We start from the raw sequence: 57671 nt of genomic DNA on the forward strand, positions 1-57671 counted from the left end.
CGCTTGCGGCTCGGTGTTGAACCTGTTCGAACAGGAAAAACTGAACCACCACACCGAGCTGACCGCTGGCGTGCTGGCCGAGGAATGTGGCACACTGCTCAAAGAATTCTTCGCCGAACGGCGCCAAGCCCAGCAAAAACAATCATGACCGAAAATACCCAAGTGCAGAAGCCTCAATCCATCGGCGTGGCGCTGGTCGCCCCCGGTGGTTACGCCAACGATGAGCCGGCCTTGACGCGTGGCATCCTGGCTTTGCAGCAGCAGGGTTGTGTGGTGTATGACTATTACGATCCGGAAGCAAAATTCCAGCGCTTCGGCGGCACCGATGCAGCGCGGGTAGAGCAGATCTACGCGGCGATAGACAACCCGCACGTACAAATCGTGCTGGTCCTGCGCGGCAGCTACGGCATGTCGCGCTTGTTGCCCTTGCTGGACTTCCGCCGTCTGGCCGCCAGCAAGAAAATCTTCGTCGGCCATAGCGACGTTACCGCGCTTCATCTGGCGTTGTTTGCACAGACCGGCGCCACCAGCCTGGCCGGACCGATGCTCTGCAGCGATTTCGGCGCCGCCGAGCTGAGCGAATTCACTATGTCGCACTTCTGGCAATGCGTACGGCAGCCGGAGCAGACGATAGAAGTCGCCGCCGCCGGCAATCCGACGCTGCGCGTCAGTGGCACCCTGTGGGGCGGTAACCTGGCGATGCTCACACATCTGGTCGGGACATCCTATCTGCCGCAGATCGAAGACGGTATTTTGTTCCTGGAAGATATCGGCGAGCATCCTTACCGCATCGAACGCATGATGCTGCAATTGCACTACGCCGGCATCCTGGGACGGCAGCAGGCAATCGTGCTGGGCGATTTCTCCAATTACCGCTTGGCCGAGCATGACAATGGCTATGACTTCGACGCCATGCTGGCTTATCTGCGCGCCAACATCCCGGTGCCGATCCTGACCGGTCTGCCGTTCGGCCACATCCGCGACAAGGTGACCTTGCCGGTCGGTGCGCAAGCGCTGCTGCATTCGGATACGAATGGATTTCAACTCGCTACACAAAACCAGCTGGTCCTGGCGTCCTGAGAACGGGCTACGGCTATGACTAGCCGCTTGAATCTGCGGTGGCCGCCATCAAGGCGCCACCGCATGTTGCAGCCAATCCCTGAATGCCTGCATGGCCGGCGTCGCTTGCTTCGACTTGAGTTTCGTCAGCCAGTAGTTACCGCTGTCGATTTCAATATCGAATGGCCGTATCAGGCGTCCATGCTGCAGCTCGCGGGCAAACATGCGTACCGGCAGCAGCGCGATGCCGGCGCCTTGCGCAGCGGCTTCCGCCATGGTCAGCGAAGAATCGAATACGCTCCCTCTCAAGACCGGGCATGCCAGCCCGGCGGCGGCAAACCAGATGGCCCATTCATCGCTACGATAGGATTGCAATAGCATATGGCGGCCGAGGTCGGCCGGATCGCGCAGGTAGGCACCTAGCGTAGGCGCGCACATTGGTGACAGCGGCGCGGAAAGCAGCGCCTCGGCATCGGTGCCGTGCCAGGCGCCGTCGCCAAAGCGGATCGCATAATCCAAGCCTTCGCCGGCGATATCGACCCGGTTGTTGTTGGTGAACAAGCGGAAATCGACAAATGGATGGGCTTGCTGGAACTCTCGCAAGCGCGGCAGCAGCCAGCCGACCGCGAACGTCCCCACCGCGCCCACCGTCAGTACTTCGCGCGAGCGGTTGCGGCTGTCGTGGAATTGCTCCATCACCGCGCCGATGCGGCCGAAGGATTCGGCCAGCACCGGCAGCAATGCGATGCCCTCGGCGGTGAGCGCCAGCCCGCGCGGCAAGCGGCGGAACAGCTGGACGCCCATCCGGTCCTCGAGGTTTTTCACCTGCTGGCTGATGGCGGCCTGAGTCACATTCATTTCAGAAGCGGCGCGGGTAAAGCTGAGAAAACGCGCCGACACTTCAAAAGCGCGCAATGCATTCAAGGGGAGATGCATATTGTTTTCCTTTATGGCATAGATTTTCTTATGACTTTTACAGGATATTGTAGCTTGAGCACATTGCGAGGGATAGTTATTGTGCAGCCTTGTCTATCGAATTTGGAGTAAAAACATGAATCGACGTCAATTTGCCGGCAACCTAGGTATGGCATTCGGCGCGCTGGCCTTCGGCACCTACACACAAAAATCCTGGGGCATCGCCAGCAATCCTGCCGCCGCCGCAATGATTGCGCAACTGCGCCAGATAGAGTCCAAAACCGGCGGCCGGCTCGGCGTCGCCATCATCGACAGCCGCACCGGGCAAACCTATGCCTATCGCGGCGACGAACGTTTCCCGATGTGCAGCACCTTCAAACTGTTGGCTTCGGCGCTGGTGCTGAAGCGTGTCGATCAGGGCAAGGAGCAACTGGCGCGGCGCATCCGCTACAAGGCCGGCGATCTGGTGCCGTACTCGCCAACGACGGAGCATCACACCGGCGGCGACGGCATGTCCGTGGGCGAGTTGTGCGAAGCCGCCATCACCCTGAGCGACAACACCGCCGCCAACCTGCTGCTGCACAGCTTCGGCGGCCCGGCGCAACTGACCGCCTACCTGGGGGCATCAGGCGACAAGATGACCCGGCTGGACCGCATCGAGCCGCATCTGAATGAAGCGGCTCCTGGCGATCCGCGTGATACCACCACACCGAATGCGATGGTGCAAAGCTTGCGCGGGATCCTGCTGGGGAACAACCTATCCGCAAGTTCGCGTCAGCAGCTGACAGACTGGTTGCTGGCCAACAAGACCGGCGACAAACGGCTGCGCGCACTGTTACCGGCCGGCTGGCGCGTCGCGGATAAAACCGGCACCGGCGACCAGGGCACGGCGAACGACATTGGCATGCTGTTACCGCCCGGCGGCGCGCCCCTGCTGGTCGCCAGCTACCTGACCGGCGCGGTCAACGCGACGCCCGCTGAGCGCGATGCCGTACATGCAGAAGTCGGGCGTTTAGCGGCATCTTTGGTTGCAGCGGGGCCGGCAACCTAGGACAGGGCCGTCGATCTCGGGCTGAATCAAGGAAAATGTGGCGGTAAGTCGTTGTTTTATATGGACTCATGCGGTGCACAAAAGCGAATACTGTATAATGCCGCCACACTACCTAACCCCATGATTCAATTAAGAAAAGAACCATATTAGATGCTGTCTACCGCAAATATCACGATGCAGTTCGGCCCCAAGCCGCTGTTTGAAAACATTTCCGTCAAGTTCGGCGATGGCAACCGCTATGGCCTGATCGGCGCCAACGGCTGCGGCAAGTCCACGTTCATGAAGATCCTGGGCGGCGATCTGGAATCGTCGGCCGGCAACGTGATGCTGGACCAGAACGAGCGCCTGGGTAAATTGCGTCAGGATCAGTTTGCGTTTGAAGACATGCGCGTGCTGGACGTGGTCATGATGGGGCACACCGAGATGTGGGCGGCGATGGCTGAGCGCGATGCGATCTATGCCGATCCGGATGCTACCGACGACGACTACATGAAGGCGGCCGACCTGGAAGCCAAATTCGCCGAATACGACGGTTACACCGCGGAAGCGCGCGCCGGTGAATTGCTGCTGGGCGTAGGGGTGGCGATCGAACAGCACCAGGGTCAGATGAGCAGTGTTGCTCCCGGCTGGAAGCTGCGCGTGCTGCTGGCGCAGGCGCTGTTCTCCAATCCGGACATCCTGTTGCTCGACGAACCGACCAATAACCTCGACATCAACACCATCCGCTGGCTGGAAGATGTGCTGAACCAGCGCAACTCGACCATGATCATCATTTCCCATGATCGCCATTTCCTGAACCAGGTATGCACCCACATGGCCGATATGGATTACGGCACCTTGAAGGTCTATCCGGGCAACTACGACGACTACATGCTGGCGTCGTCGCAAGCGCGTGCGCAGCAGTTGTCGGTGAATGCCAAGGCCAAGGACAAGGTCGCGGAACTGCAAGATTTCGTGCGCCGTTTCTCGGCCAACAAATCGAAAGCGCGCCAGGCGACTTCGCGCGCCAAGCAGATTGAAAAGATCAAGGTCGAGGATCTCAAGCCATCCAGCCGCGCCAATCCGTTCGTGCGTTTCGACGGCGAGAAAAAACTGCACCGCCTGGCGGTGGAAGTGCAGGGCATCGGCAAGACTTATGACCGTCCGCTGTTCAAGAATTTCAGCATCATGGTGGAAGCCGGCGAGAAAATCGCCATCATCGGCGCCAACGGCGCGGGTAAGACCACGCTGTTGCGCAGCATCGGCGGTCACGAGATCACCGGCCTGGATGCCGATAGCGGCCTGGTCAAATGGGCGGAAAACGCCAATGTCGGCTACATGCCGCAGGATCCGACCGAAGACTTCGCGACCGACAAGACGCTGACCGACTGGATGGGCCAGTGGACCCAGGAAGGCGACGACGACCAGGCCGTGCGTTCCAGCCTGGGCCGCTTGCTGTTCAGCGGCGACGACGTCAAGAAATCGGTCAAGGTACTGTCAGGTGGCGAAAAGGGGCGCATGATGTACGGCAAGCTGATGCTGGGCCGTCACAATGTGCTGCTTCTGGACGAACCGACCAATCACATGGATATGGAGTCGATCGAATCGCTCAATATCGCGCTGGAAAAATACGCCGGTACGCTGATTTTCGTGTCGCATGACCGTGAGTTCGTTTCCTCGCTGGCGACGCGGGTGCTGGAAGTCAAGGAAAACGAAGTGGTCGACTTCCAGGGTTCTTACGAGGATTACCTGAGCAGCCAAGGTATCGAATAAATTCCTGGCATCAGGCGCAGCGAGAAGCGTCTCCTGAAACAAGAAAAGCGTGGCAGATATTCTCTGCCACGCTTTTTTATTGTTCCGGCTTCATGTCTGCGGCGGTTCGCCCAGATACAGTAATTGATCGAGCCGGCCGCGCAGGCTGCGCGCGATTTCTTCGCCCTTGGCCTTGAGCACCGCCTCCAGGTAAGCCTGCCGCAGTTCACGGAAGTCCTGGACGCTGCTGGCCCGCTCGACTTTCAATTGCAAGCCGTAGCCGCGCAGGCCGATCATGCTTTTTATGGTGTCGTTGTAGAAATGGTAGATCGCTTCAAACTGGGTTTGCCCGGCAGGGAGTATTTGTTCAACCGGGATTGCTGCGGCACGGGCGATACTCTTGGCTGCCGCAGATGCGACCGCGGGAGTTGCAGACGGGCCCGCCACAACCGGGGTCGCAGTGTCGCCGGCGTCGCCATCACCGCTGCTGGCCTGGATCAGGCCGGCTTGCAGCAATTCATCCAGATGTTCCTGGCTCAGACCGAGGCCCGCTACCTTGCGCAGCAATTCGTCGCTGCCGGTTTTGCCGTCCACTAGTAATAGCAGGGTGCGCAGGCGCGGTGCGACGGTCTGGCCGCGGGTTGCTATTTCTGTGCGGCCGTGCTCGGTCTTGTCGAAAATAATCATGTTGTCCCTGGGTTCTTCTAATGCGTCCGAAAAATGTTGAAAGCTTTACAAGCCATTTTTCTGTGACAATCTTCTATGACAATTGTGAAATAATAGTACGGTAGTTCCCCCAAGGTTGCAATAAGGTAATGTTGAGGCACACATTCACAGATAGTTGTAGAATTCCTTCCCAAAATCCGGCTGAATATATTGCCGCAAAATATCTTGCTGCGGCTTCTGTCGTATCATGGCGTTTTACTGCAGTTCATGTCGATCTCATCTATCTCATCCGCAGCCATCATCACTATGCAACCCCAAGCCATCAAAACCGTTGAATTCGAGCGGCCGCAAATGGAGCTAGGCAGCAGCTGTACCGCGCATGCCTGGGCTCGCGTCCCTGAAACCCCTACGCCGCAACAAAAAACCGAACTCAAGGAGCGTATCAAACGCCTGCTGAAAGAACAGCAGGCAGTGCTGGTCGCCCATTATTACGTCGATGCCGATTTGCAGGACCTGGCGGAAGAAACCGGCGGCTGCGTGTCGGATTCCCTCGAAATGGCCCGTTTCGGCCGCGATCATCCGGCCAAGACGCTGGTGGTCGCCGGCGTCAAGTTCATGGGTGAAACCTCGAAAATCCTGAGCCCGCACAAACGCGTGCTGATGCCCGACCTGGATGCCACCTGTTCGCTCGACCTCGGTTGTCCGGCCGACGAGTTTGCCGCGTTTTGCGATGCGCACCCGGATCGCACCGTGGTGGTCTACGCCAATACCAGCGCCGCCGTCAAGGCGCGCGCCGACTGGATGGTGACTTCCTCCATCGGACTCGACATCGTCGCGCATCTGCACGCGCAAGGTAAAAAAATCTTGTGGGCGCCGGACAAGCATCTGGGCGGCTACATCCAGAAACAGACCGGCGCCGACATGCTGTTGTGGCAAGGCTCTTGCCTGGTGCATGACGAATTCAAGGGCGTCGAACTGGAACTGCTGCGCCAGCAGCATCCGGGCGCCAAGATCCTGGTGCATCCGGAATCGCCGGAAGCAGTGGTGGCGCAAGCCGATGTGGTTGGCTCCACCAGCCAGCTGATTGCCGCTGCCCAGAGCCTGGATGCCGACGTATTCATCGTCGCTACCGATAACGGCATTTTGCACAAGATGCGCATGGCGGCGCCGGGCAAACGCTTTATCGACGCTCCGACCGCCGGCAACAGCGCCACTTGCAAGAGTTGCGCGCATTGCCCGTGGATGGCGATGAACGGTTTGCGCAACCTGGCCGAGGTGCTGGAATCCGGCAGCAACGAAATCCACGTCGATGCCGAGATCAGCAGCAAGGCAGTGGTCTGCATCGACCGCATGCTTGATTTCGCGGCGCAACGCAAAGCCAGTGTGCGCCCCACCAGCGATCTGGCGCAAGAACAAAAACTGTTTTCAGGAATCGGACCCGCATGAGTACTTCCCTCAAAAATCGTTTCACCCCGTTTGACGCCGCGCTGCAGGCGGCATTCGATGACAATATCCGTATCGCGCTGGCTGAAGACGTCGGCAGCGGCGACCTGACCGGCAAGCTGGTCCCCGGGCAGCAGATGGTGCGTGCCCGCGTGATCGTGCGCGAAGCGGCAGTGCTGTGCGGCGCACCGTGGTTTGAAGCGGTCATGAAGCAGCTCGACGCACGGATCAGTATCGACTGGCGTTATGCCGAAGGCGACATGATGAGCGCAGACAGCGAAGTCTGCCTGATCGATGCGCCTGCGCGCGCGCTGCTCACGGCGGAACGCGGCGCCCTGAATTTCCTGCAGCTATTGTCCGGCGTGGCCAGCGCAACCCGTTTGTATGTCAACGCCGTGGCCAACACCAAGGCGCACATCCTGGATACCCGCAAAACCTTGCCCGGCCTGCGCTTGGCGCAAAAATATGCGGTGCGCGTCGGCGGCGGCCATAATCAGCGGCTGGCCTTGTATGACGGCATCCTGATCAAGGAAAACCATATTGCGGCAGCCGGCGGCATTCCCGCTGCGATGAAGGCGGCGCTGAGCCTGGATGCGGATGTGACGATCCAGATCGAGGTGGAAAACCTGGTGCAGCTGGACCAGGCGCTCAGTGCCGGCGCGGTGTCGATTTTGCTCGACAATTTCAGTCTCGACGCCATGCGCGATGCGGTCAACCTGACCGATGGCAGAGCCTTGCTGGAAGCATCCGGCGGCATCAACATGGACAGCGTGCGGGCGATAGCTGAAACCGGCGTCGACCGCATTTCGATCGGCAGCCTGACCAAGGATATCCAGGCGACCGACTTTTCGTTGCGAATCATCGAGTAAGCCGACCAGCCGGATGGGCGACATGCCACCCGTCCGGCTGGTAACGGCTGATTTACTGCACTTTACCCAGGGCAAAATCCATAATCAGCCGCGTCGATAAATACAGGCGCGGAACAATGGTGTTCAACAAGACATACTCGGCGTCGTTCGAGTGTGCGCCATAGCCGGTCAACCCCATTCCTTCGATGACTGCGGCTTTCGATTTCAAGGCAGCAAACGCCGCATCGGTGCCGCCGCCGCTGGCGACGTCAACCACCTTCATCGGCAGGTCGAGTTCCTGGTATATTTTCTGGCCGTAAGCCGATACTGTGCGCGAGACGGCGTTGGTTTCCAGCGGCGGCCGCCGCATTTCAAATTTCAGCTGGACCTTGGCGTCCGGGATCAACTGCTTCTTGATGCCTTCCTGCAGCTGGGTTTGCAACTGCTCGAAGTCGCTCATTTTCAAGGCGCGGGCATCGGCCTGGGCACTGGCGTTGGCAGGGATGACGTTACGATTGGTGCCGGCTTGGGCGACGGTCCAGTTCAGCTTCAAGCCGCGCTCGGGTTGCGATAGGTTATTCAGCTGTAACAACTGGTGCGACAATTCATAGAGCGCATTGATGCCTCTTTCCGGCGCGGCTCCGGCATGCGAAGATTTTCCCTGCACCGTCAGATAGGCGGCGGCGATACCACTGGTCGCCAGGCGCAGCTGGCCTTGCGGGCCGCCGCCTTCATAGGAAAACACCGCATCCTGTTCGGCGCCGAATTTGGTATGCAGGCTGCGGCCGCCAGGCGAGCTGATTTCTTCGTCGCCATTGATCTGCACCGTCAGAGTGTCGTAATCCTTGAAACCGATTTTTTGCAAGATGGCGACGGTATGCAAGATGATGGCGATGCCTTGCTTGTCGTCGGCGATGCCAAGACCATAGGCTTTGTCGCCGTCGACCCGGTACTGCTGGTCCTTCAGCATGCCGCGCAGGTACACCGTATCCATGTGCGCGATCAGCATGATCTTGCGTTTACCGGTGCCCTTGAATTCGGCGTGGACGATCTGCCCGATTTTTTCCGGGGTATCGCCCATGCGGTAGATTTCAGGCGCGTCCAGCAATTCCGCCTTGCCGCCCAGTTGCGCCAGGCGGTCGCGAATCAGGGTGGCGATCTTGGCCAGGCCTTCCAGGTCGCCGCTGCCGGACTCGATGTTTACCAGGTCGCGCATGGTGTCCATCATCGCCGGCTTTTCTTTTTGCGCCAGCTCGTAGACCGGTGCCACCGGTGCTGCCAGAGAGAAGCCGGCGCCGGTTGCCAATGCCGAAAAAATCAGCGTCTTAAGCAGTTTTGTTTTGAATGTTTGGCATGTTTGCGTCATGTTTTGTCTCCGTTTTTGATTATGTAATCGATTCAGTTTCAGCCAGATTCTCCGCGTTTCACAACTAAACGTTTTGCAGATTTGCATCGCGTGTTTCACGCATGCAAAGCACCGCGATCAGGCTCAAGCCGGCCGCCACCGAGACATATGCGCCGACATACGCCAGGCCGCCGCGCTCCGCCAGCAACTGCGCGATATAGGGGGCTACCGATGCGCCCAAGATGCCGCCGATGTTATAGGCGACGCCGGCGCCGGTGTAGCGCACGCTGGTCGGAAACAATTCCGGCAGCAGGGCGCCCATGGGAGCAAAGGTGACGCCCATCAGGAACAGGAAGATGATCAGGAACAGCGCAATCCCCGCTGTGCTGCCGCTGCCAAACAGTGGTTGCATGGTGAAGCCCGCAGCGATGGCGGCCAGCGTGCCGACGATCAGCACCGGACGGCGGCCGAAGCGGTCGCTGGCCAATGCCGACAGCGGCGTCGCCAGCGCCATGAACACCACGGCAAGGCAGAGCAGGGCGAGGAATTCCTGGCGCGGAATATGTAAAGTCCCGACGCCGTAGGAAAGCGAAAATACGGTGGCGATATAAAACAAGGTGTAGCAGACAATCATCGCCACCGCGCCCAGCATTACCGGCCGCCAGTGATCCTTGAACAGTGTCACGGCCGGCATCTTGACGCGCTCGCGCTTTTCCAGCGCCGCCGCAAACACCGGCGTTTCTGCAATTTTCAAGCGCACATACAAGCCCAGCACCACCAGCGCGGCGCTGAAGATAAATGGAACACGCCAACCCCAGCTCTTGAACTGCTCATCCGATAGCGTCAAGGCCAGCGTCAGGAACAGGCCGTTCGCCATCAGGAAGCCGACCGATGGGCCGAGTTGCGGAAACATGCCGTAGCGGCCGCGCTTGCCGGCCGGCGCATACTCGGTCGCCAGCAACGCTGCGCCGCCCCATTCGCCGCCCAGTCCGATGCCTTGCGCAAAGCGCAGCACGCACAGCAGCACCGGCGCCAGTGCGCCGATACTGGCGTAGCCCGGCAAAAAGCCGATCAGCATGGTGGAGATACCCATCACCAGCAGCGAAATCACCAGCGTCGATTTACGTCCGACGCGATCGCCGAAATGGCCAAACAAAAAAGCGCCGACCGGACGCGCGATAAAGGCGATGCCAAAGGTGACGAAAGCCGACAAGGCTTGCGCGGTAGGAGAATCGTGCGGGAAAAATACCGGACCGATCACCAGTGCGGCGGCGGTCGCGTAGACATAGAAGTCGTAGAACTCAATGGCCGTGCCGATGAAACTGGCAAAGATGACCCGCCTGGCGCTGTTCGCTGCGGGTGCGGCAGATGTGATTTGCTGCGACGCCGTATTCATCGTGTCTCCTTCATCGTTTTTCCTTATTCTTGTCAGGTTTTTGTTATGTGCGTCAAGCCTGTTCACTGGCAAGTGAACAGGCCTTAGCATAGCTGAGATGAGGAGGAAACGACACCGCCAAAATCACTGACGCAGGGATTGTCTATCGGATCTAAGCTGCGGGCGCAGGGAGGCGCTGCAGCACGCGTATCTTGGAGCCGAATATGATCCACGCCTGTACCACGAAGCCCGCAAGTGCTAGCACCAGGCAGGCAGGCTCGCCCCACCGGGCGCCGACCAGGCCGCCCAGCGCGGCGCCAATCGGACGCGCGCCGGTATTGACTGTGAGAAAAATTGCGGAGACCCTTCCCAGCATGGCGCCGGGGGTAACAGTCTGGCGCAGTGTGGTCGAGGTGATCACCCAGATGATCGGACCGACGCCAAACAGAAAGAAGGAGCCCGCCGCCAGGAAGCCGCTCGGAACAGCGAGCGTTGCCACCATGACGAGCGCAGCGAGTACCGAGACCGCCGGCCCCAGTTGGATCGCGCGGCCGAATGGCAGCCACGCCACCACCCGCGGCGCCAGCAGGGCGCCGACCATCATGCCGACGCCATAGGCGCCCAGCGTCATGCCGACCGCGCCGGCGCTCAGCCCTAGTTGACGCACCGCGTAGGGTACATAAGCCGCCTGCAACACGAACCAGGAAATATTCCAGGCGGTTGCGGTCAACAGGATCGGACGCAGCAAATCATCGCGCCAGACCAGGTGTGCGCCATCACGCAGTTCCAGCAGCGGGTGGCGGGGCGCTGCCGGCGTGCGCTGCGGCTCACGCAATTGCAGCAGCAGAACCACTGCGGAGCCGGACAATATGGTTGCCAATACGAAGGCAGCCGGAGCACCGGCCCAGGAGGTTAGTGCGCCACCCAATGCCGGACCGGCGGCAAAGGCGACGCTGCGCGCCAGTTCCAGCCGGCCATTGGCTTTGGCCAGCAAATCGCGCCCTACCAGCGCCGGGACGATCGCTGGTGCGGCGACGCTGAAACCGACGGTGCCGACCGCGCCGATGAAGCCAAACACTGCCAGCAGTTCGATCGATAGCCTGCTCAGGAAAACCGAAGCCAATACGCCCAGCAAGGCAAACATGCGCAACGCCTCGGCTGCCACCATCAGACGCCGGCGAGAGGTGCGGTCGGCCAGCAGGCCGAACGGAATCGAGAGCAGAAGAAAGGGCAGCGACTGGATGGCAGCCAGCATGCCGATCTCGCCGGGCCCGGCGCCCAGCACCAGCACCGCCATGATGGGCGCGGCCGCCAGGCTCAGTTGTTCGGCCGATTGCGCCGCCAGGTTTGACCAGGTTAGCGCAACCAGGGAACGGGGAAGTTTTGAAGTCATGACATTCTTATGGGCAGCATCGGGAACGGAAGTGTAGTGCCGGGTCCGGCCGCTGACACTCCGTTTACTGGCGCGCAATTCGTCTGCGCGCCAGGTCAGGCCAAAGCGGTCTAGCGCCGCTGCGGCGTCAGCACGCTGGGCAGTGCCTTGGCCAGGGTTTCAGGATAATCCTGGCTGTAGTGCAAGCCACGGCTTTCATGGCGCGACAAGGCGCTTTCGACGATCAGCGACGCGACTTGCACCAGGTTGCGCAGTTCCAGCAAATCGCGGCTGATGCGGAAGTGGGCGTAGTACTCGTCGATCTCTTCCTTTAGCAGGCGGATGCGGTGCTGGGCCCGTTCCAGGCGTTTGTTGGTGCGTACGATGCCGACGTAATTCCACATGAAGCGGCGCAGCTCGTCCCAGTTGTGGGAAATCACGACTTCTTCGTCGGCGTCGGTGACGCGGCTTTCATCCCAGGCTGGCAAGGTGATCGCTTTCGGCTTTTCCTGCTGCTCGATGAACTTGGCGGTGGCGCGGCCGATCACCACGCATTCCAGCAGCGAATTGCTGGCCAGGCGGTTGGCGCCGTGCAGGCCGGTGTAGGCGGTTTCGCCGACCGCATACAAGCCGGGCAGGTCGGTGCGGCCATTCAGATCGGTGACGATGCCGCCGCAAGTAAAGTGGACCGCCGGCACCACCGGAATCGCTTGCTTGGTGATATCGATCCCCAGCTCCAGGCAGCGTGCATAGATGGTGGGGAAATGCTCTTTCAGGAATTCCGGCGACTTGTGGGTGATGTCGAGGTCGACGTGATCGAGGCCGCGTTTTTTCATTTCAAAGTCGATCGCCCGTGCCACCACGTCGCGCGGCGCCAGTTCGGCCCGTTCGTCGTGCGCGGGCATGAAGCGCTTGCCGGCGTCGTCGCCTTCGGTATCCGGCAATTTAAGCACGCCGCCTTCGCCGCGTATTGCTTCGGTGATCAGGAAGGACTTGGCGTAAGGGTGGTACAGGCAGGTCGGATGGAATTGGATGAATTCCATGTTGGCGACCCGGCAACCGGCGCGCCAGGCCATGGCGATACCGTCGCCGGTGGCGCTGTCGGGATTGGTGGTGTACAGGTAAACCTTGCCGGCGCCGCCGGTGGCGAGCACCGTATGGCTGGCCGATAGCGTCAGCACCTTGCCGGTCTTGACGTTCTTGGCGTACAGGCCGAGGCAGCGTGGCGCGCTTTTATCGGCTTCGCCGGTGGCCACCTTCTTCGAGGTGATCAGGTCGATCGCGTAGTGATCTTCCAGCAGCGTGATGTTGGGATGCGCGCGCACTTTCTGTTCCAGCGTCACCTGCACCGCATGGCCGGTAGCGTCGGCGGCGTGGATGATGCGGCGCTGGCTGTGGCCACCTTCGCGGGTCAGGTGGAATCCCATTTCAGCGCTGGCGTCGGGCGTAAACGGCACCCCTTGTTCAATCAGCCATTCGATCGCAGCCTTGCCGTTTTCAACGATGAAGCGGGTCGCGCTTTCGTCGCACAGGCCCGCGCCGGCGATCAGCGTGTCGTTGATATGCTGCTCATGGCTGTCGCCGGAATCAAGCACTGCGGCGATGCCGCCCTGAGCCCAGTTGCTGGCGCCGTCCAGCAGCGCGCGTTTGGAGATGACTGCGACCTTGTTGTTTTCAGCAAGATGCAGGGCGACTGACAGGCCGGCTAGACCGCTGCCGATAATGGCGACATCGAATTTCATGGCGAATTGTTGGTTATTGTTTTCATCGGGTATCGCCCCGCGCTGCTGCTTGGGACGATGTCTCTATCTACTATCCTTTGTTGCGGCCGGCGATCCGGCGGTTCTGCTATGCTGCCACCGGGTTGTACGACTGTATGACGTCGTGCGGCAACCCGGCGTGATGCTCAATGCTGCTTTATCCAGCAATCACCGGCTTGACCTTGGCCGCAGCCTGTTTGGCACGGATACGCGCGGTCTCGACGTCGTCGGCTGTCGCCAGCGCCACGCCCATGCGGCGGCGGGCGAAAGATTCCGGTTTGCCGAACAGGCGGATATCCACGCCCGGCACGCGCAGCGCATCAGCCACGCCTTCAAACGCAATCCCCTTGGCGTCATGTTGGCCATAGATGACTGCCGATGCCGCCGGGCTGCGCAGCGCGACGTTGACTGGCAAACCGAGGATGGCTTTGGCGTGCAACTCGAATTCGCTTTGCTGCTGACTGGCCATGGTGACCATGCCGGTGTCATGCGGACGCGGGCTGACTTCCGAGAACCAGACCATCTCGTTCTTGACGAACAGTTCAACCCCGAACAGGCCCAGGCCGCCCAGGTTGTCGGTGACTTTCTTGGCGATATCGCGCGCCTTGCGCAAGGCTTCCGGATGCATCGGGTGCGGCTGCCAGGATTCGACGTAGTCGCCTTGCACCTGGATGTGGCCGATCGGCTCGCAGAAATGGGTGGCGACGCTGCCATCCTGTTGCCGCGCCCTGACCGTCAACAGCGTGATTTCATAATCGAAATCGATAAAGCCTTCAACGATGACGCGGCCGGCATCGACCCGGCCGCCTGCCGCGGCATAGGCCCAGGCGGCTTCCACTTCCTCGGCGCTGTCGATCTTCGACTGGCCTTTGCCGGAAGACGACATCACCGGCTTGATCACGCAAGGAAAACCGATCGCCAAGCAGGCAGTTTTCAATTCGTCCAGGTTGTTGGCGAAGCGGTAAGGCGAGGTCGCCAGCGCCAGCGTTTCACCGGCCAGGCGGCGGATGCCCTCGCGGTTCATGGTCAGCCAGGCGGCGCGGGCAGTAGGAATCACTGTGACTTTACCGGCGGCTTCCAGCGCCACTAGGGTTTCCGTGGCGATGGCTTCGATTTCAGGCACTACCAGGTCCGGCTGCTCCTGCGCAATCAGCGCTTCCAAGGCGGCGCCGTCGGTCATGTTGATGACGTGCGAGCGGTGCGCGACCTGATGGCCCGGCGCATTGGGATAGCGGTCGACGGCGATGACTTCGACGCCCAGGCGTTGCAGCGAAATGATGACTTCCTTGCCGAGCTCGCCGGAGCCCAGCAGCATGACCTTGGTGGCGGAAGGGGAAAGCGGCGTACCTAATCTGGTTGGTGTCTTCATATTGGAAAGTTGCGGCGCCGCGGGAAGCAGCGCAATAGTCATTGATGAGTGAGATGGATGGTGGCGGCGACGATACGTAATGAGGCAGGTTTCTTGTTTAAATCATGCTTATTCGTTACTTAACGGTTGCCAACGCCCGACGATACCAAATATCGGGCCGCATTGACAGTTGGCAAAATGAAAAAGCCGCCAGAATCATCTGGCGGCTTTTTTACGCTGCTCAGGCATAGCCGTAAGGATATGCCATATTTTTCAAGAGCGCTCGGTCTGGTAGATATCGTTGTCCTTGGTTTCCTTGACAAACAACATGCCGATGACGAAAGTGGCGGCGGCAATCACGATCGGGTACCACAGGCCGTAGTAGATATCGCCCTTGAAGGCGACCAGCGCAAAGGCTGTGGTTGGCAGCAAGCCGCCGAACCAGCCGTTACCGATGTGATAAGGCATGGACATCGAGGTATAGCGGATGCGGGTAGGGAACATTTCAACCAGCATTGCTGCAATCGGGCCGTAGACCATAGTCACGTAGAGCACCAGGATAAACAGCAGCAGCAACACCATGGGCTTGTTCATCTGATCCGGATCAGCCTTGCTTGGGTAACCCGCACCCTTGATGTCGCCGGCCAGTTCTGCCGAGAAGGCTTTGTCCTTGGCGGCAGCGTCTTCCTTGGACAAGCCGTTGGCATCATACGAGGTCAGGATTTTTTCACCAATCTTGATGGTGGCGACCGAGCCAGGTGCGCCTGCAACGTTCTCATAGTTGACCGAGGCCGCCGACAGCTTGGCTTTGGCGATATCGCAAGAGGATGTGAATTTCTTGGTGCCGGTCGGATTGAACTGGAACTGGCAGGCGGCTGGGTCGGCGGTGACGATCACCGGCGCATTTTTTAACGCCGCTTCCAGAGCCGGATTGGCGTAATGGGTCAGGCCGGAAAAAATCGGGAAGTAGGTCAGTGCAGCAATCAGGCAGCCCACCATGATGATCGGCTTGCGGCCGATTCTGTCGGACAAGGAGCCGAAAATCACGAAGAACGGCGTACCCAGCAACAACGCGAGCGCAATCAGTATGTTTGCGGTCGACATGTCGACCTTGAGCGATTGCGTCAGGAAGAACAGCGCGTAGAACTGCCCTGTGTACCAGACCACAGCCTGGCCGGCGGTCAGGCCGATCAATGCAAGAATCACGATTTTCAGGTTTTTCCACTGGCCGAATGCTTCAGTCAGCGGTGCTTTGGAAGTCTTGCCTTCCGCCTTCATCTTGGCGAAAGCCGGCGATTCATTCATCGACAGGCGAATCCAGACCGACACCGCCAGCAGGACCACGGAAAGCAGGAAAGGAATGCGCCAGCCCCATGTCGAGAAAGCTTCTTCGCCGACCGCGCTGCGCACGCCCAGGATCACCAGCAGCGACAGGAACAGGCCCAGTGTCGCCGTTGTTTGGATCCACGATGTGAACGCGCCGCGTTTGTCGTCAGGTGCATGCTCTGCGACATAGGTCGCGGCGCCGCCGTATTCACCGCCCAACGCCAGGCCTTGCAGGATGCGCAGAGTAATCAGGATGACAGGGGCGGCAATCCCGATAGTTGCGTAGTTAGGCAAGATACCGACGATGAAGGTCGACGCCCCCATAATCAGGATCGTCACCAGGAAGGTGAATTTACGGCCGATCATGTCCCCCAGGCGTCCAAATACCAGCGCGCCGAAAGGGCGCACGATGAAGCCTGCGGCAAATGCCAGCAGTGCAAAAATGAAGCCGGTGTTGGGATCTGTGCCGGAGAAGAACTGCTTGGCGATGATTGCCGCAAGTGAACCGTACAGATAGAAGTCGTACCATTCGAAAACAGTACCTAGAGACGAGGCAAAAATGACTTTGCGCTCTTCTGCGGTAATGCTGCGATTGGCAGGTTTAACCCCGCCTGCGGCAGGTTGTAGTGTGGCCATGCTGGTCTCCTGGTTTATTTATTTATATTTGGTACAGCTAATTCGGAGTGTGCAGCCTGAACCTTACGCGGGACTTGCTTGAAACTTACAGAAACTTACACAGGGGGAAATGTCGAAAAATTATAAGTTGCCTCCTGTCAACTTTGACAGCTGTGCCGATTTCCCCGGAGCGTTACAATAACTCCGTCTTCTACACTCTCCCCGAGTTTGGATTCGGCCCGTGACCGCAAGGTATCGCGGGCTTTTTTTTGGGCGCTGCAGGTGGACGGAAAATGTTAACGGTCATGTGGCCGTCATGCCGCTGTCATGTTGGGTGAGTAAAATGCATGTTGTTGACTTAGTGCTCACTCATAAAGTTGAATCCGGTTGGATAAGTGCTTTTCGAAGAGTGTCTTGCATATCGACAGGTTGGCCGGTAGCCTCGATCACCGGCACCAGATATGTCTTTGCCAAATGAACCCGCTGCCGCAAGGTGTGCGGGTTTTTGCGTTTCAGAGGACAAGCCTGCGAACGCTATAATGAAAAGCCGTCATCCCGACGGCAATACCGCTTTTGACCATTCCCGATAAAAACATGCCATTTGCTGCAAATGTTGTAATCGAGGCAATTTTGCCGCCGTTGCCTGATTCCCTCAGTCATGCCGGCATGCGCTATGCCGTCGATGCCGGTCAGCTGGCGCAGTTGAAAGCCGGCGGGATTATTCTGCCGGACTCCCTGGCGAATGCAGTGTTGAAACGCCAGGTGGAATTCGCCGCAGGCCGCTTTTGCGCACGGCAGGCACTGCAAAAACTGGGTTATGGCGGCGTGGCCACGCTGCCGGTCGGCCAGCATCGCGCACCGGTCTGGCCGGACGGATATCTAGGCTCGATCAGCCACGGCGATGGCCAGGCGATGGCCGTCGCGGCCCGCAACCAGGAATGGCGCGCGCTGGGCATCGATATCGAAACCCTGCTCAGCAATGAGGCGGCGCAACCGCTGGTTGAACACTTGATGACGGCGGCCGAGCTGGCCATCGGGGTCGCTGCCGGTATCACGCTGGAACGCTGGCTGAGCCTGGTTTTCTCGGCCAAGGAAAGCCTGTTCAAGGCGCTGTATCCGTTTGTCGGCCGTTATTTCGATTTTCTGGATGCCGAGGTATGCGAGTTGGACGAACCACAAGCCGGCCTCATGCTGCGATTGGTCTCCACCTTGTCGTCGCAATGTGTCAAAGGCAGCGAATACTGCATCCGCTATTGTTATTCAACGAACAATGTCGCCACGCTTTGTCTATTTTGACTGCCTGATTGATAGATGCGAGCGACTGGATATTTGCGGCGCGGCATCTATACTAAAAATCTTCTGGAGGTTTTTATGAAGGCTGCGAAGATCATCGAGATGTGGGGTAGGGCGAGTCGCCAGGTGCCGCTCACCAGTGACGACGACCTCGTGCAGATGTTTGCCAACGAGATCGCCAAACTGTCTTACAAGCTCACGGAAGAAGAGCTGTATCGGCTGATCGCGGTCGGTGCGCTGGTCTACCAACGCGGTTTCCGCGAATTCGACGGCAACATCACGGCAGACCTGCTGATCAGGACCCTGCGCGAGGGCGGACGAGCCTGAGACTTGCCATTTACTGCAATTCAATTCTGTTTTATGCGATGGCAAAAAAAGGCCTGCGTCCTCATGGCCGCAGGCGGATATTGCCTTGTAAAAACACGCCTTAAACCCGCAATATTTTCTCGCCAGTCTGTTCGATCACATACTTCCCTTCCGAGTATTCCTTCAGCGCGCGTCCGTCCGCCAGCTGATAGGTCCTGCGCCCTGGCAGGGAGTTGATGGCACCACTTGCGCTCGCTACTTCGATCTCGATTTCATAGCATTCAACGTGAAACGCGTTACCTGATTCCTTGCCTTTGGCGTCGAATTTTTCTATCAAGTCCATAAATGTCTCCTTGTGCTCGAGGTTGGAATGCCTGCAGATTCGTTAGGGAATCAGTTGGGCAGGCTGGCGGTGAACGCGTCATTCCGCCGCCGGCTGCATGGCCAGCATATTCCCTAACGAACCCTGAGGTAACGATACCAGATTTTATTTGGCGGTTGTAGCTAATCCATGGTTATTCCATGGTTATTCCATGGCCCGGGTCGGGGTTTTCAGCCGCGCGCCTTGCCGCTATCCATTGCGGCGCGTACCATGAGGATCGCAGCATGAAAAAATCTTACAGAGGAAGCAGTAATGAACGACGGTTTGACAAAAGATGAATTCGACGCCCTGGGGCAAATCAGCAAGACGCCGCAGCGCGGCCGGGTCAGCGCGTGTATCGCCAGAAATACCAAGCGCTTGACCGGACTCAAATACATCGCATACGAAAAAGACGGCACCCTGGCGTTGACCGAAAAGGGTCAGCAGACCTTGTTCATCAAGAATTGCATCGAAGGCTTGCGCGCCGTGGCCAGCGATTCCGGCAGCAAGCTGGCTGCGGATGTCGCCTTGTTCCTCGGTAAAAAGGGCCATATCAGCGCCAGGCCTGCGGGCGATGGTTTCGATATCACCGACAAAGGTCGTGAATCGCTGGCGGATATTGATTCTTCGGCCGGTTAAGTGGTGATTGCGGGGCTTTTGCCGGCGGATTTCGTATGAAAAATCCGCCGCATAAGTTATGCACGGAGTATCAAGCTTGTGCGTTCAGTGAAAATCCTTGTAAATCAAAGACTTGATTAAAATCCTTGTGAGTTGTCCACAGGACTGTCCACAGTTTCTGTGGGTAACTTTTAGCCGAAGCTTGATAGCGATCGAGTGATCCTGCCTCGGCTGCGCTTTTTTGACCTGACTAAGCCTTCCACCAAGAAAACCATGACCATGTTGAAAATCGGCCTTCTAGGCTACGGCTTTGCCGGCGCTACCTTTCATGCACCGCTGATCGGCCACTCTGGCCGTACCGAAGTCAGTGCGATCGCTAGCAGCCAGGGAGAAATCGTCGCCAAAGCATGGCCGCACGCACGCATCGTCGCCGATCTGGATGCCTTGCTGGCGGATCCGGAGATCGAATGCGTCGTGATTGCGACACCGAACGACACCCATTTCGAATTCGCCCGTCGCACACTGGCGGCCGGCAAACATGTGGTGATCGACAAGCCGGTCACGCTGACTGCGGCGGAGGCTCGCATCCTGGCGCGCCTGGCAGGCGACAGCAAACTGTTGCTGGCGCCGTTCCATAACCGGCGCTGGGACGGCGATTTCCGCACCGTACAGGCGCTGATCGCTAGCGGCCGGCTTGGCCATATAACCCATTTTGAATCCCATTTCGACCGTTTCCGTCCCTTGGTGCGACAGCGCTGGCGCGAGAACGTGCAAAGCGGTGGCGGCTTGCTGTATGACCTTGGCCCGCATTTGATCGACCAGGCGCTGCTGCTGTTTGGCGCGCCGCAAACCGTCAATGCCACCGTCGCCACCTATCGCGACAATGCGCAAGCCGATGATTATGTTCATCTGCAACTGGGATATCCGGACAAGCAGGTGGTATTGCATGCGAGCGCCTTGAGTGCGCTGGAAGCCCCGCGTTTTGTATTGCACGGCCGCCGCGGCAGCTATCTCAAAACCGGTCTGGACAGCCAGGAAGATCAGCTCAAGGCCGGCCTGCGGCCGGGGCAGCCGGGATGGGCCGGCAATCCGCCGGGCCTGATCCGAGAGGTAGAAGGCGATCTCGATCTGCGTGGCGAGTTGGCGACTCTGGATGGCGCTTACGTCGAGTTTTACCGCGCGGTGGCGGCGACGATACAGGAAGGCGCGCCATTCCCAGTTACGCCGGATGCAGCCGTCAGTGTCGCGGAAATTCTGGAACTAGCCCGTCAGAGCGCCGAAGAGGGACGTCGTCTAGCCTATGTGGCAAAGGGATGGTAACGCTATCATCGATGTGAATAACTGTTATGCGTTAAATAAATTGGCGGATGGCGAAATGGCTGTATATAGTTGCACCTGTCTCCTCCAACACCTCCTAAGGTTTGGATTCAAGCCCGCGCCGCAAGGCCTGCGGGCTTTTTTTTGCCTGAGCTGTGGAAGATTGGCAGTATTTTGACCAATTTTCTTGTATTCTTGATAAAGGTCGTGTACTATCTACAAATCGTCTGACGCATTCAGCAGTAAAAAGAAGCGGTACGGACCAATACAAGAGTAGATTCGTTACACGTCGGAGCCACTTTCCAGATAGGACTGGGTTTCGGGAATCTTCTCCTGTATTGAAGAACACAACAACCTGCCTACCTTACGGTCGCAGGTTTTTTTGTGCTTGCGACTACCGTATTTTTACTATATTGCAGCGCATCATATTTCATCATATAGTGAATTCGTCTCCTCCAACCCTATGGTTTGGATTCAGCCCGCGCCGCAAGGCCTGCGGGCTTTTTTTTGCCTGTCGCAAATGGAGAATGCGCCCCCACACCGTATGGATCATGCGTGCGGCCGTCGTCCGGGCGGCGCTTTGGAACCCTGCGCGAACTACAGATTGGCCAGTCGACCTGGCAGACGCATCACTGATGCGGTTTGGCGGTCCTGCTGCGCTGCAATCTGGCGTTGGAGCGCGCATTGCGGTTGTAGGTCGAGAGGAAACCGCGGCTCTTGAGTTCCTTGCGTAGCAGGAAAGCGGCAAGAAGGGCGGCGAAGGTGGCTGAGGCAAGGATGATTAACATTTTTTGTCTGCTTTCCGAGTGATATGAAAATAGAGCAAAATTCGCGCCAGATAGATATTTTTTGGGCGCCGGTCAACCAGGCGGTGTTTTATCGCACCATCAGCGTGTCCAGCAGCCAGCTGCCGGCCGGCCCGAGCCCGCGATGGCGCGACCAGACTGCATCCACCTGGATGCTTTTCGGCCAGCCGCGCACCTGTAGCTCCAACAGGCTGTTGGCGGCGAAACGCTTCGCCAGCCAGTAAGGAAGTTCGGCCCAGCCGAAGCCCAGTTCCGTCATTTCCAGCAGCAGCAGGTAGCTGGAGGCCGTCCAGCACTTGCCGCGGCGGCGTTGTATGGCCTGCGCGCCATCGTCGCCGTAGGTACTCAGGCGCAATTCACGGGCGGCATGCAGCATTTCGGTAGTGATGTGGCGGGCCTTTGCCAACGGATGCTGCTTGCCGACATACAGTCCGATGGCAGAGCGGTCGGGCACCGATTCGAAGCCGATATCCGGCGGGTAATCGGGCTGCGCCGCCACCAGCCCGAGATTGGCGCGGCCTTCCTGCACCAGCGACACCACGTCGTTGCGCTCCGCAATCATGCATTCCAGTTCCAGCTCGGGATAGCGCTGTTCGAAACTGGTGAGTATTTCTTCAAAACGGTCCGACTGATAGGTGTCGGACAGCACCAGGGTCAGTTGCGGCTCCAAGCCATCCGCCAGCCGGTGGGCAGAGCGTTCGAGCCGGTCGCTGGCCTCGATCACCTGTTGAGCGTGCACCAGCATTGCCCGCCCTTGTTCGGTCAGGGTCGGCCGGCGGGTGCTGCGGTCGAACAACATCAGGCCGAGGTCGATTTCCAGGTTGGCGATGGCCTCGCTGACGCTGGATTGCTGCTTGCCAAGCTTGCGCGCAGCCGCGGAAAACGAGCCCAGCGTAGCGGCTTCGACGAACATGAACAGGGTTTCAAGTGAATGGCGCATAGCGCAGGAACTCCGTTTAATGTATCGGTTTATCCGATGATAACTAGTTTTATAGTATCAGTTTAATCGAAGAAAATAGCACCATCAGATTTTTGAAGCAACGGAGGCACTATGAATACCAATAAAACCTGGGGTGAGCGGATTACGCATGCATTGATTTTCGAAGCGCTGGCAGTGGCGCTGACTGCGCCGGTATTATCGTGGGTCATGAATATGCCGATGGCGCACGCGGGTGCGCTGACGCTGATGATTTCGCTGGTGGCGATGACCTGGAACATGATTTTCAACGCTTTGTTCGATCGCCTTGAACGGCATTGGCGCCTAGTCCGGACCATGGCGGTGCGGGCGGTGCACGCCATCGCATTTGAAGCCGGACTGGTGGCGATCGTGGTGCCGCTGGTGGCATGGTGGCTGGACATGAGTCTGCTCGACGCGCTGATTCTCGACATCGGCTTGCTGATGTTCTTCCTGCCTTACACGTTTCTGTTTAACCTGGGCTACGACAAGCTACGTGACGCATTGCTGAAGCGCCGCGCGACACTCAATGCATAAGCGTTCATCGCAGACATCGATTGCCTGCGATTGTTACGTTCAGTATTCCAGTCCGGCGTTGGGATTATTGGAAGTAGCCGCTACCGATCACCAGCGGCTTGCCCTCGAGGCCGGCGCCGATCAAGCGCCGGGCGACGCCTTCGATTTTGGTCTGGAAGGCCCGATAAGTGTCGAGCAGGTCGAGCTTGGGATCTTTCGAATGCGACAGGTCGGAAAGAGTGGTTGCCGGCACCAAGCATTGATATTGTTTGAATTCGACTGTTACCGAAAACAGGATACCGGCTTTAGTCAGAAGAGGTGCAGCAATTACGTTGTCCATCATGGTCTCCACGATAATACGGTTGCGCAGAGTCAGACGGGATCGATAGGGCAGGCTATCTGGCTGCTCTCCAATCATGTACGTAAACTGTCCCGCTGGCAAGGACATTACAAGAGCAAACTCCGTGCATTGTTATGCGCCCATCGAATATCAGGTATGTGAACACTAAAGCATACAAATTTGGGTCGTATTGTTATAATCACTCCTGTCTCCTCCAACACCTCCTAGGGTTGGATTCAGCCCGCAAGCGTTAACGCCGCGGGCTTTTTTTTGTCCGCTGCAGCTGCATAAAAAACCCGCCGCACCAGTACGGTGAGGCGGGTCGTGACCAATCCGGGTGCGCGCTAATCGCTTAGCGCCGTTCAATATCCGTTCGCAAAATCAATGCGCCATGCAATAGCCGTCAAGTTCGAGCAAGAACTGCTGCTTGGCCGCCGCCGGCAAGAACGTCGCATCAAAGGCATTCCGCGCCAGCATCACCAACTCGGTGCGGCTCAGGCGCAGCGCCGCCGCCACCGCCAGGAAATTGGCATTCATGTAGCCGCCGAAATAAGCCGGGTCATCGGAGTTGACAGTGACCGCCAGACCGGCATGCAACAGGCGCGCCAGGTTATGCTTGCGCATGTCATCCACCACGCACAGCTTGAGATTGGAGAGCGGGCAGACCGTCAACGGAATCCGCAGTTCCGCCAGGCGCTTCATCAGCACCGGATCTTCTTCGCTGCGGACGCCATGATCGATACGCTCGACATGCAGCACATCCAGAGCATCCTTGACGTATTGCGGCGGACCTTCTTCACCGGCGTGGGCTACCAGACGAAAGCCGAGTTCGCGGCAGCGTGCGAACACCCGCGCAAATTTTTCCGGCGGGTTGCCGCGTTCGGCGGAATCGAGACCGATGCCTATCCACAGGTCGCGATATTCTGCGCGAAGCGGCAGTGCGGCTTCCAAGGTGGCGAAGGCGTCCTCTTCCGATAAATGGCGCAGGAAAGACATGATCATGGCGCTGCTGAAACCGTGCTTTTCACGCGCTTCGCGCAAGGCGCGGGCGATGCCGGCAAACACCACATCGATGCCGATGCCGCGTTCGGTATGGGTTTGCGGATCGAAGAAAATTTCAGAGTGACGGACATTGTCGGCGCGCGAGCGGACGATGTAAGCCATCGTCATTTCGTAGAAGTCCTGTTCGGTCTGCAATACCGCAGCGCCGGCGTAATACAGGTCGAGAAACGATTGCAGGTCGGTGAACGCGTAAGCGGCGCGCAATTCCTCCACCGAGGTGTAGGGTAGCGTGACGTTGTTGCGTTGTGCCAGTGAAAACAGGAGTTCAGGTTCCAGCGTGCCTTCGATATGCAGATGCAATTCCGCTTTCGGCAAACCTTCGATGAAGGAAATCATGTCAGCTGCGAGGGGCGGGGTAGTGCTTATTGAATTCATGTGTGCTTCCATTGATAACGGTGCCTAATCCGCAATTTTACAGAATTGTTCAAGCACTCCCTCATTTGACAATTTATTGCATATTTTTTCTCTAGTTTGAAGCACCCAGGAATTGTTGCAGTTCGACCGTTTTCGGATGCGCGAAAATTTCTTCCGGCGGGCCGATTTCGTGGACTTTCCCCTGATGCATGAACACGACCCGGTCGCAGACTTCGCGGGCAAAACGCATTTCATGTGTCACCATCAGCAAGGTCATGCCTTCCTCTGCCAGGCCGCGCACCACGGTCAGCACTTCGTTCACCAGTTCCGGGTCCAGCGCCGAGGTGATCTCGTCGCATAGCAGTGCTTGCGGCTGCATTGTCAACGCCCGGGCGATGGCGACCCGCTGCTGCTGGCCGCCGGAGAGTTGATCCGGATAGGCGTCGAATTTTTCCGCCAGGCCGACCCGCGCCAGGTTGTCCTGCGCCGACTTGCGCGCCGCCGCCTCGGTGGTGCCTTTGACGATCATCGGCGACAACATCACGTTGCGGCCCACAGTCAGATGCGGGAACAGGTTGAACTGCTGGAAGATCATGCCGACCTTGAGGCGCAGCGCACGTAACTCCACCTCGGTCTTGCCCAGATGGGCGCCGGCGACGCTGATATTGCCTTCGTCGATGCTCTCCAGGCCGTTGATACAGCGCAGCAGGGTGCTTTTGCCGGAACCGCTTTTGCCGATGATGGCAATCACTTCGCCGGCTTCCACATCAAGCCGGATACCCTTCAGCACCTGATTGTCGCCGAAGCTTTTCTTTACATTATCAATCGCGATGAGTGCCATTGAGTTTCCTTTCCAGAGACTGACTGAATTTGGACAGCGGCCAGCACAACGCGAAATACATCAGCGCCACCACGGCATACACCGTAAAAGGCTGGAACGTGGCGTTGGTGATCATGGTGCCGGCTTTCGACAGTTCCACGAAGCCGATGATAGAGGTGACGGCGGTGCCCTTGACGATTTGCACGCTGAAGCCGACGGTAGGCGGAATCGCGATGCGCAAGGCTTGCGGCAGGATCACATGGCGCATCTGCTGCAGGTAAGTCATCGCCAGCGATGACGATGCTTCCCATTGGCCGCGCGGAATGGCTTCTACGCAGCCGCGCCAGATTTCCGCCAGGTAGGCGCTGCTCCAGCAGGTGAGCGCCAGGGCGGCAGCCAGCCAGGCCGGAACGTCGAGGCCGAACAGCGCCAGGCCGAAAAACGCCAGGAACAATTGCATCAGCAGCGGCGTGCCCTGGAACAGTTCGATATACATCTTGGTAAGACGCTGCAACCAGATTTTCTTGGAAGTGCGGAGGAACAGGACGATCAATCCCAGCAAGCCGCCCAGCGCAAACGACGCTAGCGACAGCAGCACGGTCCAGCGCAACGCCAGCAGCAGGTTGCGCACGATATCCCACAGCGAGAACGAAATCATGCAACCCCCTTTTTCATCCGTTGCCCGAACAGCCGGTTACCGAGCAGGCGTAGTAACTGCCGCAAGCCGATCGCCAACACCAGATAGATAGCGGTGGACAGCAGATAAGACTCGAACGAACGGAAATTGCGGCCCTGGATGAAGTTGGCCGCGTAAGCGAGTTCTTCCACCGCGATCTGCGAACAGACCGCCGAGCCCAGCATCACGATCACCACCTGGCTCGACAAGGCCGGCCAGATTTTCTGCAAAGCCGGCGGCAAGATCACGTGGCGGAAAATCTGCATCCTTGTCATCGCCAGGCTCAAGCCGGCTTCGATCTGGCCGCGGGCAACCGCAGCGATGCCGGCGCGGATGATTTCGCAGCTGTAGGCACCCAGGTTGATCACCATCGCCAGCAACGCCGCTTCCATCTCGCTGATTTGCAAACCGACCCCGGGCAAGCCGAAGAAGATGAAAAACAGCTGGATCAGGAACGGCGTGTTGCGGATCAGTTCGACATAGGCGCTGATGAAGGGCCGCAACCAGCGCGGTCCCTGTGTCTTGGCCCAGGCTGCGAAGATGCCGACCGCAATGCCTAGCACGCCGCCGATCGCGATCAGTTCGATCGTGACCAGCACACCCTTGACCAGCACTGCGGGATAGTCGAACGCTGCCAGGAAATCAAAGTGGTAGCTCATGTAAAGCCCTATGTCAGCTTATGCCGTCTGTTTACAGATTGGCCGGCAGCGGCAATCCCAGCCACTTGACGCTGATCGCATTCAGTTCGCCGTCCTTCTTGGTTTCAGCCAGGATCGCGTTGACTTTATCCAGCAGCTTCTTCTCGTCCTTGTTGAGGCCGATCGAGCATGGCGAATTCTTGATCAGGAATTTTGTTTCCGGTTTCTTCGGCGGATTCTTGGCGATGATTGCCGCAGCCACGACGTTGCCGGTCGCTACCAGCTGCACCTGACCGGAGAGGAAGGCGCTGATGGTGCCGTTGTTGTCTTCGTAGCGCTTGATGGTGGCGCTGGCTGGGGCGATCTTGCTCAGTTCCAGGTCTTCCACTGCACCGCGGGTCACGCCCACGGTCTTGCCGGCCAGGTCGGCTGCGCTGCTGACCTTCTGGTCGGCGCCGCCGAATACGCCGTTATAGAAAGGTGCGTAGGCTTCGCTGAAATCGATGACTTTTTCACGCTCAGGGTTTTTACCCAGGCTGGAAATGATCAGGTCGACTTTTTTGGTCTGCAGATAGGGCACGCGGTTGGCGCTGGTGACCGGCACCAGTTCGATCTTGACCCCCATTTTCTTGGCGATCAGAGTGGCGACATCGATGTCCAGCCCCTGCGGCTTAAGGTCGCTGGTGACCGAACCGAACGGTGGGAAGTCTTGCGGCACGGCGACCTTGAGTACGCCGCTCTTGACGATCTGGTCTAGCGCATCGGCTCTGGCAGTGCTGCTGAACAGGGCTGTGGCGGCCACCATGGCCAATAGGATCTTGGGAAATTTCATGTTAAAACTCCTTCAGCTGGGGTGATATGAATGGTAATGCGAATGACTGCTTGTCGAAACTGTCGGTCAATGGCGCCAGCGCCTGTTGCAGCGGCGACAGCGGATCGCTGCGCAACGACGCCTCCAGTCCCGCTTCAACATTGCATAAATGGGCGTGCATCAGTTGTTCCGCCTGCGCCAGATCGCCGTTTTCCAGCGCCGCGACGATGCCGACATGCTCGGCGCAAGATTGCTTGGCGTGATGCGAAGATTGGTATTGCATGGCGGTCAGCGTGGTGCGCGTGGTCAGGTCGCGCAGGGTATCCGCCAGCAGAGAATTGCCGAACGATTCGCACAGGCAGACGTGGAAATCGCCGAGCAAAAAGCTGCGGGCGGCGACGTCATCGCCCTCCAGCGCCGCTTGTTCGCGCTCTACATGCAGGCGCAGCGCCTTGATTGCCTCGGCGCTGAGCGGTCGTGCGTGGCGCAGCAGACCCAGTTCAAGCACACGGCGCGCTTCAAAGGCGTCGCGCGCGTCTTCCGGCGTCGGCGCGATAACATACCAGCCGCGACGGGCGCTGACGGTGACGATCCCGCGCGTCACCAGTCGCGTCAGGGCTTCCCGGATCTGGGTGCGGCTGACGCCGAACAATTCCGCCAGCTGCTGTTCGCCCAGACGCGTGCCGGGCGCCAGTTTACGCGCCAGCATCGCTTCGGTAATCCGTTCAGCGATCTGGGTGGACGATTTGGCGGCGGTGGTCATGCTGAGCTCCCAGCAATTCGTGTGCCAGCCAGCTAAACCCAGCTGGTGCACCAAACTGATATACAAGATTGATGTACCAGTTCACCAAATTGGTATGTTGTGCCGATAATTGTCACTAAAAAGGGGAGTGGCTGCGCTTTTTTGGCACGTGAGAGGTGTTGTCGGATACTGATAGAATCGGTGTCAAAAGAATGTTGAAATTACATCGTACATATAACCAATATAAACAGGATTCAAAAAAATGACCCAGACAGTGCAGATAGTGAATGCCGATTTGTCCGATGCGCGCCATGCCGGCGCAATTGTCGAGCTCTTGAACGGCTACGCCATGGATGCGATGGGCGGCGGCCAGCAACTGGCCGATTTCGTCAAAGACAATCTGATTGCGGCGCTCGGTAAAAGAAGCGATGTCCATGTGGTGCTGGCGTTTGTCGGCGACCAGCCCGCCGGCGTGGCGATCTGCATTGAAGGGTTCTCTACGTTTGCCTGCAAGCCTTTGCTGAATATCCATGACCTGGCGGTTGCCAAGGTTTTCCGCGGCCAGGGCATTTCGAAATTATTGATACGGCAGGTCGAGCAAGTAGCAAACGGTCTGGGCTGCTGCAAGATCACATTGGAGGTGTTGGAAGGCAATCATCCGGCGCTGGCCTTGTACAAGGCCAGCGGGTTTGTCGGCTATGAACTGGTTCCGGCAATGGGCAACGCCATGGTGATGCAAAAGAAACTGTAGTGCGGCGGGTAATCCTGCTTATGGGGCGAGCTCGACATGCAGTTCCGTCTTGCCGCTCCATTGCCCCTGCAAGCGATCTCCCGAGATAGCCAGATGCATCGTCGCTTTTCCGGTGCTGCCTTCCGCCGCATCTTCAGTCAATGCAATCGTATCGCCGGTCTCGCCTCCGCTGACATTGATCGGCTTGCGATATTTGTCATAGAAATACACACCGCCCACAGAGTTGTCGGATTCCTTATGCAGCAGCATGGTGATGGCGATCTTGCCACCCATCTGGCCATGTAAAAGCTGGCCGTAGACGCCACTCTTCGGGACGCCGGATCCTTCGCCAAGAAGCAACGCTTTGCCGTAGCCGGTCAAATAAGGCTTCAGCTCGGCATAGGGAAGCGTCAACGTGACTTCGCCCACGTCATCGAGTGCGCGCATTGCATGGTTGCTGCATCGCCCCGCCGTCAGGTTAAATGCCTGTCCGGCAAGCTCAGACATGTAATTCCTGAAGGTTGAAAGCGAAAGGTCTGCGGCCGGTGTGCCGGCGCTATCGCTGCCTTCGCCGAGACAGTCGGCATTGAGCGCAATGCGATTATTCAAATCGTCTATGGCGTCCTGGTTCTTCGGTTTGCGCTCTTTCTGGGCGGCTTTCAGTTCCTTTCTCAGCGATATCAACTGCTGACGGTACTGAGACTGCCGCTCCTTGCTCAATTTCTGCGCAAGGCTACGCATGCCCGGCACGGTAAACAAATCATCGGCGCCAAGCATGCGGCCGGTCTTGATATCGAAGCTATAGAAGGTGTTGTAATCCTCGCAGTAGGCGCCGCAGCCTTCGCCCGCAAAGGCGATCGTCAGAACCCGGCCGTCATTGCGTGAAACCGTATATTCCAGGCTTGCCATGCCGGCGATGCGGTCGCCGCCAGCCGCGCTAAAGAATTTTCCCGGCTGTTTCGGCGCCAGGACGCCAATTTGTCGGATAAACAGATAGTCGTTGATTTTTGCGGCGACTTTCTGATCGTTCATCGTCACAAACGGCATCGAGATCGCAGGCGTATCTCCCCGTTCATTCTTGCCTTGGAATAGCAATGACCTAACTGATACATCGGGAGCAGCTTGGGCCAGGCCGGCAAGAAAGAGGGAAAGCAACAGGAAAATTCGCATTTTTATATGATCGCGTGAAATTGGAAGCAGCGGGCTACGGAATCCGGCAACGGAAGCACTATGCCATGGTGGTCCAGAGTATTTGTCAGCGGAAATTATGACTGCTTTTGTTTGTCCGTGCCACTGCATCTCTAGATGACAGCCTGAACGGCATATTGCACCAATGCTTTTTCGCACTCGCCAACAATCCACTGGCGGAACAAGTTGGCCGCGGCTGTCGTCCGCTGTGCGTTGGGCCGGACCAGGAAGTAGCCATTGCCGGTGGTGACCGGAGCGGCGGCAGCGGTCACCAGTTGGCCGCTTTGCAGCAAATCCGCCACCAGCGGAAACCACCCCAGCGCCAGCCCTTGTCCGGTGATGGCTGCCTGGATCACCAGCGGGTAGTTGTTGAAGCTGAGATCACGGCCTTCAGCAACGCCGCCTGGAGCAATATTATGCTGTGCAAACCAGCTGTCCCAGCCAAGCCAGCGCATCGGCTCCTCGCTTTCCAGGTGGAGCAAGGGCAGTTGCGCCAGCGTTGTCATATTTTCGTTCAAGCCGTGGGTGGCTTTGAAGACGGGGCTACATACGGGAATGACGATTTCCGGGAATAGCAATTCCGCTTCGCAACCGGGCCAATGGCCGCTGCCGAAAGCGATTGCTACGTCCACCGCTTCTTCACGGATATCGAATGCTTTTTGAGAAGTCATGATCCGCACATCCAGATCCGCCATCAGCTTACGCAGCGTGCCTAATTGCGGCATCAGCCAGTAAGAGGCGAAACCGAAATCGGTGGCCACCGTCAGCACCTGGCGATTACGGCGTGCGCGGATGTGGGCGACGGCGCTGCCGATCATGCCCAGGCTTTCGTGCACGGCTTCAAACAGGCGCACGCCGTCCGCGCTGAGGGAAACGCCGCGATGCTCGCGCTTGAATAGCGGTACGCCCAGATCATCTTCCAGCAAGCCGATACGGTGGCTGACCGCAGGTTGGCTGGCGCCCAGCTCTTGGGCGGCGGCGGTGAAATTCAGATGGCGCGCTGCGGCTTCGAAGAATACCAGGCCTTGCAGCGGCGGCAGGCGGCGTAGGTCAGTCATAAGCTCTCTTTATGCATGCATAACGATTTACAGGCTTCACGGCCATGAAATGCCGATGCTAGACTAAATCGATACATAAAGCCAACCAATGCCTGGAGATATTGATGAAGAGCAGCAAGCCGAATATCCTGATCCTGATGGCGGACCAGCTGACGCCCGCCGCCTTGGCGGCTTACGGCAACCGGGTCTGCAAGACGCCGAATATCGATGCGCTGGCCGCCGGTGGCGTGGTTTTCGATTCCGCCTATAGCAACAGCCCGCTGTGCGCACCGTCGCGCTATGTGTTCATGTCCGGCAAACTGCCCTCGGCCATTGGCGCCTACGACAACGCCGCCGAACTTGGGGCTGAGGTACTGACCTTCGGCCATTACCTGCGCCACGCCGGTTATCGCACCATCTTGGCAGGCAAGATGCATTTTTGCGGCGCCGACCAGCTGCACGGGTTTGAAGAACGGCTGACGACCGATATCTATCCCGCCGATTTTGGCTGGACGCCGGACTGGGAAAAGCCGGAGCAGCGGCCCAGCTGGTATCACAACATGAGTTCGGTGATCGACGCCGGCCCCTGCATCCGCACCAACCAGCTGGATTTCGACGAAGAGGTGGTCGCCGCCGCCCGCCAAAAATTGTTCGACATGGCGCGCGACGACGATGAACGGCCATTCTGCATGCTGGTATCGCTGACCCACCCGCACGATCCCTACGCGATTGCCGGGCAATACTGGAATTTGTACCGCGACGAAGACATCGATATGCCGCGCGTGACGCTGGAACCCGCGCAGCTCGATCCGCATTCCCGGCGTTTGCGGCATGTGAGCGACATGGACAGCACGCCGGTCACGCAACAGCAAATCCGCAACGCGCGCCATGCCTACTACGGCGCGGTTTCCTACGTCGACGAGCAGATCGGCCATATCCGACGCACGCTGGAGCAGTGTGGCGTGGCCGATGACACTGTCATCCTGCTGCTGGCCGACCATGGCGACATGCTGGGTGAACGCGGACTCTGGTACAAGATGAATTTCTTCGAAGGTGCCGCCCGAGTGCCATTGATCGTGCATGCACCGCTACGCTTCCAGCCACGGCGCGTGGCTGAATCGGTATCGCTGGCGGATATCCTGCCGACGCTGGTGGACCTGGCTTTCAACGGCGACGCGCCGGCCTATCCGGAAGCGATAGCCGGCCGTAGCCTTTTCTCGCATGTGCAAGGCCGGGCAGGGCATGATGAAGTGATCGGCGAGTATCTGGGCGAAGGCGCGCTGGCGCCGATCGTGATGATCCGGCGCGGGCCCTACAAGTTCGTGCACTCGCCGGTCGATCCTGACCAGCTTTACCATTTGCCGGATGATTGCTACGAGCTGAACAATCTGGTAAATGATTCGGAATCCGCTGACGTCCTTAAACAGTTCCGCCAGGAGGTCGGGCAAAGATGGAATTTGCCGAAGCTGCATGAGCAGGTGGTCGCCAGCCAGCGGCGGCGGCGCTTTCATTTCGCCGCGCAAAGCCAGGGAGTGCAAGAGCACTGGGATTATCAGCCGGTGCAAGACGCCAGCCGGCGTTTCATGCGCAACCACATCGATCTCGACAAGCTGGAAGCGATGGCGCGCTTTCCCGCAGTCAAATCCAACTAGGCGACGGGGGACGATCATGTTGAGAAAAACTTTTTTATTGACGCTGGCGGTGCTGATTATCTGCGGCAGCCAAAGTGCGTTGAGCGCCGAAGCCGACGCCTGCAAGCTGGTGCGCATGGCCGACCCCGGCTGGAGCGACATCACCGCGACCAACGCGGCTGCAGGAATTGTACTGGGCGCGCTCGGTTATGAGCAGAAGGTGGACCATTTATCCGTGCCGATCACTTTCATCGGATTGAAAAAAGGCCAGATCGATGTTTTCCTCGGTAACTGGATGCCGGCGCAAAAACCATTGATGGAAGCGCAGCTGAAGCAGGGCGCCTTCGATATCCTGCATGCCAATCTCGCGCACGCCAAGTTCACGCTGGCGGTGCCGGCCTATGTCGCAGCAGCCGGCGTCAAGTCCTTCAGCGATCTTGTCAGGTTCCAGGATAAATTCGAGCGCAAGATCTACGGGATCGAGACCGGCGCGCCGGCCAACCAGAATATCAAGACCATGCTGGAGGCGAAGTCGTTCGGCCTGAACGACTGGAAACTGGTGGAGTCGAGCGAGCAGAGCATGCTGAGCCAGGTGGCGCGCAAGGTAGCGGCCAAGGAATGGATCGTGTTCCTGGCCTGGGAGCCGCATCTGATGAACACGAAATTCCAGCTCGTCTACCTGAATGGCGGCGACGCCTATTTCGGTCCCGATTATGGCAATGCGACCGTCAATACGCTGGCGCGCAAATCGTATGCGACGCAATGCCCGAACGTCGGCAGGTTTTTTAGCCAGCTGGAATTTACTGTCGATCTTGAAAACAAGATCATCAACGAGGTGCTGGAACAAAAAATCGACGCCAAGACGGCCGCGGCACGGCAACTGAAGCTGCATCCCGAGTTGTTGCAAGCGTGGCTAAGTGGTGTAAAGACACGTACCGGCGATGACGGCTTGCCGGTAGTGAAGAAACTGCTTGGCATGAATTGAAGGGGGAGCCGGCGTTGCCGGCCCCTTCTGTCTTGCTAGCCGGTATTACGCAAGCCTGCAGCAATGCCGTTGATGCTCAAATGGATACCGCGCTTCACTCTTTCCTCGGTCGTACGGCCAGCCGCGGTAACGCTGCGGTGGCGCTTGATCAGTTCGACCTGCAAGTGATTCAGTGGATCCAGATAAGCGAAGCGGTTCTTGATCGAACGTGCCAATAGCGGGTTGCCCGATAAGCGGTCCTTGGCGCCGGTAATCGCCGACAGGATGCTACTGGTGCGCTCATGCTCATCGACGATGCGCTTGAAGATGCTGTTGCGCAGCTTGCGGTCGGTGACCAGCCCGGCGTAGCGCGAAGCCACCGCCAGGTCGGTCTTGGATAGCACCATGTCCATGTTCGACAACAGGGTGGCGAAGAACGGCCATTCCTTGTACATGGCGCGCAAAGTCGCCAGCTTCTGGGTTTTTAGCTTGGCGTCGTTGCCTTCTTCCAGCCAGCTTTCGATGGCGCTGCCGAAGCCGTACCAGCCCGGTAGCAACAGACGGCACTGGCCCCAGGAAAAGCCCCATGGAATCGCCCGCAAGTCTTCGATGCGGCGGGTCGATTTGCGCGAAGCAGGGCGCGAACCGATGTTCAGTTCGGCGATCTCGGCAATCGGCGTCGCGGCGAAAAAGTAATCCGTGAAGCCCGGGGTTTCATAGACCAGGTTGCGATACGACTGATAGGCGCGTTCCGACAAGCCATCCATCAATTCCTCGAACTCGCCCAGCTTCTTCATCTGCTTGCTGTCTGCGGTGTTCGGCATCAGGCTGGCTTCCAGCGTTGCCGCGACTAATAATTCCAGGTTGCGGCGACCGATTTCCGGGTTGGAAAATTTGGACGCGATGATTTCGCCTTGTTCGGTCAAACGGATCTGGCCGTTGACTGTACCCGGCGGTTGCGCCAGGATTGCCTGGTAGCTCGGACCGCCGCCGCGACCCACCGTGCCGCCACGGCCATGGAACAGGCGCAGTTTGACGCCGGCGCGGTCGAACACGCGCACCAGTTGGATCTCGGCCTTGTACAACTCCCAGTTGGAAGTCAGGAAGCCGCCGTCCTTGTTGGAATCGGAATAACCCAGCATCACTTCCTGCAGCTTGCCTTGCTTGGCGATCAGGCGCTCCACTGGCGGCAGGGCCATGAATTGCTCCATGATGGCCGCAGCGCGGCGCAGGTCGGGAATGGTTTCGAACAGCGGAATTACCATGACCTCCAGCGCACCGGCATCTTTGCCGGCCTTGCTGCCTTTGGTGTCAGGGCGCAGCAGGCCGGTTTCCTGTTGCAGCAACAAGACTTCCAACAGGTCAGATACGGTTTCAGTATGCGAGATGATGTAATTGCGGATCGAGCGGGCGCCGTAGCGTTGCCGCATTTCGCCGGCAGCGCGCAGGATCGACAGTTCTGAAACCGTTTCGTCGGAATACGCGATATAGGGCGAATACAACAGACGCGGCTTGGCCAGTTCTGCCAGCAGCAGTTCGATCTTCTGCTCTTCGGTGAGCTTGTCGTAGGCGCCTTCTACTTGCGCTTGCGCGAACAGTTCGGACAGTACCCGCTCATGCACATCGGAGCTCTGGCGCATATCGAGCGACGCCAGATGGAAACCGAAAATCTCGGAAGCGCGCTTGAGCGTCGCCAGCCGCGGCTTGACCAAGGCGCTGCCATGGTGCGCGCGCAGCGAATCTTCGACGATCTGCAATTCCCGCGTAAATTCTTGCGGCGTCGCATAGTGGGCGGCGGCGCCAACTTCCTGGCGCAGGATATTGGTGGCGCCGAGTTCACGCGCGGTCGAGGCCAGGCGGGCGTAGATGCCGATCAGCGCACGGCGGTAAGGTTCGTCGGAACGGTGGTCCGACGTATCCGGCGAATTTTCCGCCAGCGTCAGCAATTCCTGGTTGACGCTCACCATCAGGGTCGATACCGACAATTCGGCGCCGAGGGCGTGCACTTCTTCCAGGTAGAAATCGAAAATGGTGGTCGATTGCCTCGTCAGCGCGCGCTGCATGGTGCCGGCGTTGACATTCGGATTGCCGTCGCGGTCGCCGCCGATCCAGCTGCCCATCTGCACGAACGGCGCCAGTTCACCGGTGGCGCTGCCTTGGCGGCCACGGGTCGGAAACTGGGTGGCGATTTCGCCTTCGATGTCATCGTACAGTGCCGGCAACTCGCGCAGGAAAGTGATGCGGTAGTAGGACAGCGCGTTTTCGATTTCATCGGCGACGGTCAGTTTGGTATAGCGCAGCATGCGGGTTTGCCACAAGGTGGCGATACGGCCGCGCAGCAGTTCGGTGTTGTCGCGCAGTTCCTTGGCGGTCAGCGGACGGTCGCGCTCGGCCAGCAGACGGGCGATTTCACGCTCTGCGTCCAGGATGCTCTTGCGTTGCACTTCGGTCGGATGCGCGGTCAGCACCGGCGAAATCAGCGCGTCTTTCAGAAAGTTGCGCACCGTGGCGCCGGAGACGCCGGCATCATCCAGTTTGCTTAGGGCATGGGCAACGCTGCCGGGTTGCGGCGCCGAGCCTGCCAGCAAATGCGCGCGGCGGCGACGGTTGTGATGCTGGTCTTCGGCGATATTGGCCAGATGCGAAAAATAGGAAAATGCCCGCACCACCGAATTGGTCTGGTCGCGGGTGAGTTTTTTCAACAGCTTGTCGAGATCGGTGCCGGCTTGCGGGTCGGACTCGCGCCGGAAGCGCACCGCCGTCTGGCGAATGGTTTCCACCACTTCGAATACCGCATCGCCCTCTTGTTCACGCAGCACATCGCCCAGCAAGCGGCCCAGCAGGCGAATATCTTCTTTTAGCGGCGCATCTTTGTTGGGAGCGGATTTTTTTACCTGGACAGCAGAATTCAATTGTTTTGCCATAATAACGAGTGCAATCAGCTTTTCTGGGGTGGGAAAGGAAGGGCTTGTAACTACTTATAACTTGCCAAACGCTTGCTATATATCTAATACGATATACGGAGTACAACTGTGACAGCAGAGAGCGCATGCTAAAATCCGGCGCAAAAATATGTGGTACATATTGAGTGCGCTTGCGCTTCGTTACGTGTTTGGATGAAACCCGTTGGCGATTAGATAACTCTGTCCTGGCTGCATTTGCTGCATAGCTAAAATCCGAAAGAACCTGTGTCGAAAATACCTTCTCCTTCCAAGTTAGTGATCGCATCGCGTGAAAGCCGGCTGGCCATGTGGCAAGCGGAACACGTGCGCGCCCGGTTATCTGCATTATATCCAGACTGTAATATAGAAATCCTCGGCATAACTACCCGTGGCGATCAAATTCTTGACCGGACCTTGTCCAAAGTCGGCGGCAAGGGCTTGTTCGTGAAGGAACTGGAAGTGGCGATGGCGGAAGGCCGCGCCGATCTGGCGGTGCATTCGCTGAAGGACATGCCGATGGATTTGCCGCCCGGCTTTACCCTGGCGGCGGTGCTTGAGCGCGAAGACCCGCGCGATGCCTTCGTTTCAAATGACTATGCGTCGCTTGAAGAATTGCCGGCGGGCGCGGTCGTCGGCACCAGCAGCCTGCGCCGCCAGGCCTTGATCGCAGCGCGCTTCCCGCTGTTGCAGATCAAGCCTTTGCGCGGCAACCTGGATACCCGGCTGTCCAAGCTGGACCGCGGCGAATATGCCGCCATCATCCTGGCCGCCGCCGGGCTCAAACGGCTGGGCCTGGCGGCGCGGATCAAGGCGCTGATCGAGCCTGAGCAAAGCTTGCCCGCGCCGGGGCAAGGGGCAATGGCGATTGAAATAGGCGAAGACCGTGCCGATCTGATGCAAATCCTGGCCCCGTTGAATCATCTGCCAACCGAGCGGGCCGTCACCGCCGAACGGACCTTGTCGCGCGCTTTCGGCGGCAGCTGCCAGATTCCGTTGGCGGCGTTTGCCGCCATCGACGGCGATCAGATGCGCTTGCGCGCCATGATCGGAACTCCGGACGGCCGCCGGGCGATCTGCGCGGACGCCAGCGGCAGCGCCGATGCGCCGCAGGCCCTGGGCGTCAAAATCGCAGAGGATCTGGCGGCGCAGGGTGCGGCGGAGATCCTGGCGCTTTGCCGGGACGCCTGATGTCCGGCCTGCAAAGCGGTTACCAACCCTGGCGACTGCGCAGCCGTCATGCAGACTAATTCCACCTTGCATCCGGTCGTCATCACCCGGCCGGCGGCGCAAGCCACCGCGCTGGCGCAGCAGATTACTGCGCGCGGCCGCCAGCCGGTCATCTTCCCCTTGCTTGAAATCCTGCCGTTGAGCGATAGCGCGCCTTTGCAGAGAGTGCTGGCAAAGCTCGATAGCTACGCCCTGGTAGTGTTTGTCAGCCCGAACGCAATCGATGCCGCCATGCGCTACATTTCCAGCTGGCCGCGGCAGGTGGCGATCGGGATTGTCGGCGAAGGCAGCCGGGCAGCCTTGGCCAGGCATGGTCTGACAGCCGACAACGTCACCATCTTCAGCCCGCCCGATCCTGCCAGGACCGATTCGGAAGGCTTGTTGCAGGCGCTTGACCTTGACGCGCTACATGACACTCAAGTGTTGCTGGTGCGCGGCGAGAGCGGCCGCGATTTTTTTGCCGACACGCTGCTGGCGGCAGGCATCAAGGTGCAAGCCGTCGCCGCTTACCGGCGGCAGGCGCCGCAACTTGATGTGGTCCTTAAAGCCCGGCTGTTGCAATTGCTGAATAGCCAAAGCGACTGGATAGTCACCAGTTCGGAAGCGCTGCGGCATCTGGTGGAACTGGTGCGGCAGGTCGAAAGCGGGACCGGTGTTGCAAAAATCCAACAGCAGCATCTCCTTGTCCCACATGCCCGCATTGCCGAAACAGCACATGCGCTTGGATTTACTGACGTTACTCTGACCGGCTCAGGCGACGAACGGCTGCTCGACGCGTTACAATTCCCGCTATGAACGAATCGATACCCACTCCAGAATTGAACCAGTCCGCTGGTCCTGCCGTCAGTGCGGCGCCATCGCCGTCCTCAGGGGCGCAGCCTGTGCTGCAGCCTTATCCGGTCAATAGCGGTAAAAGCGCAGGCAGGCTTGGCCTGGTGTACCTGGCATTGCTGGTGCTAGCCTTGCTGGTCGCCGGCCAATGGTGGGTGATGCATAACGAAAACAACCGGCTGCGCCAGGAAATCGCCCGCCGCCTGCAAGTCGGCGATAGCAGCAATACCGAAACCAAGGTGCTGATGAAGTCTGTGCAAGACGGCAGCAAGGCGCTGGAAGGCAAGGTCAGCGTGCTGGAAAGCAAGCAGCTCGAATCGCAAAGCCAGCAACTGGCTTTGGAGCAGCTGTATAAGGATTTGTCGAAGAACGGCGACGAGCAAGCCTTGTCCGAAGTGGAAGAAGTGCTATCGACTGCCAGCCAGCAGCTGCAATTGGCCGGTAACGTAAAGGGCGCCTTGATCGCCTTGCAAAACGCCGACAAGAACCTGTCGCGCTCCGACAAGCCGCAATTCATCATCGTCCGCCGCGCCATCGCCAGCGACATCGAAAAGCTCAAGGCCTTGCCGACGCTGGACGTGACCGGCATCGCCGTGCGTCTCGACAGCGTCATCGGTCAGATCGACAGCATGCCGCTGTTGTCCGATGAAAAGCCGATTTTCGGCGTCAGCCAGCCAAGCAATCAGCCGCTTCCCAACAGCAACGCCAAACCGGCCAAGGCTGCCGCCAATGCCAATCTCGCCAAATCGCAAGCATCAACCGATGCCGTGGTGACCGACTGGAAAAACCGTGTACATGATCTGTGGCAAAGCTGGAGCTCGGAGATGTGGACCGAGATCAGCCAGCTGATACGGGTGCGCACCGTGGCGACCCCGGAGGCTTTGCTGTTGTCGCCGACCCAGGCTTACTACGCCCGCGAAAACCTCAAGCTGCGTTTGCTGAATGCACGCCTGGGTCTGTTGTCGCGCAACGAATCGGCCTTCCGCAGCGATCTGATCGCCGCGCAAGAAACCATCACCAAATATTTCGACACCCGCGCCAAGCAGACGCAGGCGGTGCAAACCCTGCTCAAGCAAGTCCAGAGCAGCGATCTTTCGATCACCATGCCGGCGCTGGATAGCCCCACGGCGATCCGTACTTACAAAGGCAAGCCATAGTCCTATGCGATTCTTTCTCCGGCTTGTTGCTCTGTTTGCGGTTGCCATCGGCCTGGCCGTGGTGGCGCGTTACAACCCCGGTAATGTGGTGCTGTTTTTCCCACCGTACCGGATTGACCTTTCACTGAATTTCTTCGTTGTTTTGCTGTTGATCCTGTTCATCCTTCTGTATGTGGTGATCAGGGCTATCCGGGTGACCCAGAAATTGCCTGCGCGCGTCATCGGCTATCGCCGTGGCAAACGTGAAACCACAGCCAACAACGCCTTGCGCGATTCGCTAAAATCCTTGTTCGAAGGCCGTTTCGGTCAGGCCGAAAAGGCTGCCACCCGTGCGGCCGAACTGCCGGACAACCTGGGTGTGGCGGCGCTGATCGGCGCTCGCGCTGCGCACCGCATGGGGCAACCCGAGCGGCGCGATATCTGGCTGGCCAGCATCGAAGACGACGAGCCGCTGAAAACCGCGCGACTGATCACCACCCTGGATTTGCTGGTGGACGAGCACAAATCGCAGGCTGCGCTGCAAGCGGTGAGTGAGCTGAACGCCCGCGGCACGCGCCACATCCACGCTTTGCGGCTGGCGCTGAAAGCCAACCAGCAAGCCAAGAACTGGCCAGAAGTGCTGCGCCTGGTGCGCACGCTGAACAAGCACGATGCCTTGCATCCGGCCTTGTCGACACGCCTGCGCGAATTGGCTTACGACGGTTTATTGTCCGATGAAGCGCATGACGCCGAGTCGATCGCACGATTCTGGGCCACGGTGCCGAGCGATGACCGCATCAAGCCATTCATCGCCATGCGCGGCGCCAATGCTTTCAACAAGTGCGGTTTGCACGCCGAGGCGCGCGCCATCGTCGAAAAAGCGATGGCGGCCGAGTGGGACCAGCGCTTGCTGGCGACCTACCGCGATGCGGTTGCGGCAGAGGCCACGCCTGAATTGCTGGCGCAGATCGAACACTGCGAGCGCTGGGCAATCAAGGCGCCGAATGACGCCGAGCTGGCGTTGACCCTGGGCAGCTTCTGCTTCAAGCAAAAACTGTGGGGCAAGGCCCAGCGTCACCTGGAACAGGCTTTGTCGGATGCGGTGGCGCCCGCCACGGTGCGTGAAGCCCATTTGCGGCTGGGACAGTTGCATGAAGCGATCGACCAGCAGGAGCTGGCCGCCGAACATTACCGGCAGTGTGCGCTGGCGACCACGCTATAGCAAAAAGACAGATAAGGGCGCCAGCCATGTGCGGCGCCGGGGTGGGGCAGGGTTTTATGCGGTTTTGCTGCGTAAACGACTCTGCCCCATTTTTCTTGAAGGGCGTTGAAGAACGCCGGTTTTGTCGAAAACGCCATCGTCGCCTATACTTGTAATCCGTCATTACCCATGAAAGAGATTCATTGAACAACCTGTTATTGGTTATCGCAGCATTATTTCTGGTAGCACTCAACGGTTTTTTTGTTGCTGCCGAATTCGGTTTAGTCAAATTACGCCAGACCCGCATCCGCGCCATCGCCAAGACCCAAGGCTTGCGCGGCCGCATCCTGGCCATCGTGCACCGCCAGCTGGACGCCTACCTGTCCGCCTGCCAACTCGGCATCACACTCGCTTCGCTAGGCCTCGGCTGGATCGGCGAGCCGGCTTTCGCCAGCTTGCTGCAACCGGTGTTCGGCATGCTGGGCGTCAGCTCGCCGGACCTGATACACGGCATATCGTTTTTCTTCGCTTTCTTCCTGATTTCTTTCCTGCACATCGTCATCGGCGAACTCGCGCCGAAGACTGTCGCCATCCGCAATCCGGAAGTGATCGGCCTGTGGTGCGCGCTGCCGCTGTACGGTTTTTACTGGGCCATGTATCCGGCCATCTGGGCGCTCAACGCGAGCGCCAACTGGATCTTGCGCGTGGCCGGTCTGGCAGGCGCCCATGGTCACGATTCGCAGTATTCTGCGGATGAGTTGAAGTTGATCCTGCGCGGCAGCCACACTGCCGGTGAGAAATTCAACCGCGATGAATGGAATGTGCTGGCGCAATCGCTGGACTTCAGCGAGCTGGAAGTGTCCGACCTGATGCGCCCGATCAATGAGATCACGGCCCTGCATCAATCTGCCAGCCTGCAGGAAAACCTGCAGACCATTTATCGTCACCGCTTCAGCCGCTACCCGTTCTTCGACCAGAACGGCGTCAACGTGCTGGGCGTGATCCACCTCAAGGACCTGTTCATCGCACAGCAGGAAGGCAAGCCGATCGACAGCTTGAATAGCTTCTTGCGGCCGGTGGAATATGTCTCCGATCGCATGCCTGCGCTGGAACTGTTCCGCCGCTTCCGTACCGGCGCGCCGCATTTTGCCATCATCGGCAAAAAGGGCAGCAAGCCGGAAGGGTTTATCACGCTCGACAATATACTGGGTGCGATGGTGGGCGAGATTCGCGATGAATTCCGCCGTAACGACAACGAATGGAGCCGCCTGGACGACGGCACATTGCTCGGTAAGGGTAGCTTGCCGATCTTCAGCCTGGAGCGGATCCTGGGCATCGACGTCGTCATCGACGGCGATGAAGATGTCGATTCGGTTGGCGGCCTGATCATGGCCAAGCTGGGCGATCTGCCGCACGAAGGACAGAAAATCGTCTTCGACGGCTTCGAAATCGTGGTCAAGAAAATGAACGGCCCGCGGATCGTGCTGGTCAAGGTGTACCCGGCGCCGCGCACGCTCGACGCCGGTTTGTCCTTGCACTAACTATCCGTCTCGCTCAATAGTCCAGCTCAATAGTCCGGCTCAATACCAATTGCAGAGTTCCTGGTCTACGGCAGAACCGAGCCCAGGCGCACTGACCAGCTTGCCATCGGCGTGGCGGACCAGGCGGTGCGGTTAAACAGATACAGGCGCTGGCTGCGCAGTTTGTTCGGCCACGGCTGCTCGTCCAGCGACAAGCCCAGGCTAGGCTGGCATTCCGGGCGCGGCAGGCGGCCATCCTGGTCGAGGATCTCGCGCATGCGCTCGCCATCGGTCGCCATGCGGAACGCCATCGGCACGATTTCATCGACCGGCAGATCGGCCAGCCAGGCGTCGCCTACGCACCAGGATGCCAGAGCGGTAATCGACAGCGCGACATTGTCCGGCAGCGCCGCGCGGCTGCGCTGGACGACGTCGGCCAGGAACGGCTTCTGGCTATGCATGACTTCGAAATCCAGCTGTACCACCTGGCTCGGACTACGCGTTGCGGCGGCTACCACGGCGTTGACGATCAGCTGTTTCTGTTTGTTGTTGAGGGCCGGCTTGTGCGGCCCGCGCGCCATGTCGATATGGACGATGGTGACTACCGGCGCTTTCGGCAGCAAGCCGCTGGCCGCATACCATTCGGGCGGCAGGCGCAACGGTTGCTGGCGGCGCCGCACAGTGGCGCTGCCGTCGCGCAGCAGCACGGTGGTGTCCAGCACGGCTACGCCGATGCGCTGCGCTTGCAGCGATGTGCCGGGCGTGTCGCTTGCCTCTGCCGGTTTTGATTGCCTGGCGCCGTTGCCGAGCCAGGAGCTGGTATCGTCCGGCCGTTCCCATACCCACAGCATCAGCGGCGGCAGCGCCGCCAGCGCAGCCTGCCTGGTGGCGAATGCGGGTGCCCCCAAGGGCGCTTTTGCCGGGATGTTTTTTGCCAGCAGAGCAGGGCTGCCGGTCAGCAGCAACAGGCATGACAGGCAGTATTTCAGCCATAGTTGCCTGGCGGTCCGGGACAAATAATAAGATGCGTTCAAAATAAATTCTCGGATCAGTGTTTTGCAGTGTCAATTGCGAGGGCAATGCCATAAAAAGGCAATGCCGTAAAAGGACAAGAAATGAAAAAGGCAAGAAACGTTTCTTGCCTTTTTGTTTATCTACATGACTGCGAAGGTGATTATTGCATGAACCAGCCGTGGCTGACCACGATCGATTGGCCGGTCAGTGCATTGGATTCGAAGCCCCCCAGGAAAATTGCAGTTTGCGCGACATCGTGGGTGGTGGTGAATTCACCGTCCACGGTATCTTTCAGCATCACGGTCTTGATCACCTGGTCTTCGGTGATGCCGAGTTCCTTGGCTTGCTCCGGAATCTGCTTTTCCACCAGCGGCGTACGGACAAAACCCGGGCAGATGACATTGGCGCGGATCTTGTTCTTGGCGCCTTCCTTGGCGACCACTTTGGCCAGGCCGATCAAGCCGTGCTTGGCGGTGACGTAAGGCGCTTTCAGCGGCGAACCTTCGTGCGAATGGACCGATCCCATGTAAATGATGGCGCCGCCATTGCCCTGCTTGATCATTTCGCGCATTGCGGCGCGGGTGGTCAGGTAGGCGCCGTCGAGATGGATCGCCAGCATTTTCTTCCAGTTATCCAAGGTCGAATCGACGATAGGGGCGATGATCTGGATCCCGGCGTTGCTGATCAGCACATCGATGCTGCCAAAGTTGGCGACGGCGTCGGCAATGCCTTTGTCGACCTGTGCTTCGTCGGTGACGTTCATGGCGACCGCCATGGCGACGCCGCCCGATTGGTTGATTTCATTAGCGGTAGCAGTGGCGGCATCCAAGGCCAGGTCGGCGATCACGACCTTGGCGCCGGCGCGTGCGTATTCGATGGCGATTTCCTTGCCGATGCCGCTGGCGGAACCGGTAATCAGTGCAACTTTATCTTTGAGTGACATGGCATTTCCTTCATTGAGAATTAACTTGGTTGTTCAGTGACTTGTTCGATAACTTATTTGGCAAGATAGTCGTAAGCGACCGTGCCCAGCGGCAAAGTCAGGTCGGTCAAGATGTGTACAGCAGAGATGATTTCCAGCACCGGCAAATCGGCGACCGGCGCCAGCGCATGCGGATGCAGGTCGAGCGCGCCAGGACCGCTCCAGGCGCCTTTCACGGTGATGTCGGTCAGGCTGTACTGTACCAGTTCGCAGATGCGTGGAGTGCCATCGACATGCGGAATGATCTTCAGCAGGAAGGCAGGGGTTTCCAGCGATTTCTTGATCGCATCCGGATCGAGCGCCTTGTGCTTGAAGCCCATGGTGCCGGTGGCGACCCGGAAATCGCTATAGTCCAGCGTACCCATCAGCGTGTCGGTATGCACCTTCAACTCCGGATTGCCCAGTTTCTTGGGGAAGCCCCACAGTTCACGGCCGCCCGCGATCGGCGGATGATCGTTCAGAAACATGCTGTGCACATAGCCGCCGGCGACGCCGTCCAGCGTCACCGGGATGACTTGCCCCGATTCGCAATAATGGCCGAAACCGGTCGAGTCAGGCATCTTGATGAATTCGAACTTGACGATCGGATCCGTGAATTGCAACGGCGCCGGGATGATTTTCTTGAGCGCTTCCGGATCGGTGCGGTAAGTGATGATCAGGAATTCACGGTTAACGAAGCGATAAGGGCCGGGAGGAAAGGCCGGATTGTGGATAGGCATCGCAAAAGCATTTTTACGGACATCGTTTTCAGTCATTTATCTTCCTCGTTATGAAAAGACCTGCTGGTGTACGGCTTGTCTGTGACAGCGCAAACAAGCGAAAGGTTGCCGTTACTTTCCTTCTCTTGCGTCGAGCTTCGTTTTTAGCTGCGGCGCAAAATACAGAATTGTTTAAATTGCAATTAAAAAGTCATCTCCACCACGCAAGATACACAAACATTGTGACAAGGCTATCTCAAGTCTTGCCGGATAAATATCTCACGCAGGAATTTACTTGAAGAGCAATACAGAACAGAATGCAATTATATTCAAGGTCGCCAATTCAAGAGATGTGCTGCAAGATGATTGCATAAAACACAATTTCTTGCCGATGCACGTAAATAACTTGAGTGGCGGTAGCGTTATCAGCTAAAGTTGCGCTCTTTTTTCCATCTTTCCGCTCAAGGTGTCGGGGAGCATGCGCAAGCGGAATGATGCAAGGAAAGATTCAGCAGCAAGATTCAACAGCAGGGCAGTATGATCGGCGCCGGTCGCGTCATTTGGCGGCGGCGATATTCTAAAAAAAACGTAATCTAATCGGAGGGGACAAATGGCAAAACCAGCGCTCTACAAATCACTCTATGTACAGGTATTGACCGCCATCGTGATCGGCGTCGTGCTGGGATATTTTTATCCGGAAACCGGGGCCGCCATGAAGCCGCTCGGCGACGGCTTCATCAAGCTGATCAAGATGATCATCGCACCGGTGATTTTCTGCACCGTGGTGATCGGCATCGCCGGCATGGAAGACATGAAGAAGGTCGGCAAGACCGGCGGCCTGGCCTTGCTGTACTTTGAAATCATGAGCACCGTGGCGCTGATTCTCGGCCTGATCGTGGTCAATGTCTGGCATCCGGGTACCGGCATGCATATCGATCTCTCGACATTGGATGCCAAGAGCATCGCGGCTTACACCGGTCCGGGCAAGATGGAATCGACTGCCGATTTCTTCTTCCACATCATCCCCAGCAGCATGGTCGACGCTTTCGCCAAGAATGAAATCCTGCAAGTGTTGCTGATCGCGATACTGTTCGGTTTCTCGCTGCATAAATTCGGCGGCCGCGGCACGCTGGTGTTTGATTTTGTCGAAAAATTTTCGCACGTGCTGTTCGGCATGGTTGGCCTGATCATGAAGGTTGCTCCGATCGGCGCTTTCGGCGCGATGGCGTTCACCATCGGCAAATACGGCCTCGGCTCATTGCTGTCGCTGGGCCAGTTGATGGGCGCGTTCTATCTGACATGTCTGCTGTTCATCTTCGGCGTATTGGGCGCGGTTGCCAGGTTTCACGGCTTCAGTGTCTGGAAGTTCGTCAAGTACATCAAGGAAGAACTGCTGATCGTACTCGGCACTTCGTCGTCGGAATCGGTGCTGCCACGCCTGATGGGCAAGCTGGAAAACCTGGGCGCCAAGAAATCGGTGGTCGGCTTGGTGATTCCAACCGGTTATTCCTTCAACCTGGATGGCACCTCGATCTACCTGACCATGGCCGCGGTATTCATCGCCCAGGCCACCGACACGCCGATGACGCTGATGCAGCAACTGACCTTGCTGGCGGTCTTGCTGTTGACCTCCAAGGGCGCCGCAGGCGTTACCGGCAGCGGCTTCATCGTGCTGGCGGCAACCTTGTCGGCGGTCGGCCACGTACCTGTGGCAGGCCTGGCGCTGATCCTCGGTATCGACCGCTTCATGTCTGAAGCGCGCGCACTGACGAATACCATCGGCAACGGCGTGGCGACCCTGATCGTGGCGAAATGGACCGGCGAGCTGGATGAAGTGCAATTGCATCGTCAGCTGGATGGCAAGGCGATTGATGCGGATCAGGAGTTGGCCGTGCACGATGCGGCGATTGCGCAGGCGGATCAGCGCGATCATTCGTAAATAGATTTTCAGGGCGTGTAGCCCTGAAAATGAAAAAGGAGATGCCGCGGCATCTCCTTTTTTGCTATGCAGGACTCGGCGTCCCCGACTCGGCGTCCCCGACTAGGCGTCCCCATCTTATGACGTTACGCTTTTCCGACCTGCGAATCCTCTTGCGTACTAGTTCAGTTTTACCGCGTGCTCCCGCGTTTCATGGAACACCACTTGCGGCCAGCGTTCCTGCGTCAGGCGCAGGTTGACGCCGGAGGTCGCCAGGTAAGCCATGTTGCCGGCGGCGTCGTAGGCGACGTTGTTGCCGGCGGAGGATTTTTCGAAATCGGCCAGGATCTTCTTGTCTTCGCAAGTGATCCAGCGCGCACTGCTGATGCTGGTGCCTTCGAATACGGCGTCGACGCCATACTCGTTGAGCAGGCGGCTGGCCACCACTTCAAACTGCAGCACGCCGACGCCGCCCAGCACCAGGTCGCTACTGGTGATCGGTTTGAAAACCTGGATCGCGCCTTCTTCGCCGAGCTGCTGCAAGCCTTTGTGCAACTGCTTGATCTTGAGCGGATTGCGGATCCGCACCGAGCGGAAAAAATCCGGGGCGAAGTAGGGGATGCCGGTGAACTGCAGCAGTTCGCCTTCGGAGAAACTGTCGCCGATCTGCATGTTGCCGTGGTTCGGCAAGCCGATGATGTCGCCGGCATAGGCTTCTTCCACCTGTTCGCGGCTGGAGGCCATGAAAGTCACTACGCTGGATACCTTGATTTCGCGGTTCAGGCGCAGATGCTTGATCTTCATGCCGCGCTGGAAGTGGCCGGAGCACACGCGCAGGAAGGCAATCCGGTCGCGGTGCGCCGGATCCATATTGGCCTGGATCTTGAACACGAAGCCTGAGAAAGCGGCCTCGGTCGGTTGCACCGTACGCACAGTCGCATCGCGTGCGCCGGGCGGCTGGGCCCAGTCGATCAGCGCATTGAGGATCTCGCGGATACCGAAGTTGTTGATGGCGGAGCCGAAAAACACCGGCGTCTGGACGCCGGCCAGGAAGGCTTCATGGTCGAATGGATGCGAAGCGCCATGCACCAGCTCGACTTCCATCCGCAACTGTTCGATTTCGCGCGGGAACATCTCATCCAGGCGCGGATTGTCGATGCCCTTGATGACTTCAAACGTCTGGTCGGCTTTGTCGTTGCCGGCCGCGAACAACAGGATTTCATCGCGCAACAGGTGATACACGCCGCGGAAAGTCTTGCCCATGCCGATCGGCCAGGTCACCGGCGCGCATTGGATCTTCAGCACCGATTCCAGCTCGTCCAGCAGTTCCAGCGGATCGCGGGTTTCGCGGTCCATCTTGTTCATCAGGGTGATGATCGGCGTGTTGCGCATGCGGCAAACGTTGAGCAGTTTGATGGTCTGGGTTTCCACGCCCTTGGCGGCGTCGATCACCATCAGCGCCGAGTCGACCGCCGTCAGCACGCGATAGGTATCTTCCGAGAAATCCTGGTGGCCCGGGGTGTCGAGCAGGTTGACCACGTGGTCGCGATATTCAAACTGCATCACCGAGCTGGCGACCGAAATGCCGCGCTGCTTTTCGATGTCCATCCAGTCCGAGGTTGCATGGCGGCCGCTCTTGCGGCCCTTGACCGTGCCTGCCAGCTGGATTGCGCCGGAGAACAGCAGCAATTTTTCAGTCAGCGTGGTTTTGCCGGCATCCGGGTGGGAAATGATCCCGAAGGTACGGCGGCGCGCCACTTCACTGGCGATTTGCTCGATAGAGACGTTGGCAACGGTATTGTCGGTGAGGTCGGCGCTATCGGCCGCGCCATCGACGTTTGGCTGCTCGGATACGGGTTCTTGCATGATGCGTGGTTCAGGCGATCTCGGCCGCCTGCCTTGAGAGTAATAGAGTCGTGAATGCGCGTGCATGCGCGAAAAAACGGAAATCCGCCGGCCGCGCTGTGTTGCGCTGGCATTTTGGCAGTTTCGATAACCCGCGATTATAACGTATCCGGGCTGGTGCGCCAGTGGCAGAATATTTTCAATTATGCAAGTGTTACCTGTATTTGCCAGGCGTTTCACCCATGATCCGGCGAAATTTCCGGCCAAAGCTGCTGCTGCCGGCAATCGCTTCTTTTTGCCTTTCTTGCTCTTCATGCCTACACTTCTCGGAAGGAGGTGCCCATGGGACAGATCTTGCCGCAGGTCGAACATATTGTGGTCGTCATGTTTGAAAACCGCTCGCTGGATAACATGCTGGGCTGGCTCTACGCGGATGGCGGTGCTCCGGCTGCGGTTTTGCCGGCTGCGGGTGCGGCGCAATTCGACGGCTTGCGCGCCGACCTGTGGAATCCGGCGAATGCGGGTTATTTTGGCGGCGAAGCACCGCAAAAAATCATGGTTGGACGCGGCACGGCCAGCAGCACCGTGCCGGATCCCGATCCTGCGGAAACCTTTGATAATGTGACATATCAGCTGTACGGCCCCCACGGCGTGGCCGCCGCGCCGCTTTATCCGATGCAGGGTTTCGTCGTCAACTACGCTACCACCGAGACCGATGACGCCACCCAAATCATGCATTGCCATGACTGCGACCAGTTGCCCGTGCTGGCGGCGCTGGCGCAGCAGTATGCGGTGTCGGATGCATGGTTTGCCTCGGTGCCCAGCCAGACCTGGCCGAATCGCGCCTTTGCCCATGCCGGTACCTCGAACGGACGCATCAACAACGGCAGTCCACCTGATCCGCTAGCTTGGGACGTGCCGACTGTCTACAACGTGCTGCAGTCGCTGGACGTCAGCTGGAGCATCTATAGCGACACCCTGGTGACGCCATCGCTCACGCGCACCATGTTCCCGAAGCTGTGGGACCCGCTGCTGAACGAGCATTTCAGCCGCTTTACCGAGTTCGTCGATGCCTGCGCCACCGATGCGCTGCCGGCTTACAGTTTCATCGAACCGAGTTTTCTGCTGGAACCGAATGATCAGCATCCGCCGCACGACTTGCAGGCGGGCGAGGCTTTCCTCCATGCCATCTGGACCGCCGTCAGTACTTCGCCGGGCTGGAACAAGACCTTGCTGGTGATCACCTATGATGAGCATGGCGCGTGCTACGACCATGTGCTTCCGCCCGTCAATGCGACGCCGCCGGACGCGGCCAGCGATCCGGGCGACGGCGGTTTCGGGTTTGACCGCTTCGGCGTGCGGGTGCCGGCGGTGCTGATTTCTCCCTATATTGCCGCAGGCACGGTGTTTCGTTCCGATACCGATGTCCCTTACGACCATACGTCGATATTGGCGACATTGCGCGACTGGATCGACATTCCATCTTCGGCCATGCTGCCCAGCAAGCGGATTGCGGCGGCGCCGACGCTGGCGCAGGTATTGACGCTGGCGACGCCGCGCAGCGACCTGCCGGCGATTCCTGCGCCTGCCACGGATTGGGTGCAGCCGGCCATGTCGGAACCCCTCAACGACTTGCAGAAAAGCCTGGTGAGCGGGTCGGCGCGCCGCTTCGGCCTTGATCCGAAGGCAACGCTGGAGGGTGTCCAGACACGCCAGCATGCGGTGGATTTTTTCAAGCAGCGGCCAACCAGAGTCAATTCCTGAATCACTACCCTAGCGCCTTGCTGCGGCAAATCCAGCTAAAACCACGGCGGTTTGATGGTGACGGGCGACGGCAGGCGACAAATACTGGCTGAGTGAGGGATAAACAGCGGTTTTGTCGCGCTTTGTCGATGCTGCTCTGTATAATTCGATCCTCATGTCAGTCTCAGAATCCAACAAACCGCCGCGATCAGCAGATCGCCCAAGTCCCCAGCGCACTGCTGGCCGTCCACCCCAGCCGCGCAATGGCGGAGCCACGCGCCCGGAGCCGGCGCGGCCTGCGCCTGAGCGCAATCCGTTGCCGCCTATCGTGTTTCCCGAAGAGTTGCCGGTTTCCGGCAAGCGCGGTGAAATTTCGGCGGCGATCAGCGCCAACCAGGTCATCATCGTCTGCGGCGAAACCGGCTCGGGTAAAACCACCCAGCTGCCGAAGATCTGCCTGGAGCTGGGGCGCGGCCTGAACGGCATGATCGGCCATACCCAGCCGCGCCGGATTGCCGCTTCGTCGACCGCCAAGCGCATCGCGCAGGAACTCAATTCGCCGCTGGGCGAGCACGTCGGCTACAAGGTACGTTTCAACGATACCCTGACCAAGGGCGCCTGGATCAAGCTGATGACCGACGGCATTCTGCTGGCCGAGACCCAGACCGATCCCTTGCTGCGCCAGTACGACACCATCATCATTGATGAAGCGCACGAGCGCAGCCTGAATATCGATTTCCTGCTGGGCTACCTGAAGCAGTTGCTGCCGAAACGGCCTGACCTGAAAGTCATCATCACCTCGGCAACAATCGATGCCGACCGCTTCGCCCGCCATTTCGGTACGGAAAACAAGCCGGCGCCGGTGATCGAGGTTTCCGGCCGTCTGTATGAAGTTGAAGTACGCTACCGTCCGGTTGATAACGCCGACCGCAGCGGCCTCAATCCGGGCACGGCTGCCGCCGCAGCAAAACCGAATGCGCCGCAAAACGCCGCCCAGCGCGACCGTGACCAGCGTGACCTGATGGATGCCGTGGTCGATGCGGTGGATGAACTGGCGCGCGTCGGTTCAGGCGATGTGCTGGTGTTCCTGCCGGGCGAACGCGAAATCCGCGACGCCGCCGAGGCACTGCGCAAACACCATCCGGCCCACGTCGAAATCCTGCCTTTGTTTGCGCGCTTGTCGGCGCAGGAGCAAGAACGGGTATTCAAAGCCTCCAATGCGCGCCGCATCGTGCTGGCCACCAACGTCGCCGAAACCTCGCTGACCGTGCCGGGTATCCGCTATGTGGTGGATGCCGGCCTGGCGCGCGTGAAGCGCTACAGTTACCGCAACAAGGTCGAACAACTGCAGATCGAGCCGATCGCGCAATCGGCCGCCAACCAGCGCGCCGGCCGTTGCGGCCGGGTCGCCGCCGGCGTCTGTATCCGTCTTTATGAAGAGAAGGATTACCTGCAGCGGCCGAAATTTACCGAACCGGAAATCATGCGTTCGTCGCTGGCCTCGGTCATTTTGCGGATGAAATCGCTGCACCTGACCGACGTCGAAACCTTCCCGTTCATCGAGCCGCCGCCGGGCCGCGCCATCGCCGACGGCTATCAGTTGCTGCAAGAGCTGGGCGCGGTGGATGACAATAACCTGCTGACCAAGACCGGCCGCCAGCTGGCCAAGCTGCCGCTGGATCCGCGCGTTGGCCGCATGATCCTGGCGGCGCTGGACAATGTCTGCCTGAGCGAAATGCTGATTATCGCTTCGGCGCTCTCCGTGCAAGATCCGCGCGACCGCCCGATGGAAGCGCAAGGCTCGGCCGACCAGGCGCACAAGAAATTCGCCGATGAAAAATCGGAGTTCCTGAGCTACCTGAAAATCTGGAAATGGTTTGAAGAGGCCATCGAACACAAGAAAACCAATCGTCAGCTGATGGATAACTGCCGCGCCAATTTTCTCTCGCAGCTGCGTCTGCGCGAATGGCGCGATGTGCATTCGCAGCTACTCACGATTGTGAAGGAGCAGGGCTGGCGTCTGAATGAAGCGCCGGCCACCTACGAGCAATTGCATTGCGCTTTGCTGACCGGCTTGCTCGGCAACGTCGGCTTCAAGGCCGACGACGATGCGCATTACTTGGGCGCGCGCGCCATCAAATTCTACTTGTGGCCCGGCTCGACTTTGTCGAAGAAGGCCGGCAAGTGGGTGATGGCGGCCGAGCTGGTCGACACTAGCCGCCTGTATGCGCGCTGCATCGCCCAGATCCAGCCGGAATGGCTGGAAAAGGTCGGCGCCCATTTACTGAAGAAATCGTATGGTGAGCCGCGCTGGGAAAAGCGCACCGCGCAAGTGTCGGCTTCCGAGCGCGCCACCTTGTACGGGCTGGTGGTGTACAGCCAGCGCCGCATCAATTTCGGCCTGATCAATTCGACCGAAGCGCGCGAGATTTTCATCCGCGATGCGCTGGTTGGCGGCGAGTTCGACACCCGTGCGCCATTTTTTGCGCACAACCAGAAGCTGATCCGCGAGATCGAGAACCTGGAGCACAAGTCGCGCCGTCTGGACGTGCTGGTGGACGATGAACTGATTGCGGCGTTCTATGACAAGCTGATTCCTGCAGATATCTGCAACGGCATCACGTTTGAAAAGTGGCTCAAAGACATCAGCGTCGAGACGCCTAAATTGCTGTTTCTCAACCGCGACGAATTGATGCGGCACGAAGCGGCTGGCATCACCACCGAACTGTTCCCCAAGGTGATGCGGGTGGCCGGTATCGAGATGGCCTTGTCGTATCACTTCGAGCCTGGCACCCCGCGTGACGGGGTTACCCTGACGGTGCCTCTGTATGCACTGAACCAGGTCTACGCCGACCGTTGCGACTGGCTGGTGGCCGGCATGCTGAAGGAAAAAGTTCATCTGCTGCTGAAGTCGCTGCCGCAGAAAATCCGCCGCAACTGCGTGCCGTTGCCCGACTACGCCGCCGGTTTTTGCGAGCGGATCCAGGCCCGTCTTGTATTCGGCCACGGCAATCTGCTGGATGCGCTGATGGCGGACATCCGCACCGAAACCACGGTCGCCACGCGCAGCACCGACTTCAAGCTGGAAACCTTGCCGGCGCATCACTCGATGAACTTCAAGATCGTCGATGAGCATGGGCGCCAACTCGATATGGGGCGGAACCTGTCCGCCTTGCAGGATGAGTTCGGCGGGCAGGCGCGCGAGAGTTTCCAGAAGCTGGCGGAAAACACGGTAGTGACCGATGTGCCGCAGGTATCTGCGCCGCAAACCACGCAGCAAGGCAACTCTGCCAGGCCGGCGGCTAAAGCGGCTGATACTGCCGCAGCCAAGCCTGCCGGCCAAGCTGGCCAATACGGCATGTTGACCAGCTGGACCTTCGGTGAATTGCCGGAGCTGCTGGAAATCCAGCAAGGCAAGCAGACCTTGATCGGCTTCCCGGCGCTGGTCGACAAAGCCACGCATTGCGATCTCGAGGTGTTCGATGATCCGAACGAGGCGGTGCGCATCCATCGTCTCGGCTTGCGCCGCCTGTTTGCCTTGCAGCTCAAAGAGCAGTTGAAATTCCTGGAAAAGAATATTCCCGGCTTGCAGCAGATGGGCATGCAGTTCATGGCTCTGGGGTCGCAGGAAGAACTGCGCGACCAGATCATTTCCGCCGGCCTGGAACGCGCCTGCCTGCAAGCGCCGCTGCCAAAGAATGCCGAGCAATTCGCCCAGCGCAAGGATGAGGGCAAATCGCGGCTGGGTTTGCTGAGCAATGAAATCGCCCGCCTGGCCGGCCTGATCCTGGCGGAATATCACGGCTTGCCGAAAAAACTGCAAGGCGCCAAGGGCCATGCGCAAGCGGTGGCCGATATCCAGTCGCAATTGCAGGCGCTGGTCGGCAAGCGTTTCATCGCAGATAACGACTACGCCAACCTGACGCATTTCCCGCGCTACTTGAAGGCGGTCAATGTACGGCTCGAAAAATTGCGCGCCGATCCGACCCGCGATGGCCGTTTGTTGACGGAATGGCTACAGGTGGCGACGCCGTGGCAACGCGCGCAAAAAGACCGCGGCAGCAAGAACTCCGATCCGAAGATGACGGAATTTCGCTGGTTGCTGGAAGAGCTGCGCGTATCGCTGTTTGCACAAGAGCTGAAAACGCCGATGCCGGTCTCGGCCAAGCGTTTGCAGAAGGTGTGGGAAACCATGCAGCGGTAAGCATGACTGAAGCCTGCAAGATGACCGCTTTACAGCCCATTTGGCGTAAAATTGCGCAAAATACCTACCCTCACTATAGATTGACAGAAAACAATGACGATTAAATCCGACAAATGGATACGCCGCATGGCGCAGGAAACCGGCATGATCGAGCCTTTCGAGCCCGGTCAGGTGCGCGAGGCTAACGGCCAGAAGATAGTGTCCTACGGCACCTCGTCGTACGGCTACGATATCCGTTGCGCCAACGAATTCAAGATCTTCACCAATATCAATTCGACCATCGTCGACCCCAAGAATTTCGACGAGAAATCGTTTGTCGATTTCAGCGGCGACGTTTGCATCATCCCGCCGAATTCGTTCGCGCTGGCGCGCACCATGGAATACTTCCGCATCCCGCGCAGCGTGCTGACGATCTGCCTAGGCAAGTCGACTTACGCGCGTTGCGGCATCATCGTCAACGTCACCCCGTTCGAGCCGGAATGGGAAGGCTATGTCACGCTGGAGTTTTCCAACACCACGCCATTGCCGGCCAAGATTTATGCCGGCGAGGGCTGCGCCCAGGTGTTGTTCTTCGAGAGCGATGAAATTTGCGAGGTTTCCTACAAAGATCGTGGCGGCAAATATCAAGGGCAGCAAGGCGTGACCTTGCCGAAAGCCTGATATGCCGAAGAACAAGCGCCCTGTGCCTCGCAAATCCAGCGTGTCGCCGGAAGATAAAGACGAAGCGATAACCCAGCAGTTATGCGACCTGGCGATCGACCTGGCCGAGCAGGATAGCGAAGAGGCTGAAGGTGTTGCCGTCGGCGAAGCCTTGAAGCAGGCCGGCATCGAATTCCACAAGATAGTCAAGAAAAGCCTGCAGCAGAAAAAGGACGACATCCTTTACGATGCGATCGAACGCGCCAAATACGCCGATCTCGACGCCTGGCAATTCTTGAAAGGCAATGTCGAAGAAGCCTCGGAAATCCTGCTGGTGCGCCGCGATGAAGGCAAGGTGCTGGAGCTGAACGCCTTCGTCGTGCCGTTCTTCGCGCATGTCGGCGGCGGCCTCAAGCGCGAGCAGTGCTTCCAGGACCAGGACGCTTTCGATGCGCTCTCCGCCAGTTTCAAGAAGGCGCAGCTGGAAGGTCCTGACGCCACAGTGGTGCTGGTCAGCCACGCCTACCATCTGGACGAGATAGACAGCATCCGCTACAGCCATTTGTTTGAAATGAACCGCGACGCTTTCGGCGCCATGGCGGACAAGAAGCTGGCAACGACCACCGCGATCGAAAGTAGTATCAGCGGCTGGCCGGAAAATCTGTTCGGACCTGATGACGATGCGGTTGAAGTGCGCTTCCTGCTGGGCTTTTCCCTCAAGGCCACCGACGACGCGTTCTATCAGGTACCGGAAGACGAAGCTGGCGCCGAGGCTTATTTCACCGCGCGCGAAGAACGTTTTCAAAGCTGGACCGAACAAGTCGCGCCGCTGCTCAAGCGTTGCCTGGTGACGGATGGCCGCGAGATCGATCTGCATTTCCTGTACCAGGATCTGTTCCACGGCGGTAAGGAACGCGGCATCGCCGAATACTTCACGCTGCAGATGATGTCGGAGCTGAACCGCGGTCTCGATCAGCACGGCGTCGAGCCCTTCGACGCCAACGCCATTGTCGGCCCGGCCGACGTGCGCGGCGAGATGGTATTGCGCGTGAATTTGTACTGCAAGGATGGCGTGTTGCTGGCTTCTTCCGAGAAACCGCTGGGAGCTGGCAGCGACCTGCAGGTGGAAGTCGATGATACCTACGACGCATTGCGCACCATTGGCGTTACTTCACTGGCGGTCGCCATGAAATTCGAAGCCGACGGCCAGCCGCTGGAAGTGCAACCGTACGAGGCATAAGGCGCGGGGTGAGGAAATCGCGCCGGCAGAAAATTATTCTGGAGAGTTGCATGACTGAAGAAGACGCAAAGAAGATCGCCACGCATCGGCACTACAAGGGCGGCCTGTACCGCTATATCGGTGTCGCCAGGCATTCGGAAACCGAAGAAGCCATGGTGGTCTATGAACACCTGTGGCCGCATGCGCCGGGGCTATGGGTCCGGCCTGCGGATCTGTTCAATGGTTTGCTGGAAAATGGCGCGCGGCGTTTCGCTCCGCTATAAAATCCAAGACGTAAAAAAACCGGGACGCGTTGGCTAGCGTCCCGGTTTTTTAATTGCAGCGTCGGTTTATTGTCTGACGCAATCCACGAAGTAATCCCGCTTGCCGTTCACTTCCCGTTTCACCAATCCATGCACGTCAGTTTCAAAGCCCGGGAATTTCTCGTTGAAATCGCGCGCGAACTTGAGATAGTCGACGATGGTCTTGTTGAAACGCTCGCCAGGAATCAGCAATGGAATGCCCGGCGGGTA

General features: G+C 58.6%; 51 protein-coding genes (2 of these 51 cut by a window edge). 25 read left to right on the forward strand and 26 right to left on the reverse strand.

The window, feature by feature from the left end; genetic code table 11:
- Together tadA and ldcA are read left to right on the forward strand one after the other, a co-directional pair.
- A protein-coding gene (gene tadA, locus ABI171_RS19715; RefSeq protein WP_348094237.1) for a tRNA adenosine(34) deaminase TadA crosses the window boundary here: on the forward strand, window positions 1-148 show its end. It extends 320 nt beyond the left edge of the window; only the last 148 of its 468 coding nucleotides appear in the window; the start codon falls outside the window, past its left edge; the stop codon is at window positions 146-148.
- Complete coding sequence (gene ldcA, locus ABI171_RS19720; RefSeq protein WP_348094238.1) at window positions 145-1080, forward strand: muramoyltetrapeptide carboxypeptidase; 936 nt, start codon at window positions 145-147, stop codon at window positions 1078-1080. The genes tadA and ldcA overlap by 4 nt, the downstream gene beginning before the upstream one ends.
- A gap of 48 nt (window positions 1081-1128) precedes the next feature.
- On the opposite strand, the gene ABI171_RS19725 is transcribed toward ldcA, so the two are convergent.
- Entirely contained in the window at window positions 1129-1995 is an 867-nt protein-coding gene (locus ABI171_RS19725; RefSeq protein WP_348094239.1) for a LysR family transcriptional regulator, read from the reverse strand.
- Between the two features lie 115 nt (window positions 1996-2110).
- Between ABI171_RS19725 and bla the strand changes: the two genes are divergently transcribed.
- Both bla and ABI171_RS19735 read left to right on the forward strand, forming a co-directional pair.
- On the forward strand, window positions 2111-3025 hold the full coding sequence (gene bla, locus ABI171_RS19730) for a class A beta-lactamase (protein ID WP_348094240.1): 915 nt from the start codon (window positions 2111-2113) through the stop codon (window positions 3023-3025).
- A gap of 150 nt (window positions 3026-3175) precedes the next feature.
- Window positions 3176-4777, forward strand: coding sequence for an ABC-F family ATPase (locus ABI171_RS19735; protein ID WP_348094241.1), 1602 nt, complete (start codon window positions 3176-3178; stop codon window positions 4775-4777).
- Window positions 4778-4867: 90 nt separating this feature from the next.
- On the opposite strand, the gene ABI171_RS19740 is transcribed toward ABI171_RS19735, so the two are convergent.
- Window positions 4868-5443: a hypothetical protein gene (locus tag ABI171_RS19740; RefSeq protein WP_348094242.1), complete on the reverse strand. Its 576-nt coding sequence runs from the start codon at window positions 5441-5443 to the stop codon at window positions 4868-4870.
- Between the two features lie 285 nt (window positions 5444-5728).
- On the opposite strand from ABI171_RS19740, the gene nadA reads away from it, so the two are divergent.
- Complete coding sequence (nadA, locus tag ABI171_RS19745) at window positions 5729-6868, forward strand: quinolinate synthase NadA (RefSeq protein ID WP_348094310.1); 1140 nt, start codon at window positions 5729-5731, stop codon at window positions 6866-6868.
- A complete protein-coding gene (gene nadC / locus ABI171_RS19750; RefSeq protein ID WP_348094243.1) occupies window positions 6865-7734 on the forward strand; it encodes a carboxylating nicotinate-nucleotide diphosphorylase in 870 nt (289 codons plus the stop codon). The genes nadA and nadC overlap by 4 nt, the downstream gene beginning before the upstream one ends.
- Before the next feature lie 52 nt (window positions 7735-7786).
- Here the strand turns inward: nadC and ABI171_RS19755 are convergent, their stop codons facing one another.
- The 6 genes from ABI171_RS19755 to ABI171_RS19780 form a co-directional block, all read right to left on the reverse strand.
- The gene (locus ABI171_RS19755; protein ID WP_348094244.1) at window positions 7787-9079 is read right to left on the reverse strand and encodes a M20/M25/M40 family metallo-hydrolase; all 1293 of its coding nucleotides are present in this window, start codon (window positions 9077-9079) and stop codon (window positions 7787-7789) included.
- Between the two features lie 64 nt (window positions 9080-9143).
- Window positions 9144-10454, reverse strand: a complete 1311-nt coding sequence (locus ABI171_RS19760) for an MFS transporter (RefSeq protein WP_348094245.1) — start codon at window positions 10452-10454, stop codon at window positions 9144-9146.
- A 151-nt stretch (window positions 10455-10605) separates the two neighbouring features.
- Window positions 10606-11826: an MFS transporter gene (locus ABI171_RS19765; protein ID WP_348094246.1), complete on the reverse strand. Its 1221-nt coding sequence runs from the start codon at window positions 11824-11826 to the stop codon at window positions 10606-10608.
- Window positions 11827-11936: 110 nt separating this feature from the next.
- A complete protein-coding gene (gene nadB / locus ABI171_RS19770) occupies window positions 11937-13547 on the reverse strand; it encodes an L-aspartate oxidase (RefSeq protein ID WP_348094247.1) in 1611 nt (536 codons plus the stop codon).
- A 175-nt stretch (window positions 13548-13722) separates the two neighbouring features.
- Complete coding sequence (gene purT, locus ABI171_RS19775; RefSeq protein WP_348094248.1) at window positions 13723-14934, reverse strand: formate-dependent phosphoribosylglycinamide formyltransferase; 1212 nt, start codon at window positions 14932-14934, stop codon at window positions 13723-13725.
- Window positions 14935-15186: 252 nt separating this feature from the next.
- Window positions 15187-16875 (reverse strand): MFS transporter, encoded by a 1689-nt coding sequence (locus tag ABI171_RS19780; RefSeq protein WP_348094249.1) that lies wholly within the window; start codon window positions 16873-16875, stop codon window positions 15187-15189.
- Window positions 16876-17448: 573 nt separating this feature from the next.
- Between ABI171_RS19780 and ABI171_RS19785 the strand changes: the two genes are divergently transcribed.
- Both ABI171_RS19785 and ABI171_RS19790 read left to right on the forward strand, forming a co-directional pair.
- Complete coding sequence (locus ABI171_RS19785; protein ID WP_348094250.1) at window positions 17449-18150, forward strand: 4'-phosphopantetheinyl transferase superfamily protein; 702 nt, start codon at window positions 17449-17451, stop codon at window positions 18148-18150.
- Window positions 18151-18225: 75 nt separating this feature from the next.
- Entirely contained in the window at window positions 18226-18474 is a 249-nt protein-coding gene (locus tag ABI171_RS19790) for a hypothetical protein (protein WP_348094251.1), read from the forward strand.
- A gap of 100 nt (window positions 18475-18574) precedes the next feature.
- On the opposite strand, the gene ABI171_RS19795 is transcribed toward ABI171_RS19790, so the two are convergent.
- The gene (locus tag ABI171_RS19795) at window positions 18575-18796 is read right to left on the reverse strand and encodes a hypothetical protein (protein WP_348094252.1); all 222 of its coding nucleotides are present in this window, start codon (window positions 18794-18796) and stop codon (window positions 18575-18577) included.
- A 291-nt stretch (window positions 18797-19087) separates the two neighbouring features.
- Here ABI171_RS19795 and ABI171_RS19800 point away from each other — a divergent pair, with 291 nt between their 5' ends.
- On the forward strand, window positions 19088-19453 hold the full coding sequence (locus ABI171_RS19800; protein ID WP_348094253.1) for a hypothetical protein: 366 nt from the start codon (window positions 19088-19090) through the stop codon (window positions 19451-19453).
- Between the two features lie 252 nt (window positions 19454-19705).
- Window positions 19706-20752 carry an oxidoreductase gene (locus tag ABI171_RS19805; RefSeq protein WP_348094254.1) on the forward strand — a complete coding sequence of 349 codons (1047 nt, stop codon included), beginning with the start codon at window positions 19706-19708 and terminating at the stop codon, window positions 20750-20752.
- A 626-nt stretch (window positions 20753-21378) separates the two neighbouring features.
- Here ABI171_RS19805 and ABI171_RS19810 read toward each other — a convergent pair.
- Together ABI171_RS19810 and ABI171_RS19815 are read right to left on the reverse strand one after the other, a co-directional pair.
- Complete coding sequence (locus ABI171_RS19810; RefSeq protein ID WP_348094255.1) at window positions 21379-21537, reverse strand: hypothetical protein; 159 nt, start codon at window positions 21535-21537, stop codon at window positions 21379-21381.
- 88 nt (window positions 21538-21625) lie between these two features.
- Window positions 21626-22495 (reverse strand): LysR family transcriptional regulator, encoded by an 870-nt coding sequence (locus ABI171_RS19815; RefSeq protein WP_348094256.1) that lies wholly within the window; start codon window positions 22493-22495, stop codon window positions 21626-21628.
- A gap of 111 nt (window positions 22496-22606) precedes the next feature.
- Here ABI171_RS19815 and ABI171_RS19820 point away from each other — a divergent pair, with 111 nt between their 5' ends.
- On the forward strand, window positions 22607-23047 hold the full coding sequence (locus ABI171_RS19820) for a multidrug/biocide efflux PACE transporter (protein ID WP_348094257.1): 441 nt from the start codon (window positions 22607-22609) through the stop codon (window positions 23045-23047).
- Between the two features lie 64 nt (window positions 23048-23111).
- Here ABI171_RS19820 and ABI171_RS19825 read toward each other — a convergent pair whose 3' ends face one another.
- The 7 genes from ABI171_RS19825 to ABI171_RS19855 all read right to left on the reverse strand — a co-directional run bounded on the left by ABI171_RS19825 (window position 23112) and on the right by ABI171_RS19855 (window position 28490).
- Window positions 23112-23369 (reverse strand): DUF1488 family protein, encoded by a 258-nt coding sequence (locus tag ABI171_RS19825; protein ID WP_348094258.1) that lies wholly within the window; start codon window positions 23367-23369, stop codon window positions 23112-23114.
- Window positions 23370-23747: 378 nt separating this feature from the next.
- Window positions 23748-24803: an adenosine deaminase gene (locus ABI171_RS19830; RefSeq protein ID WP_348094259.1), complete on the reverse strand. Its 1056-nt coding sequence runs from the start codon at window positions 24801-24803 to the stop codon at window positions 23748-23750.
- Window positions 24804-24894: 91 nt separating this feature from the next.
- Window positions 24895-25623: an amino acid ABC transporter ATP-binding protein gene (locus ABI171_RS19835; RefSeq protein ID WP_348094260.1), complete on the reverse strand. Its 729-nt coding sequence runs from the start codon at window positions 25621-25623 to the stop codon at window positions 24895-24897.
- Window positions 25604-26260: an amino acid ABC transporter permease gene (locus ABI171_RS19840; RefSeq protein WP_348094261.1), complete on the reverse strand. Its 657-nt coding sequence runs from the start codon at window positions 26258-26260 to the stop codon at window positions 25604-25606. Before ABI171_RS19840 ends, ABI171_RS19835 begins: the two co-directional genes overlap by 20 nt.
- Window positions 26257-26937, reverse strand: a complete 681-nt coding sequence (locus ABI171_RS19845; RefSeq protein WP_348094262.1) for an amino acid ABC transporter permease — start codon at window positions 26935-26937, stop codon at window positions 26257-26259. Before ABI171_RS19845 ends, ABI171_RS19840 begins: the two co-directional genes overlap by 4 nt.
- 31 nt (window positions 26938-26968) lie before the next feature.
- Window positions 26969-27748 (reverse strand): transporter substrate-binding domain-containing protein, encoded by a 780-nt coding sequence (locus ABI171_RS19850; RefSeq protein WP_348094263.1) that lies wholly within the window; start codon window positions 27746-27748, stop codon window positions 26969-26971.
- 1 nt (window position 27749) lies between these two features.
- The gene (locus ABI171_RS19855) at window positions 27750-28490 is read right to left on the reverse strand and encodes a GntR family transcriptional regulator (RefSeq protein ID WP_348094264.1); all 741 of its coding nucleotides are present in this window, start codon (window positions 28488-28490) and stop codon (window positions 27750-27752) included.
- 241 nt (window positions 28491-28731) lie between these two features.
- Between ABI171_RS19855 and ABI171_RS19860 the strand changes: the two genes are divergently transcribed.
- Window positions 28732-29220 (forward strand): GNAT family N-acetyltransferase, encoded by a 489-nt coding sequence (locus tag ABI171_RS19860; RefSeq protein ID WP_348094265.1) that lies wholly within the window; start codon window positions 28732-28734, stop codon window positions 29218-29220.
- Window positions 29221-29238: 18 nt separating this feature from the next.
- Here ABI171_RS19860 and ABI171_RS19865 read toward each other — a convergent pair whose 3' ends face one another.
- Window positions 29239-30498 carry a hypothetical protein gene (locus tag ABI171_RS19865; protein WP_348094266.1) on the reverse strand — a complete coding sequence of 420 codons (1260 nt, stop codon included), beginning with the start codon at window positions 30496-30498 and terminating at the stop codon, window positions 29239-29241.
- Window positions 30499-30500: 2 nt separating this feature from the next.
- Entirely contained in the window at window positions 30501-31445 is a 945-nt protein-coding gene (locus ABI171_RS19870; protein WP_348094267.1) for a LysR substrate-binding domain-containing protein, read from the reverse strand.
- A gap of 104 nt (window positions 31446-31549) precedes the next feature.
- Here ABI171_RS19870 and betC point away from each other — a divergent pair, with 104 nt between their 5' ends.
- Window positions 31550-33076 (forward strand): choline-sulfatase, encoded by a 1527-nt coding sequence (betC, locus tag ABI171_RS19875; RefSeq protein ID WP_348094268.1) that lies wholly within the window; start codon window positions 31550-31552, stop codon window positions 33074-33076.
- A 16-nt stretch (window positions 33077-33092) separates the two neighbouring features.
- Entirely contained in the window at window positions 33093-34040 is a 948-nt protein-coding gene (gene choX / locus ABI171_RS19880; RefSeq protein WP_348094269.1) for a choline ABC transporter substrate-binding protein, read from the forward strand.
- Between the two features lie 35 nt (window positions 34041-34075).
- Here choX and ppc read toward each other — a convergent pair whose 3' ends face one another.
- A complete protein-coding gene (gene ppc / locus ABI171_RS19885; protein ID WP_348094270.1) occupies window positions 34076-36943 on the reverse strand; it encodes a phosphoenolpyruvate carboxylase in 2868 nt (955 codons plus the stop codon).
- Between the two features lie 264 nt (window positions 36944-37207).
- On the opposite strand from ppc, the gene hemC reads away from it, so the two are divergent.
- The 5 genes from hemC to ABI171_RS19910 all read left to right on the forward strand — a co-directional run bounded on the left by hemC (window position 37208) and on the right by ABI171_RS19910 (window position 42897).
- Window positions 37208-38149 carry a hydroxymethylbilane synthase gene (gene hemC / locus ABI171_RS19890; protein ID WP_348094271.1) on the forward strand — a complete coding sequence of 314 codons (942 nt, stop codon included), beginning with the start codon at window positions 37208-37210 and terminating at the stop codon, window positions 38147-38149.
- 48 nt (window positions 38150-38197) lie between these two features.
- Window positions 38198-38983, forward strand: coding sequence for a uroporphyrinogen-III synthase (locus ABI171_RS19895; protein WP_348094272.1), 786 nt, complete (start codon window positions 38198-38200; stop codon window positions 38981-38983).
- Window positions 38980-40176 carry a uroporphyrinogen-III C-methyltransferase gene (locus ABI171_RS19900; protein ID WP_348094273.1) on the forward strand — a complete coding sequence of 399 codons (1197 nt, stop codon included), beginning with the start codon at window positions 38980-38982 and terminating at the stop codon, window positions 40174-40176. Before ABI171_RS19895 ends, ABI171_RS19900 begins: the two co-directional genes overlap by 4 nt.
- A gap of 4 nt (window positions 40177-40180) precedes the next feature.
- A complete protein-coding gene (locus ABI171_RS19905; protein ID WP_348094274.1) occupies window positions 40181-41377 on the forward strand; it encodes a heme biosynthesis protein HemY in 1197 nt (398 codons plus the stop codon).
- 182 nt (window positions 41378-41559) lie between these two features.
- Window positions 41560-42897, forward strand: coding sequence for a hemolysin family protein (locus ABI171_RS19910; RefSeq protein ID WP_348094275.1), 1338 nt, complete (start codon window positions 41560-41562; stop codon window positions 42895-42897).
- A gap of 65 nt (window positions 42898-42962) precedes the next feature.
- On the opposite strand, the gene ABI171_RS19915 is transcribed toward ABI171_RS19910, so the two are convergent.
- The 3 genes from ABI171_RS19915 to ABI171_RS19925 form a co-directional block, all read right to left on the reverse strand.
- Entirely contained in the window at window positions 42963-43910 is a 948-nt protein-coding gene (locus tag ABI171_RS19915) for a hypothetical protein (RefSeq protein ID WP_348094276.1), read from the reverse strand.
- Window positions 43911-44050: 140 nt separating this feature from the next.
- Window positions 44051-44833, reverse strand: coding sequence for a 3-hydroxybutyrate dehydrogenase (locus ABI171_RS19920; protein ID WP_348094277.1), 783 nt, complete (start codon window positions 44831-44833; stop codon window positions 44051-44053).
- Window positions 44834-44886: 53 nt separating this feature from the next.
- On the reverse strand, window positions 44887-45627 hold the full coding sequence (locus ABI171_RS19925) for an acetoacetate decarboxylase (RefSeq protein ID WP_348094278.1): 741 nt from the start codon (window positions 45625-45627) through the stop codon (window positions 44887-44889).
- A 553-nt stretch (window positions 45628-46180) separates the two neighbouring features.
- On the opposite strand from ABI171_RS19925, the gene ABI171_RS19930 reads away from it, so the two are divergent.
- The gene (locus tag ABI171_RS19930) at window positions 46181-47509 is read left to right on the forward strand and encodes a dicarboxylate/amino acid:cation symporter (RefSeq protein WP_348094279.1); all 1329 of its coding nucleotides are present in this window, start codon (window positions 46181-46183) and stop codon (window positions 47507-47509) included.
- 159 nt (window positions 47510-47668) lie between these two features.
- On the opposite strand, the gene ABI171_RS19935 is transcribed toward ABI171_RS19930, so the two are convergent.
- Window positions 47669-49354 carry a peptide chain release factor 3 gene (locus ABI171_RS19935; protein WP_348094280.1) on the reverse strand — a complete coding sequence of 562 codons (1686 nt, stop codon included), beginning with the start codon at window positions 49352-49354 and terminating at the stop codon, window positions 47669-47671.
- Window positions 49355-49675: 321 nt separating this feature from the next.
- On the opposite strand from ABI171_RS19935, the gene ABI171_RS19940 reads away from it, so the two are divergent.
- From ABI171_RS19940 to ABI171_RS19960, 5 genes are all read left to right on the forward strand, one after another.
- Window positions 49676-51097, forward strand: a complete 1422-nt coding sequence (locus tag ABI171_RS19940) for an alkaline phosphatase family protein (RefSeq protein WP_348094281.1) — start codon at window positions 49676-49678, stop codon at window positions 51095-51097.
- Window positions 51098-51251: 154 nt separating this feature from the next.
- Window positions 51252-55280 carry an ATP-dependent RNA helicase HrpA gene (hrpA, locus tag ABI171_RS19945; RefSeq protein WP_348094282.1) on the forward strand — a complete coding sequence of 1343 codons (4029 nt, stop codon included), beginning with the start codon at window positions 51252-51254 and terminating at the stop codon, window positions 55278-55280.
- A gap of 93 nt (window positions 55281-55373) precedes the next feature.
- A complete protein-coding gene (dcd, locus tag ABI171_RS19950; RefSeq protein WP_348094283.1) occupies window positions 55374-55940 on the forward strand; it encodes a dCTP deaminase in 567 nt (188 codons plus the stop codon).
- 1 nt (window position 55941) lies between these two features.
- Window positions 55942-57159, forward strand: coding sequence for a hypothetical protein (locus ABI171_RS19955; RefSeq protein ID WP_348094284.1), 1218 nt, complete (start codon window positions 55942-55944; stop codon window positions 57157-57159).
- Between the two features lie 50 nt (window positions 57160-57209).
- Window positions 57210-57422 carry a DUF1653 domain-containing protein gene (locus ABI171_RS19960; protein ID WP_348094285.1) on the forward strand — a complete coding sequence of 71 codons (213 nt, stop codon included), beginning with the start codon at window positions 57210-57212 and terminating at the stop codon, window positions 57420-57422.
- Window positions 57423-57488: 66 nt separating this feature from the next.
- Here ABI171_RS19960 and ABI171_RS19965 read toward each other — a convergent pair whose 3' ends face one another.
- On the reverse strand, window positions 57489-57671 hold the 3' portion of the coding sequence (locus ABI171_RS19965; RefSeq protein WP_348094286.1) for an arginine/lysine/ornithine decarboxylase. It continues 2082 nt past the right edge of the window; 183 of the gene's 2265 nt are visible here — the last part of the coding sequence; its start codon lies off the right edge, out of view; it ends in the stop codon at window positions 57489-57491.

The organism is Collimonas sp. (assembly GCF_039923675.1).
Taxonomy (GTDB): domain Bacteria; phylum Pseudomonadota; class Gammaproteobacteria; order Burkholderiales; family Burkholderiaceae_D; genus Collimonas.

Excerpts from the sequence above, each read along its gene's own strand:
- ABI171_RS19805 (WP_348094254.1), top strand. The coding sequence starts at position 19,706 with ATGACCATGTTGAAAATCGGCCTTCTAGGCTACGGCTTTGCCGGCGCT.
- ABI171_RS19800 (WP_348094253.1), top strand. The coding sequence starts at position 19,088 with ATGAACGACGGTTTGACAAAAGATGAATTCGACGCCCTGGGGCAAATC.
- ABI171_RS19740 (WP_348094242.1), bottom strand. The coding sequence starts at position 5,443 with ATGATTATTTTCGACAAGACCGAGCACGGCCGCACAGAAATAGCAACC.
- nadB (WP_348094247.1), bottom strand. The coding sequence starts at position 13,547 with ATGAAATTCGATGTCGCCATTATCGGCAGCGGTCTAGCCGGCCTGTCA.
- ABI171_RS19860 (WP_348094265.1), top strand. The coding sequence starts at position 28,732 with ATGACCCAGACAGTGCAGATAGTGAATGCCGATTTGTCCGATGCGCGC.
- purT (WP_348094248.1), bottom strand. The coding sequence starts at position 14,934 with ATGAAGACACCAACCAGATTAGGTACGCCGCTTTCCCCTTCCGCCACC.
- ABI171_RS19930 (WP_348094279.1), top strand. The coding sequence starts at position 46,181 with ATGGCAAAACCAGCGCTCTACAAATCACTCTATGTACAGGTATTGACC.
- nadC (WP_348094243.1), top strand. The coding sequence starts at position 6,865 with ATGAGTACTTCCCTCAAAAATCGTTTCACCCCGTTTGACGCCGCGCTG.
- ABI171_RS19955 (WP_348094284.1), top strand. The coding sequence starts at position 55,942 with ATGCCGAAGAACAAGCGCCCTGTGCCTCGCAAATCCAGCGTGTCGCCG.
- bla (WP_348094240.1), top strand. The coding sequence starts at position 2,111 with ATGAATCGACGTCAATTTGCCGGCAACCTAGGTATGGCATTCGGCGCG.
- ABI171_RS19735 (WP_348094241.1), top strand. The coding sequence starts at position 3,176 with ATGCTGTCTACCGCAAATATCACGATGCAGTTCGGCCCCAAGCCGCTG.
- ABI171_RS19795 (WP_348094252.1), bottom strand. The coding sequence starts at position 18,796 with ATGGACTTGATAGAAAAATTCGACGCCAAAGGCAAGGAATCAGGTAAC.
- ABI171_RS19870 (WP_348094267.1), bottom strand. The coding sequence starts at position 31,445 with ATGACTGACCTACGCCGCCTGCCGCCGCTGCAAGGCCTGGTATTCTTC.
- ABI171_RS19905 (WP_348094274.1), top strand. The coding sequence starts at position 40,181 with ATGCGATTCTTTCTCCGGCTTGTTGCTCTGTTTGCGGTTGCCATCGGC.
- ABI171_RS19920 (WP_348094277.1), bottom strand. The coding sequence starts at position 44,833 with ATGTCACTCAAAGATAAAGTTGCACTGATTACCGGTTCCGCCAGCGGC.
- ABI171_RS19850 (WP_348094263.1), bottom strand. The coding sequence starts at position 27,748 with ATGAAATTTCCCAAGATCCTATTGGCCATGGTGGCCGCCACAGCCCTG.
- ldcA (WP_348094238.1), top strand. The coding sequence starts at position 145 with ATGACCGAAAATACCCAAGTGCAGAAGCCTCAATCCATCGGCGTGGCG.
- ABI171_RS19830 (WP_348094259.1), bottom strand. The coding sequence starts at position 24,803 with ATGAATTCAATAAGCACTACCCCGCCCCTCGCAGCTGACATGATTTCC.
- hrpA (WP_348094282.1), top strand. The coding sequence starts at position 51,252 with ATGTCAGTCTCAGAATCCAACAAACCGCCGCGATCAGCAGATCGCCCA.
- ABI171_RS19725 (WP_348094239.1), bottom strand. The coding sequence starts at position 1,995 with ATGCATCTCCCCTTGAATGCATTGCGCGCTTTTGAAGTGTCGGCGCGT.
- ABI171_RS19820 (WP_348094257.1), top strand. The coding sequence starts at position 22,607 with ATGAATACCAATAAAACCTGGGGTGAGCGGATTACGCATGCATTGATT.
- ABI171_RS19935 (WP_348094280.1), bottom strand. The coding sequence starts at position 49,354 with ATGCAAGAACCCGTATCCGAGCAGCCAAACGTCGATGGCGCGGCCGAT.
- ABI171_RS19755 (WP_348094244.1), bottom strand. The coding sequence starts at position 9,079 with ATGACGCAAACATGCCAAACATTCAAAACAAAACTGCTTAAGACGCTG.
- ABI171_RS19815 (WP_348094256.1), bottom strand. The coding sequence starts at position 22,495 with ATGCGCCATTCACTTGAAACCCTGTTCATGTTCGTCGAAGCCGCTACG.
- ABI171_RS19900 (WP_348094273.1), top strand. The coding sequence starts at position 38,980 with ATGAACGAATCGATACCCACTCCAGAATTGAACCAGTCCGCTGGTCCT.
- ABI171_RS19810 (WP_348094255.1), bottom strand. The coding sequence starts at position 21,537 with ATGTTAATCATCCTTGCCTCAGCCACCTTCGCCGCCCTTCTTGCCGCT.
- ABI171_RS19790 (WP_348094251.1), top strand. The coding sequence starts at position 18,226 with ATGAAGGCTGCGAAGATCATCGAGATGTGGGGTAGGGCGAGTCGCCAG.
- ABI171_RS19760 (WP_348094245.1), bottom strand. The coding sequence starts at position 10,454 with ATGAATACGGCGTCGCAGCAAATCACATCTGCCGCACCCGCAGCGAAC.
- ppc (WP_348094270.1), bottom strand. The coding sequence starts at position 36,943 with ATGGCAAAACAATTGAATTCTGCTGTCCAGGTAAAAAAATCCGCTCCC.
- ABI171_RS19785 (WP_348094250.1), top strand. The coding sequence starts at position 17,449 with ATGCCATTTGCTGCAAATGTTGTAATCGAGGCAATTTTGCCGCCGTTG.
- betC (WP_348094268.1), top strand. The coding sequence starts at position 31,550 with ATGAAGAGCAGCAAGCCGAATATCCTGATCCTGATGGCGGACCAGCTG.
- ABI171_RS19825 (WP_348094258.1), bottom strand. The coding sequence starts at position 23,369 with ATGATGGACAACGTAATTGCTGCACCTCTTCTGACTAAAGCCGGTATC.
- choX (WP_348094269.1), top strand. The coding sequence starts at position 33,093 with ATGTTGAGAAAAACTTTTTTATTGACGCTGGCGGTGCTGATTATCTGC.
- ABI171_RS19840 (WP_348094261.1), bottom strand. The coding sequence starts at position 26,260 with ATGATTTCGTTCTCGCTGTGGGATATCGTGCGCAACCTGCTGCTGGCG.
- ABI171_RS19780 (WP_348094249.1), bottom strand. The coding sequence starts at position 16,875 with ATGGCCACACTACAACCTGCCGCAGGCGGGGTTAAACCTGCCAATCGC.
- ABI171_RS19855 (WP_348094264.1), bottom strand. The coding sequence starts at position 28,490 with ATGACCACCGCCGCCAAATCGTCCACCCAGATCGCTGAACGGATTACC.
- ABI171_RS19765 (WP_348094246.1), bottom strand. The coding sequence starts at position 11,826 with ATGACTTCAAAACTTCCCCGTTCCCTGGTTGCGCTAACCTGGTCAAAC.
- ABI171_RS19925 (WP_348094278.1), bottom strand. The coding sequence starts at position 45,627 with ATGACTGAAAACGATGTCCGTAAAAATGCTTTTGCGATGCCTATCCAC.
- nadA (WP_348094310.1), top strand. The coding sequence starts at position 5,729 with ATGCAACCCCAAGCCATCAAAACCGTTGAATTCGAGCGGCCGCAAATG.
- ABI171_RS19835 (WP_348094260.1), bottom strand. The coding sequence starts at position 25,623 with ATGGCACTCATCGCGATTGATAATGTAAAGAAAAGCTTCGGCGACAAT.
- ABI171_RS19940 (WP_348094281.1), top strand. The coding sequence starts at position 49,676 with ATGGGACAGATCTTGCCGCAGGTCGAACATATTGTGGTCGTCATGTTT.
- ABI171_RS19960 (WP_348094285.1), top strand. The coding sequence starts at position 57,210 with ATGACTGAAGAAGACGCAAAGAAGATCGCCACGCATCGGCACTACAAG.
- ABI171_RS19845 (WP_348094262.1), bottom strand. The coding sequence starts at position 26,937 with ATGAGCTACCACTTTGATTTCCTGGCAGCGTTCGACTATCCCGCAGTG.
- ABI171_RS19895 (WP_348094272.1), top strand. The coding sequence starts at position 38,198 with ATGCAGACTAATTCCACCTTGCATCCGGTCGTCATCACCCGGCCGGCG.
- dcd (WP_348094283.1), top strand. The coding sequence starts at position 55,374 with ATGACGATTAAATCCGACAAATGGATACGCCGCATGGCGCAGGAAACC.
- ABI171_RS19865 (WP_348094266.1), bottom strand. The coding sequence starts at position 30,498 with ATGCAGTGGCACGGACAAACAAAAGCAGTCATAATTTCCGCTGACAAA.